The sequence below is a fragment of the Caballeronia sp. INML1 genome, from assembly GCF_023631085.1.
Classification (GTDB): domain Bacteria; phylum Pseudomonadota; class Gammaproteobacteria; order Burkholderiales; family Burkholderiaceae; genus Caballeronia; species Caballeronia turbans.
Genome location: NZ_JALQDT010000065.1, coordinates 1 through 56,490, shown reverse-complemented (window position 1 = coordinate 56,490; position 56,490 = coordinate 1). Strand labels below are relative to the sequence as shown.

The window sequence follows — 56,490 nt, the reverse complement described above, 5'->3', positions numbered from 1 at the left end:
CGCGAGCGCGCGCGTGAAGCTGAGCGCCTCTTCGTCCATGCGTTCGGCATACGACAGCACGGCCGCGCCTTCGTCGGTCAACACGAAGCCGTCGCGCGTACGCTGGAAAAGCACGTGACCCAGCGATTCTTCAAGCGCGCGCAGTCGCCGCCCCATCGTCGGCTGGGTTTGGCCGATCATTCTTGCGGCCGCGCCGAGCGTGCCGCTGCGCGCTATCGCAAGAAAGATGCGAACGTCACTCCATTCGAGATTTGGCCCATTCATTTTCGTATGATCATCGTGCGACTCTGTCGATTTACATGCTTGGGTGCATGGCCGAGTATGGGCGCACTGCCATCAGCCTTCAACCTTTCCGGAGTCGACGATGTCCACCATGCAAGCCCTCATTCTCGATCGTCACAACGGCCCGCTCGAACTCGTCGCAATCGATCGTCCCGCAGCGGGCCCGGGACAAGTACTCGTGCGTATCGCCGCGAGCGGGCTCAATCCGCTCGACACCAAGATTCGCGCGGGCGCCGCGGCACATGCAAAACATCCCTTGCCGCTCGTGCTCGGCATCGATATGGCCGGTGTCGTCGAAGCAGTCGGTGCAGGCGTCGATGCATTCAAGCCGGGCGATGCGGTGTACGGCATGACCGGCGGAGTCGGCGGCATTCAGGGCTCGCTCGCGCAATACGCCGCAGTCGATGCCGCGCTTCTCGCGCATAAGCCCGCGAATCTTTCGATGCGCCACGCGGCCGCCCTGCCGCTCGCGTTCATCACGTCTTATGCGGGCATCGTCGATCGCGCGAAATTGCAAGCTGGGCAAACCGTGCTCGTGCAAGGCGGAGCCGGTGGCGTGGGGCACGTGTCCGTGCAACTCGCGCGCGCACTCGGCGCACATGTGTTCGCTACCGCAAGCGAGCGCGATCACGCCTTCATTCATAGCCTCGATGCGACGCCGATCGACTACCGCAATACGAGCGTCGAGCAATACGTCGCCAGGCATACGAACGGCTCCGGCTTCGATCTCGTCGTCGATACCGTCGGCGGCGCTTCACTCGATGCATCGTTCGCAGCAGTGAAGCACTTCGGTCATGTCGTCAGCGCGTTGGGATGGGGCACGCATGCGCTCGCGCCGCTGTCGTTTCGCGAAGCGAGTTATTCGGGCGTGTTCACGCTGCATCCGCTACTGACGGGACAGCATCGCGCGCATCATGGCGAGATGTTGTACGAAGCGACCCGGCTCGCCAAAGCGGGCAAGCTCGCGCCTCGCGTCGATGCGCGACGCTTCGATTTCCATAGCGCGGAGCGTGCTTATGAGGCGCTGCTGGATGGCACGGCGCGCGGCAAAATCATCGTCGATGTCGATGCGGCGCTTGCCGGCTAGGTAATGGTTATCAGCCGAATACGCCTGCCAGCCCGAGGAGAGCGCTCGCCGCGACGAGATAGATCGGATTGAGCTTGCTGCGATAAGCGACTGCTGCGCACACGAGCGTGCAAAGCGCGCGCGACACGTTCACATCGGTCTCGCGCGCAAACACATAAGCGGCCGATACGAGCAAGCCCACGGTCACCGGAGCGAGTCCTTTGCGAACCGCGGCGACGATGCGCGAGTCCTGCCTGCGCTCCACCCATGCGCTCACGAAATAGGCCATCAACGAAGAAGGCAAGATCTTCGCGATCGTCGAAACGAGTGCTCCGGAGAGTCCCGCCGCCTGAAAGCCGATCAACGCGACCGCCATGCCGTTCGGACCCGGCGCGGCCTGCGTGATCGAGAAGAACGTGACGAACTGCTCGCCCGTGACCCAATGACGCGTATCGACTGCATAACGCTGGATATGGGCGAGCGTTGCATTCATGCCGCCGACGGCGAGCAGCGACCAGATCGAACCATGCACGAATAGATCGGCGAGCGTGCTCCACATCGCATTAATCCTTCTGCGCGCGCCGTAGCATCGTGATCGTGCCGAGCGGCCCCAGCACGGCAAGCACGATAAGAAGTGGAATCTTCATGAGCGCAATGCTGATGAACGTCGCGGCCACGAGCACGATGCTGGCCACGCCACGCGGCAAGCTCGTCACGAGCTTGAGCACGGTCGCGATGACGAGCCCCGTCGCAGCAGGCATGAGTCCCGCGAAGAGATGTGCGGTGACCGGCGCATGTCCCCATCGGGCATACGCATAACCGATCCCGATCGTGATGATGGTCGGTGCGAGATACAGCGCGAACACCGCGACTGCCGCACCTTTCGCGCCGCGATATTGCCGCCCGAGCACGGTCGCGATGTTCGCGACGTTCGGCCCCGGCAGTAATTGCGCGAGCGGCAACAACTCCGCGAACTCACGGCTCGTGAGCCAGCCCAGACGCTCCACCAGCATGCGGCGCGCCCACGGCAACACACCGCCAAACCCCGTCAGGCCAATGAAAAAGAAAGCTTTGAAAAGCGCGAACGAGGTGGGCACGGGCGGCACGCCGGGCGTGGTCATTTCGCTCGACGAGGCGGCGGTGGGGGCAGTCATCGTGATATGCGTTGTCGTAAGAAGCGCGCTATAACCTGGCCATTTCGAACGAAGCCGGGTGAAAGACATCTTCGACACTCAAGCGGCGTTTCGACAACACTTGAGAGTTATGATCGCGCAGGAAGGTTTCGAGTGTAGCGCGATTCACTTCGATGCCGCAGGGCCAGTGGTCATCGCCCATCAGAAATTCGGCGTGTCGATGCCCCTTTCTTTCGAGGCGCTAAGGCTCGCCTAAGCATTTTGTCCCCATCATCAAGGGTTGCGGTCGCATTTGCACGACCGCGCCTCGTCTCGTCTCGTCGGAGAAACATGTCATGCGCCAGGAATTCGCATCGGTCTATAACCCGCCCGCTCGTCTCTTTCACTGGGCCACGGCCCTGCTGCTGCTCGTTCAATATGTGCTTGCCTGGGCGATGCCGGACGTGCATCGCGACACGAAGCCCGTGGGTTTGATCGCATGGCATCTGGGCGTCGGCGTCGTGATCGTGCTGCTCGTCCTCGTGCGCCTGCTCTGGCGCAGCGTGCATCCCGCGCCGCCCGAGGCCGGCAATTTGCCCGCCCCCTTGCGCGCGCTCGCGCGCTACACGCATTGGTTGCTCTACCTGCTGCTGATCGCGGTTCCGTTGATGGGATGGGCCAATGCATCGTCGCGCGACTGGCCCGTTACGCTGCTCGCCTCCATTCCGATGCCGCCGCTCTCGCCCGCCGGATCGCCCGTCGGGCACGCGCTCGGTGACTGGCATCGCGTCTTCGCATGGGTGCTGCTTGCGCTCGCAGGCTTGCATGTCGGCGCGGCACTGTTTCATCAATTCGTGTTGCACGATGAAACGCTGACCCGCATGCTGCCGTCGCAACGCAAGCGGGTTGCATCGAAACAATGACGACGATGAGACGCGATTCCATTCTCACTCATCGCATGTCGTAGGGTTATTCAATATAAGACGTGGCGTTCCTCTTTACTCTTGGATGATCGAGACGAACGATAAAAGGTGACGTCATGGCGTCCCAGACCGAACTCAAACGCTTTACGGCTAATCTCGCCGACGAACTCGACAGCGCCGCGCTCTACGACACGCTCGCGCAAGCAGAAACGCAGGAAGGGAAACGGCGCGTGTATGCGGAGCTGGCCGAGGCAGAGCGCCGTCATGCCGACATATGGGCCGCGAAGTTGCGGGAGAACGGCGTCTCCGTGCGAACGCATCGCATCAGCGCGAAGACACGAATCATGCGCGCGCTGGCCCGTGCGTTCGGGCCGGACTTCGTGTTGCGCTCCGTCGCCGCAAACGAAATGGCCGATCGCGACAAGTACGCGGGACAGCCCGATGCGGCGCAAATGTCGGCGGAAGAATGGCATCACGCGGATATCGTTCAGGACGTGGCGAATCGCAGCAAAGGTCTGAGCAAGGGAGGCGCGATCGCAGCGGCCGAATCGTGGCATCGCGGCGTGGCGTCGGGCAATGATCTGCGGGCGGCCGTGCTCGGCGCGAACGACGGCCTCGTGTCGAACTTCTGCCTCATCATGGGCGTCGCCGGCGCGGGCAGCGACAGCAAGACGGTGCTTCTCACCGCATTCGCGGGCCTCATGGCGGGGGCCGCATCGATGGCGCTGGGCGAGTGGCTCTCCGTGACCAACGCGCGCGAACTCGCGCGCACGCAAATCGCAAAAGAGAAAGACGAGCTGGACCACATGCCCGATGCGGAGCGTCACGAGCTCGCGCTCATCTATCAGGCGAAGGGCATCGATGCCGCGGAAGCGAAGCGCGTCGCCGCCCAGATCATGCGCGACAAGGACAAGGCGCTGGATACGCTCACGCGCGAAGAACTCGGCCTCGATCCGCGCGAGCTTGGCGGCAATCCGTGGACCGCCGCGCTCGCATCTTTCACGTTGTTCGCGGTGGGCGCGATCATTCCGGGAATCGCGTTTCTATGGGCGCGCGGCGCCGAGGGCATCGCGCAATGCATTGTCTTGAGCGGGCTCGGACTGGCGGGTATCGGCATGTTCACATCGCTCTTTAATGGACGTAGCGCACTCTTTTCGGCAACGCGGCAAGTGCTGATCGGGATGATCGCCGCAGGCTGCACGTTCGGCCTCGGCAAGTTGCTGGGCGTGTCGCTTTCATGATCGAGCGCGGCCCCATTCATCGGCATCGTGAGGCCATTGGGCGGGACGGTACACTACGCCCTCCCATCTCACTGAATCATCCCGATGAACCAACTTCTCGCGCTGCGCCCATTCGTTCCCGCCAGAGACTTCGAGTTGTCCAGGCGCTTCTATGAAGCACTGGGCTTTCGCGTCACGCATCAGGACGACGACATCGCGATGCTCAAAGCCGAAAGCTTCAGCTTCATTCTGCAAAACTTCTACGTGAAGGAGTTCGCGGAAAACTGCATGCTGCAAATGCTCGTGCGCGATGTCGACGCGTGGTGGCGCGAAATGAAACCCGAAGAACTGAGCGAGCGCTTCACCGTCAAGCCAGCGCGCGCGCCCGCGATCCAACCGTGGGGAATGAAAGTCGGCTTCGTGTTCGATCCTTCGGGCGTGCTATGGCATGTGGGCGAAGTGCCGTTCTGACGCAATCATTTCGGCTTGAGCAGCACCTTGATCGAGTCGAGCGAATTCGCGATCTTGATGGCCTCGTCCCACTCGTCCAGCGTGAAGCCATGCGTGACGATGCCCTTCGACGTTACGAGCCCGCGCGCGAGCAGATCGATTGCGATCGGATAGCAATACGGCCCGAGATGCGCACCGCGGACATCAAGTTCCTTACGATCGCCGATGATCGACCAGTCGACGGTCGTATCCGCGCCGAATACCGAAAACTCGACGAAACGGCCGAGCTTGCGAATCAGTTCCAGCCCTTGTGATACACCGGCCGGCACGCCAGTAGTCTCTATATATACGTCGCAGCCGTAGCGATCGGTGATCGAGCGGATCGTCTCCAGCGCATCGTCGGTTTTCGGGTTGATCGTGATATCGGCGCCGTACTCGCGGGCCAATGCGAGACGCTCGTCCACGAGATCGATCACGACGAGCTTCTTCGGCGTCTTCAGATGCGCCACCTGCGTCATCATCAGCCCGAGCGGTCCCGCGCCCGCGATCACGACGACGTCGCTCAACTGGATATCGCCGCGATTTACCGTATGGATCGCGCATGCGAGCGGCTCGATGATCGCGGCGTCTTCGAGCGAAATGCCATCGGGAATCTTGTGCACGATCGCCGTCGGCGGAAAGCGCATGTATTCGGCCATGCCGCCATCGGCCACTTCGCGCTGAAAGCCGAAGATGTTATGCACTTCGCACATCCAGTACTCGCCCGACTTGCAATAGCGGCATTTCGCGCAAGGCACGATCTGCTCGGCGATCACGCGGTCGCCCTTCTTCACGCCGAAGTGCGCTTCGGCGCCTTCACCCAGCTCCTCGACATAACCGAAGAACTCATGCCCGGGAATGACCGGCGCCTTGACCCACGGATTCGGGCCGCCCCAGAACATCTTCGCGCCCGACCAGCATTTGCAGTCGCTCGCGCAGATGCCGCAGGCGGCGATGCGGATCACGAGCTCGTTTCTCGCAGCACTCGGACGCTGCACGCGCTCGACGCGATAGTCCTTCGGCGCGCGGCATACGATCGCTGTCATCTCTGCATCGGCCATGACGTGTCTCCCTTTCGTTATATGAACGACGAACTCACTCTTCCAGGACGATCTGCACCTTCACGTCGGTCGGCACGCCGCTCGCCGCTTCCTCGAACGCCTTGATGCCTTCCGCGAACGGGAACGTGCGCGAGATGAACGGCTTCACATCGAGCCTGCCCGATGCGATCAACTGAATCGCACGCGGGAAGATATTTGCATAGCGAAATACCGATTCGATCCGCGCCTCCTTGATCTGCACCGCGACCACGTCCAGCGCAATCGCGCGCTGCGGCATGCCGACAAGCACGAGGCAGCCGCCCGGGCACAGCAGATCGACGATGCCGTCGAACGCCTTCTCGTTGCCGCTCGCCTCGAACACGATGTCCGCGCCCCAGCCATCCGTGAGTTCATGCACGACATCGAGAGCACGCCTGTCGCGGATGTTCACGGGGGTCACACCTTGCACACCGCCGATCAGGTCGAGCTTCTCCTGCACGAGATCGCAGACGATCGCGCGGCTGCATCCGCCCGCGAGCGCGGCGAGCGCGCACATCATGCCGATCGTGCCCGCGCCGAGCACGACGGCCACGTCGCCCGGCTTGATCGCGGCTTTCTTCGCGGCCTGCAAACCGATCGACAGCGGCTCGACGATCGCTCCTTCCGCGAAGCTCACGTTATCCGGCAACTTGTACGTGAAGCCGGCCGGGTGCACCACATAAGGCGCGAGGCAGCCATTTACCGGCGGCGTCGCCCAGAAGCGCACTTTCGGATCGAGGTTGTACAGGCCTTCACGCGATGCGCGTGATTCCATGTCCGGCACGCCCGGCTCCATGCATACCCGATCGCCCGCCTTCAGATGCTTTACGTCCTCGCCGACTTCGACGATCGTGCCCGATGCCTCGTGCCCGAGCACCATCGGCTCGTTCACGACGAAGGGTCCGATGCGGCCATGCTGATAGTAGTGAATATCGCTGCCGCAAATCCCGACCGTATGAATCTTGATGCGCACGTCGCGCGGGCCCACGACCTGCGGCAAGCTGAACGGACGCAAGCTGATGCGTCTTGCTTCTTCGAGAACCAGTGCTTCCATCGTCGTTCCTTTGAGAGAGATAAGCGGCATCAGCAGGACTGGAATCCGCCATCGACCAACAGACTCACGCCGCTCACCATGCTTGAATCGTCGGAGAGCAGGTACGCGATCGTTCGCGCCACTTCCACCGGCTGCACGAAACGATTCATCGGAATGCGCGCGAGCATGGGCCCGGCCTTGGCGGGATCGCTCCACGCGCGTTCGCCCATCGGCGTCATCGTGACGGTGGGAAGCACGGCGTTCACGCGAATGCCATGCGGACCGAGTTCGTTGGCCATCACGCGGGTCATGGCGTCGAGCCCGCCTTTCGATGCGCAATAGGCCGCATGCAGCGCAAAACCGACATTCGCCGACAAGCTCGACACGTTGACGATCGATCCGCCGACGCCGCGCGCGATCATGCTCTTCGCGCACTCCTGCGCGACGATCATCGTGGCGCGCAGGTTCACGTTCATCGTGAGGTCGAAGGCTTCGACGGACGTATCGAGGAACGGCTCCAGTATCGCGATGCCCGCGTTGTTCACGAGCAGATCCACGGGCTGAACCGCGCGCGCGGCTTCGCGCGCAGCGTGTGCATCGGCGAGATCGACGGCGATGGTTTCGCAGCCGGTCTCATTCTTCAGCGCATCGAGGTCGGCGGCGCTGCGGCTCAATGCGATCACGCGCGCGCCGCGCTCGATCAGCAGATGCACTGTCGCATGACCGATGCCCTTGCCCGCGCCCGTGACGAGCACGGTCTTGCCCGCGAACTCGCGGTTTCTGTCGATAGCTGTCATGGTGTCGTCTTCAAGGCTCGTCGCACAGACGCCGTGCGGTGTCCTCGTCGGTCACGAGCACCGACGGATAGCGCCCGCGCAACGCCGCGCGCGTCACATGGAATTTCTTCTGGCCGCCGCTCACCAGAATCACGCGCTTCACCCGTCGCAAGTCATCGAGCGTGATCGCGACGGTGCGACGGTTCAGCGGATGATCGATCAGTTCGCCGTCTTCATCCATGAAATGACCGAGCATGTCGCCGACCGCGCCCGCCTTTTGCAGCGTGCGCAGTTGCTCGGGATTGTCGATGCCGTAAGTCACGACGAGCGATTCCGTCAGATCGCCGCACGTGAGCAATGCGAGGTCGGCGTTGCGCGCGAGTTCATATGTTTCCCGCACGGTCTCTTCCTGCAGGATCACGTCGCGCGCTTTCTGACTGCTCACGTAAATCGGCGCGGCGAAGAGATAGCCATCGGCGCGGCAGATGTTCGCGAAGTCCGACACGATATCGAACGTATTGATGCTCGGGCAATGCGACAAGCCGCCCTGCAACGACACCGCCGACACCGCGCCATACGTGCGCTGCGGCATCGCGCGCAGCACCGCGCGAATCGTCCGGCCCCAGCCGAGACCGATGGTTTGCCCTGCAACGATCTGCTTGGCGAAGTAGGAAGCTGCGCCGATGCCGAGCGCCGCATTGTTCGCTTCGTTGTTCGCGCCGGTCGGCACGACGACCGCGCATTCGAGGCCGAAGCGCTTCGCGAGCGCTTCTTCGAGCGCGACGCACGGCGCGATCTTGCTGTTGATCGTGATCTGCACGAGGCCGGATTCGCGGCTCGCGGCGAGCAGCCGGTTCACGCGCACGCGGTTGCTGCCGATGCGTTGCGCGATCTCCTGCTGCGTCAGATTGCCGACGTAGTAGTGCCACGCGACGCGCGCCTGGAGTTCTTCTTCCGAATCGATGGACTCGTCCGCTTCCGCGATGGCGATGGACGGTGCGCTCTTGCTCATGCTTATGGTCATGCTGTTCCGTTGTTCAATGAAAGGCTGCGGGATTTTATTTCACCGCGCCCATCGTCAGGCCTTGCACGAGTCGGCCCGACACGAGCAGCGCGAATACCACCATCGGCAGCACGATCAGCGTGCCCGTCGCCATGATCTCGCCCCACGGCAATTCATAGCCGCTCATGTAGCTCGTTGCGGCGACGGGCGATGTAATCGCGTCGCTGCGCGTCAGCACGAGCGCATAGAGCAGATCGTTCCACGAGAAAATGAACGCGAAGATCGCCGAGACGACGATGCCCGGCATCGCGAGCGGCAGATTGATGCGCCAGAACACGCGCCACGGCGACGCACCGTCGAGACGCGCGGCTTCGTCGAGCTCGACTGGAATGTTGCGGAACTGGTCCGTGCAGATCCATACGACGATCGGCAACGAGAACGTCAGATACAGCAGGATCAGCACGATATGCGTATCGACGAGATCGAGCTTCGTCGCGATCAGGAAGAACGGCACCGCGAGCACGACCGGGCTCACCATGCGGTTCGAGATGAACCAGAACCACAAGTCTTCCTTGCCGCGGAATTCGTAGCGCGCGAGCGCATAGGCGGCGGGTGTGCCGAGCAGGATCGCGAGGACCGTCGTGCTGCACGCGATGATGAGCGAGTTCAGCAGGCTGCCCGCCACGTCATGTTCGAAGAGCGCCGCGGTGTAGTGATGGAAGGTGGGCGAGAACAGCCATTTCGGCGGATACGCGAGCGCATCGGCCTGGCTTTTCAGGCTCGTCGTCACCATCCAGTAGAACGGAAACACCGACGACAGAAACACGACCACCAGACCGATAAAATGCCATACAGTGGCGCGTTTTCTTGCGGCCCGTGCGCGCTTCGCGCGTTGCGTGACTGGCATATTGATCGAACTCACGCAGCCTCCCGATACACGAAACGGATATAAAGACGCGACAGCACGATCGTCAGGATGAGCAGGATGATCGCCTGCGCGGACGCCATGCCCTGATCGAAGAGACGAAAGCCCACGCGCTGGATATAGACGCTGATGAATTCCGTCGCGGCGCCGGGCCCGCCGCGCGTCATCGTGAAGACGGCATCGAACATCTTGAGCATGTCGGCCGAGCGAAGAATGAGAATGGCCGTGAGACCCGGAAGCAGATACGGACGCTGCAGGTGCCAGAGAATCATGCTCCACTTCGGCGTTTCGAGGCGCGCGGCTTCTTCGGCTTCTTTGGGCACCATCGACAGTCCGGCGAGCAGGATCAGCGCGCAGAACGGCGTCCATTGCCAGATATCCATGATCATCACGGAGACGAACGCGAGCGTCGGATCGGCGAGCCAGTCTTGCGGCGGAATGCCGACGAGCCCGGTCAGATAGTTCGCCACGCCGAACTGACGATTGAAGATCAGCCGCCCGATGAGGCCGACGACCGCATACGTCGTCGCCATGGGAATGACAAGGCTCACACGCGCGGCCGCACGCATCCACGGCAATTCCGTGCGATGAAGCAAAAGCGCGGCGAAGAGGCCGAGCGCGATCTCGATCGGCAAGGTCACGCAGAGGAACAACGCGGTGCGTCCGAGCGCGCCCCAGAAGCTCGGATCGGTCAGCGTCGCGATGTAATTGTCGACACCGATGAACGGCGTTCCCGAACCCAGATCCGCGAGCTTGTACTGATGGAACGAGTTATAGAGCGCAAGCAGCAGCGGATAGATGCCGATGACCGCGAGCGCGGCGATTGCGGGTATCAGGAACCAGAAAGCGGGCGAACGCGGCACGATGCCGAAGTAGCGCGCGGGCTTGCGCGGTCCACGCGCACGCATTGCAGGTGAAGCCATTCGAACGCCTCCGGTTCCTTGAATGAAGTTACTTCAGCAAAGGCTTCTTGCCGTCGTAATAGCCCGCTTTCTTCAGGATGTCCTCGGTCTTCTGACCGATGGTCTGCGCGCCTTCCTTCACCGTCACCTGGCCGAGCATCATCTTGCTGCCCCATTCGCCGATGACCTCCGACACGGCAGGCCATTCCGGGAAGCGCGGACGATAATCCGGCACGCCGCCCTGCCACGATTCGACCATCGGCTTCACGAACGGATACTTGTCCTGCACGGCCTTGTCCTGATACACCGCCGTGCGCGCCGGCACGCCGCCCGCTTCGAGGTAGGGCTTCGCCATCGCTTCCGACGTGATCCATTGAATGAACAGCCACGACGCCGCCTGCTTCTTCGCGTTCGACTTCGCGTTCACGGCGAGCGAGAAGCCGCCGAGCGCCGGCTTGAGGCCAGCGGAACCTTTCGGCTCGGTGGTGATCGCGAGACAGTTGCCGAGCTTCGACTTGCTCGGATCGGTCAGTGTCGGATAGAACGCGGACCACTCGGTGATCATCGCGACCTGGCCTTGCGCGAGTGCGTTCACCGCTTCCGCATGATCGAAATCAACGATGCCCGGTGGCATGTACTTCATCAGCTTCTGCCGATATTCGAGGCCCGCCTGCGATTGCGCGGACATCAGATTCGACTTGAACTTCGCATCGAGCAGCGAGCCGCCATTCGGCCACAGCACGCGCATGAAGCTATCCGCCGATTGCGTCTCGCCGCGCCGCGACTGCAACGCGAACGCGAACTTGTCGCCCTTCGTGAGCTTCGGCGCATACGTGTTGAGCAACTCGTCCCAGGTTTTCGGCGGTTCGTCGAAACCCGCGTCCTTCAACATGCACTTGTTGTAGAACATGAGGCCCGAATAGTTATCGAACGGCAGACCGTAGGTGACCTTGTCCCACGTGCCGAACGAATCGAGCAGGATCGGGAAGAAGCCCTTGAGGTTCAGGTTCGGGTCGGCGAGTTTCGGATCGTCGGTGAACTTCTTGATCGGCACGAGCCACTTGTTGCTCGCGAATTCGCCGATCCACACGACATCGACGAGCACGATGTCCTGATCGCCGCCACCAACGAAGTTGAGCACTTCCTTCTCGCGCGTGTTCTCGTAAGGAATCACTTCCCAGCGCACCTTGATGCCCGTCTCTTTCTCGAACTGCGGGATCAGTTGCTGCGCGGCCTTGTAGCCGGGACGATCGAGAAAGATGGCCTTGATCGTGGTGCCCGAGTATGGCTGCGCCGCTTCCTTCAAAGTCCAGGCCTGCGCGTTCGATGCGGCGAACGCTGCGCTCGCCGCCAGCAGCGCGACCGCCGCGACGTGTTTGATCGGGCCGAGCTGCGTGGCCGGGATGAAGCGCTTCTTCATGCCTGTCTCCTTGGTTTTTATCGAGCGGGTAAGGCTTACGGGTTCGGCTTTGTCGTGCGTCGTTTCACTTGTAATTTCGGTTTTACAATTGTATATTTTGGCGCGAGCAGGTTGTCAAGAACAAATTCGACGATGCGTCCGATGCTGCGCTGCCGCAGCAAACAGGAGACAACGTATGAGCGCAGTCCATTTGCAGCAGATCCGCAAGAGCTTCGCGGGCGTCGATGTGTTGAAGGGCGTCGACATCGAGGTGACAGATCGCGAGTTCATGGTCTTCGTCGGTCCCTCGGGGTGCGGCAAGTCCACCTTGCTGCGCACCATCGCAGGTCTCGAACGCAGCGACTCGGGGCAAGTACTGATCGGCGGCGAAGACGTCACCGAGCTCGAGCCTTCGCAACGCGGCGTCGCGATGGTGTTTCAGTCGTACGCGCTCTATCCGCACATGTCGGTCTACGAAAACATCGCGTTCGGGCTGCGCATGCTCAAGTTGCCCGAAGCGCAGATCAAAGAGCGCGTGCATCGCGCGGCGGAGATTCTGCAGATCGGCCAGCTGCTCGAACGCCGTCCGCGCGCATTGTCGGGCGGGCAGCGTCAGCGCGTTGCCATTGGACGTTCGATCGTGCGCGAGCCTAAGGTCTTTCTCTTCGACGAACCGCTTTCCAATCTCGATGCCGCATTACGCGTGCAGATGCGTCTCGAACTCATCAAGCTGCACAAGCAGCTCAATGCGACGATGATCTACGTCACGCACGATCAGACCGAAGCCATGACGATGGCCGATCGCATCGTCGTGCTGAATCACGGACGCGTCGAACAGATCGGCTCGCCGCTCGAGTTGTATCGCACGCCGCACAATCGCTTCGTGGCGGGCTTCATCGGCTCGCCTAAGATGAACTTCATGGACGTGCGCGTGATGCGGGTCGATGCCGCCGGGGTCACCATCGAGCTGCCCGGCGGCGAGCCGCTTACGCTGCCTTTTGCGGCGTCGACCGTGCGAGCGGGCGAAACGCTCACGCTCGGCATCCGGCCCGAGCATTTCGTCGAAGCAGGCGGCGGCGATATCGACAGCGGTCTCTCCGGCGAAGTCATGGTGATCGAGCATCTCGGCGGCGAGACGCTGCTGCATGTGCGGTTGCCAAACGAACTCGTGATTCAGGTGAAGGGTTCGGGCGAATCGACGGCCGTCGAAGGGCAGCGCCTCAATGCGGGCTTCAGCATTCGCCATGTGCATCTGTTCCGCGAGGATGGCAGCGCGCTCGAACGCATGTGGCCAGTCGCGCAGACCGCAACCGCCTGACCAGCCATTCTTTCGGCATCGGTCCGGATTACAAACGTTCCAGAATTATTGAGCAGAAGCTTCAAAACGGCATGCCGATGCAGGCGGACGCGAACTCGGCTTATGTGCGCCAGCCCACACAGCAGAAGGCGTCACGAAATCGGTACGCAACCCTGAACGCGGCGTGACGCCTCGTGCCGCAATCGTGACAGCATGCGCCGGCGCGCAAACGTTGTGAGGCTTCGCATTGCGCACAGTCTGCAAGTCTGGCACGACTCGTGCAACCGCCTCCACGACCAACTGGGAGGGGTGGCTCAAGCATGAACAGAACGACACACGGCTCGCCTGTCGCGAAAGCCGCGCCGAACTCAGATCATGCATTCAGGCATCGCATACTCGACGGCCTCGAGGCCGGAGAATTCTGCATCGCCTATCAGGGAATCTACCGAGTCGACAGTGGCGAACTCGCGCAAATGGAAGCGCTCATTCGCTGGCGTCATCCGGAGTACGGCGTATTGCTGCCGGGCGCATTCAGCGAGGCCTTCAAGGACGCCGACCTCATGCGCGAACTCACGTGGTTCGTGCTGAACGTCGTTGCGTCCGAAATCGGGGCGTGGCGGGCGCGCGGCGGCGCGCATTATTCGGTCGCGGTGAACGTGCCGCCATCGGTCGCGGCGCTGCCGGGATTCGCGGACCGCATGGACTCGATTTGCCGGTCGCACGGGGTCACCCCCGATTGCATCGAGCTGGAATTGCTCGAAAGCGAAGACCTGGCGCGCATGCCGTCGATGCCGAAGGTAGTGAGTCATCTCAAGCACAAGGGCGTGAGCGTCGCGATGGACGACTTCGGCACGGGCTACTCGTGTCTCGCCGCACTCGGTCCGATCGACTTCGGCACGGTGAAGATCGCGAAGGAGCTGCTGGCCGAAGCGCCGCGCAGCCCGAATGCGTGCATGGTGTTTTCGTCGGTGCTCGCGCTGCTGACGCGGCTCAAGGTGGCAATTGTCGTCGAAGGTGTCGAGACGGCCGCGCAGGCGCAGTGGATCGCGCAGTGGCCGCATGTGCTCGCGCAGGGTTTCTTTCTCGCGCGGCCCGCATTCGGCATCGATAACGTGCCGGGCGCGCGCATAGGTCGTGCGATGACGCGGCGCAGAGCCACGCGGCGGGACGGGCGCAGCGACATCCGGCTAGCCGATGCGGCATGAATGGTCGAAGCGTTTCTGGCAGCCCTCGCAAGAGCCAGAACTTCGCCGACCGCCTCGCGCGTCGGCGGTTTTTTTGCGCGTCAGATCCGCGTGCGCGTCAAATCCGTCGCAGGCGCATTCAGCTTCAATTTGCCGATAGCCGCGTGCGTACCCGCATCGACCGGCAAGCCCCATCGCTCGAAGAACGCCCTCAAATCGAGATTCGCCGCAATGCAGGCGCGCAGTATGAAGGTCTGCACCGCGCGCCTGTCGCCGCCTTCATCCTCCATCAGCGGATGCAGCCGATAGAACTTGTGCAGCCGCGCATAGAAGCCGTCGCCGAGCGCGCGGCGCAACTGCTCGTACATCACGAGCCTGATCCACAGCGCCTCGGAAGGCAGTGGAAACGATGCATCGTCGAGAAAATTGCGCGACGGCTGCGCAAGATAAAGCGCCGCGAGCTCGATCCGGTTCTTTCTGCCGCGCGCATCGACGACTTGCATCAACGGCGAGGCCATCGGCGTACCGAGACGTTGCAGCGCGTGCAGCGAATAGATGTTCACGGTCGTCTCGGTTACGCCGGGCCACGTCCAGTCCCATTGCTGATACATGTGGCCCATCTCGTGCCACACGCCCCATTCATCGGCCTTCGCGGTTTGTAGCAAGGTCTCGGCGGCACTGTTCAGCGGCAGGCCGATCATGTAGTACGTCGCGTACATATACGCGTTCTGCAACTCCGCGTGCGTGGAAATCGCGTCCTGCACGAAATGCACGCGCAGCGGCGAGGGTGCATCGAGCGCACTCGAATCATCGAGTCCGGACACCTCGTCGTGATAGCCCATGATCCGCCCGATATAGCCGAGCAGCGCGGCCGGGTCCGCCGCGCCCGCCTTGTCATACATCGAGCGCGCGACGGTGAACATCGTGCGCCTGCCGACCATCTCGACGAGCGGCGAATCGGCGTAACGTTGCAGCATCGCGCGCCATTCGACGAGCGTCGTCGCGGCCTCGGTATAGAACGGCACAGGCTTGCCGCCTTCGCGCACGAAGATATCGATCGACATGCGCGGGCGCTCGTTGAATCCGCTATCGACGTATTCGAAGTAAAGCAAGCCATCGCGCGACGCAACGAATTCGTTGCGCCCTTCCGTCGCGAGGATCATCTGAGGATCGCCCGCGGGCTGACGTCTGTAGAAGCCGTTCTTGTTGCCGACCATGATGACGAGGCCATCCGGACCATCGTCGGCGAGACCGCTCACATCTATCACGACGGACTCTCCCTTCGACACATACAGCCCCGACGGATGATAGTCGGTCCAGCGAAAGCCGCCGAGCCGGTCGGCTTCGATCGCATCGGGCGCATAGGCGCTCAGGTGATAGCGCTTCGCCGCGTTGTCGTAGGTCGATTGCAGGGCTGCATCGTGCGTGCGATACGCGTGATCCGCACCTTCGTTGTGCACCTCGTACAAACGCCATTGCCCGGCCTGCGCGCTCACTTCGACGAACGCGCCGTCGCGCAGGGCGTGACGCGTGACGACGAGCCCCGTCTTCGTGCCGCTTGCCGCGATGGTCACCGCGTTCGCGTCGGCTTCGATGCTCCAGTTCTGCCGCGCTTCGCCCGACGCCGCTTCGAGCCCCACGCGCGCACCGAGCGTCACGTATCGTCCGTAGAGTTTCGAATACAGGCGAAAGCCGCTGCCTTCCTTATCGACGGTCCAGACCTGACTTGCGGCAAGTTCCGGCGTCCATTTCGACTGAACGAGCGCGATCGTGCCGTCCGGTTGCATGTGCGCCGTCAATGCCTTGAACGTAGCGTTCGAAACGATGTAGAAGTCGCCTTCTCCGACTCTCGCGCCCGCGCCGTAGGGCACCTGCATGGCGCCCGGCGCCGCTGCAAAGCGCGAGATGCGCACGGCGTCGTGCGGATAGAAGGACATCGGCGCGTAGTAGCGCGATGCCGCATGCGCGTCGCACAACGCGAAGATCAACAGCCACGATCGCCACCGCATGCTCGTATCCTCCGCGCTTCATCGGCCGTGTCCGCGGCGCTTCGTCGACGATCGGGAACTTGCACCTTGCGTGTTGCCTTCTATGCCGAAGGCAGTCGGCGGAAAACGCGGGATGTCTCCCGCGTCTTCGCCACACGATGAATCGATTACGGGGCCGACGCCGGGGCCGGTTTCCCGGCGTTCTGCGCATTGATCTTCGCCTGCGCGTTCTGCAGATTCTGCGGATAGTTCGTCTGTTCGCCAGCCGGGTTGTAGCCGTTCTGCTCCAGTTGCTTCAGCTCGGCGTTCTTCTTCGCGCGCGCCTCCTTGCGCTGGGCTTTCTTGATCTGCTTCGGCGTGGAGGCGGCCGTGTCCTGCGCTTGCGCGACGGGCATCGCGACGAACGCGGCGACGGACAGGGCGATGACGGCCAACGGTGCGGTTCGTTTGTTCATGATCGATCTTCTCCGGATGGATGGCGACAGTTGACGACGACACTTGCGCGGATCGCGCAAGCAATCGGCGATCCATGCGCGGCACGTTAGCACGGCGCGCGCAAACCGGCAGCGAAGGCATGCGCCGCGATCGGTCACCGGTCGACGATGCGGCTCAGATTCCCGCGCACGCGTTGCAGCAGCGCGATCAACTGCTCGCTTTCCTGCCGGCTGAAGCCCGCGAGCGCCTCCGACGCGATCTCGTCGCCGACGCGCCGCGCCTTGTCGAGCGCCTTTTCCGCCTTCGGGGTCATGCGGACCTGGCGTTCGCGGCGGTCGTCGGGATTCGGGCGACGCTCGATCCAGCCGCCCTCTTCCATGCGGTCGAGCAGCCGTCCGGCGGAAATCGGCGCGACTTCCAGTAGCCCCGCGAGCCGCGCCTGATTCACTTCGCCGTAATGCGAAAGATAGGCGAGCACGCGGCATTGCGCGCGCGTGAGATTGAGCGATGACCTGGCCAATACGTCGAAACGATTGCCGCACAGGCGGTCCACGTCCGCGACCAGAAAGCCGAAGCGCTTGTCGAGTTGGGTTTCCATCGCGCGATTATATGGAAGAGCTTTCAGCGCGGCACGTTGCGCACACTCCGTAATCGACCGAATTGCGCCGCAATGCGCCCGCCCTATAATAAGCCTGCTTATCATCACCCTACTTATGAAAGCCGCTTCCCGCGGCCACCTCCATGTCCTCCGAAGTCTCCACGGAACGCGCCGCGGCGCCCCTGAACCGCGGCATGCTGACCGTCTCGATCATGCTCGCGACGCTGATCCAGACGCTCGACAGCACGATCGCAAACGTCGCGCTGCCGCATATGCAGGGCAGCCTGTCGGCGTCCCAGGACGAAATCACGTGGGTGCTGACGTCCTACATCGTCGCGGCGGCGATCGCGACGCCGCTCACCGGCTGGCTCTCCGACCAGTTGAGCGTGAAGAAGCTGCTGTGCGTCTCGATCGCGGGCTTCACGGTCGCATCGGCGCTTTGCGGGCTGTCGGAGACGCTGGCGCAGATCGTCGCGTCGCGGCTGTTGCAGGGCGTTTTCGGCGCATCGCTCGTGCCGCTGTCGCAGTCGATCCTGCTCGACATCAATCCGCGCGAGAAACAGGGCCAGGCGATGGCCGTCTGGGGCATGGGCGTGATGGTCGGGCCGATTCTCGGTCCGACGCTCGGCGGCTGGCTCACCGACAGCTACAACTGGCGCTGGGTGTTCTTCATCAACGTGCCGATCGGTGCGTTCGCGCTCTTTGGCGTATTGACGTTCCTGCCCGCGCAGGTCGCGCGGCGTGCGGTGAAGTTCGATGCATTCGGCTTCGCGACGCTCGGCCTCGCGATCGGCGCGTTTCAGGCGATGCTCGATCGCGGCGAACAACTCGACTGGTTCGGCTCGATGGAGATTCGCATCGAAGCGCTGCTCGCGGCGCTGAGTTTCATCTTCTTCATCGCGCATACGGCGACGGCCGGTGCGCGCTCGTTCTTCAAATACCAGTTGCTGAAAGACCGCAACTTCGCGACCGGCACGTGCTTCATCTTCGTGATCGGCGCGGTCATGTACGCGACGCGCGCGCTATTGCCGCCGATGTTGCAGAACCTGATGAACTATCCCGTCGCGACGACCGGGCTCGTCACTGCGCCGAGCGGCGCGGGCACGATGATCGCGATGCTCGTCGCCGGGCGGCTTCTGAAGCACATCGATGCGCGTCTGCTGTTGCTGTCGGGTTTCCTGATTTCGGCGCTGGCGCTCTGGCAAATGATGCACTACACGATCGTTCTGTCGGCATCGGATATCGTGTGGCCGGGCGTGATTCAGGGCTTTGGACTCGGGCTCGTGTTCGTGCCGCTGTCGGCGCTGACGTTCTCGACGCTCACGCCCGAGTTGCGCGCCGACGGCACCGCCACCTACAGTCTGATGCGCAATATCGGCAGCAGTATCGGCATTTCGATCGTGCAGACGCTGATGACGCGCAACACGCAGGTCGCCCACGCGGACCTCGCCGCGCAGGTGACGCCGTTCAATCCCGCGATGCAATCGATCCTGTCGGGCGGCTCCGTGCAGGACATGGCGATGCTCAATCAGACCATCACGCAGCAGGCGTCGATGATCGCGTATCTCAACGATTTCAAGCTGATGTTCGTCGCGACGTTGCTGGTAGTGCCGTTGCTGTTGCTGATTCGCCCGGCGCGCAACGCTCTCGGGGATGAATCGGTCGCGCATGCGGCGATGGATTGAGGGCGTCAGCTTGGGTCAAGTGTCCGGCCGATGAACGCCGAGCCTCGCGACAGGCGGGCGCGCAACCCGTCCGCGATGAAGTTCGCCAGCTTCTTCTCGTCTTTCCACTTCGAGGAACGACGCGAGGGATCGAGGTCCTGCCGGCGGATGATGGCCTTGAGGACATCGGCGGGCTGCGTGCATAGCCACGCGCGGAAGTCTTCGTCGCCACGCGCTGCGAGTTCGGCATGGACGTCGGGCACGTCGATGCCCTTGGGCTTGGTCGACGTTTTCGGACGCGCGCCGGATGGTTTTTCGGGCGGGCGAATCAACGCGTCGAGTTTTGCCGCAAAAGCAGGATTGCTCGACGCTTCATCGTCAAGCAAGGCGGAGAGACCTTGTAGCAGCGCGATCACTGGGTGTTTGCTTCGCATAGTGTCAGGATTTCCCGTGTGAGTCCTTGCAAAGCGGCATACGCGTTCGGTCCGTACTTGTTGTTGAGCGTGCGCAGATGGGCTTCGTGATCCGCACCGCGCGCAACATCGACGGATTGCGGAATCCAGTTCTTGAAGAAATGAGGCTGCGGCACGCCCGACGGGTTGAACTTGCCGAGGCGGCCATGCGCCAGATCGTCCATGACACGTTCGTGGAGCTTGTTGTTCTGCACCTTCGTCGCGACGATGCCGAGCGGCTCGATCTTCTGCCCGAGGTCGGCGGCGAAACCACGGACGTGGTCGACGATCTGATAGATGCCCCACGTCGACACGATATCGGGAATGGTCGGAATGACGTAACCGGTCGAGATGCGCAGGCCATTGTGCGTGACCGCGCCGAGGCTCGGCGGACAATCGATGATGATGTAGTCGTATCGGTCGATGACGGGATGCAGGGCCTTTTTCAGGATATCGAGCGGATTGTTGGTGAAGTGCCCTTTCATCGCGACGCCGGGAATGTGGTCCTGCAACGTGATCAGGCGAATGCTGGAAGGCAGCAAATCGAGCCCTTCGATGCCACCGTCGACCGTCGACACCCCGCGTATGATCGCGCACTCGATATCGAACTTGGGCGGAAGCTGATTGTTGATCTTGTCCTCGAACAGTTGCGCGATCGTGTGCCCGGCGTGGTCGCGCTCGCCCCACTCGACTTCGGAAATCAGATTCACCGTGGCATTGGTCTGCGGATCGAGATCGATCAGCAGCACGCGCTGGCGCGCTTCGAGCGCGAGAATCTCCGCGACGGCCACCGCCGTTGTCGTCTTGCCGACGCCTCCCTTGAGATTGATGAAACTCAAGATATGCGGCGCATTTCCCTTGACCATCCTGACCCCTATGTTTTATTAGCCTCGTCGATACGCCGCGACGATGTCTCGCCGCGAACGTGAGGATTTTTACATATCGGAAAGGATGACTAAGTAATATTGTTAGTCAAAATTCGAGGACACCTCGAACCAGACCACGCCCGCCTACGCGCTCACCTCTCCCTGCTCCAGCATCACCCCGAACGCATCGGCGGAAAGCGGCATCGCCAGCAAAAAGCCCTGCATCTCGTCGCACATCATGTCCTGAAGCCGGTCGAGCTGCGAACCCGTCTCGACTCCTTCGGCGACCACATCCATATCGAGCGAATGCGCGAGCGCGATGATCGCCGACACGATCGCGCGCCCTTCCTGCCCGTTCTCGTCGAGCCCGTTCGTGAAAAAGCGATCGATCTTCAACTGCTTCGCGCGAAAACGCTGCAAATAGGCGAGGCTCGAATACCCCGTGCCAAAATCGTCGATGGCGATCTCGAAACCATTCTCCTGGAACGCGCGGATCATTTCGATCGTGCGCGGCGCGTCCTGCATCGCCACCGTCTCCGTGATCTCGAACATGATCTGCTCGCTCTGCACGCCTTCCGCGCGCACGATCATCATGATGTTCTCGACGAGATCCGCCTCGTGCAATTGTCGCGGCGACAGGTTGATGGCCACCTTCACCGGCGGACACCCTTCATCACGCCAGCGCGCAAGCTGGCGGCAGGTCTCGTGCACGACCCAATAGCCGATTTCCACGATCTGACCGGAACGCTCGGCGATCGGAATGAATTCGAGCGGCGTCAGCGTGCCGATCTCTGGATGGTCCAGCCGGATCAGCGCCTCCGCGCCCGCCAGCTCGCCGCTCTTGCCACGGAATTTCGGCTGGAAGAGCAAATAGAAGTGGCCGCCGTTCAACGCCTCGTGCAACGCCTGCTGTATCTGCAAGGTCCGCACCGCCGCCTCGTTCATGCTCGCCTCGAAGAAGCGATACGTGCTGCGCCCGCCACGCTTGGCCTCGTACATCGCCAAGTCCGCGTGCTTGAGCATCGATTCGACGGTGTCGCCGTCCTGCGGAAACAGCGCGATGCCGATGCTCGGCATCACCTGCAACGGATGATTCCCGACGAGCAGGCCTTTCTTCATCTCGTCGAGAATGCGCTCGGCCATCTTCTCGGCATCGGTCGGTGCGTGCAGGTTTTCCAGCATCACGACGAACTCGTCGCCGCCGAGGCGCGCCACCGTATCGCCGCCGCGCACGCATTCCTGCAGGCGCCGCGCGAACGCCTTCAGCACTTCGTCGCCGACCGTATGGCCGAGCGAATCGTTGATGGTCTTGAAGCCGTCGAGGTCCATGAAGAGAATCGCGAAGCGGCCGCCGCTGTGCTTCGCGTTCCGCATAGCCCGATCGAAGCGCTCGTTCATCGTGCGGCGGTTCGGAAGATCCGTGAGCGTGTCGAAGGTCGCCATGCGCACGATCTGGCCATTCAGACGCGACACCGAGCCGGCAAGCAGCGCTGTGCGCGCGTCGAAGCGCGACAGCACGAGCGTGATGATCAGAATCGCCAGCGTGAAGAGCACGATGGTGGTCGCGAGCCAGTGCGCATCGACGTCATTGGCCGCGCCGCAGATCGAGCCCGGCAAGAACTCCGCCGCCGCGTTGCCCGTGTAGTGCATGCCGGTGATCGCGATGCCCATCACCAGCGCGGACCCCATGCGCTTGACGAGCACGTTCGTCTGGTTCGCATCCGAGAGCGTGTACGCGATCCACAGCGCCGCGCCCGACGCGATCACCGCTATCGCGATCGACGCGGCGAAAAGGCGCGGATCGTACACGATCGCCGGTTGCATGCGCATCGCGGCATCGCCGGTGTAGTGCATCGCCGCGATGCCCGCACCCATCAGCACGCTGCTCGCGACGAGGCGTCTCGCCGTCAGCCGCTTGCTCGTGATGACACGCAGCGCAAAGAAGGACACGAGCACCGCGATGCCGAGCGACCCGGCAGTGATCTTGAAATCGTAGCCGAGTCGAATCGGCAATTCGAAGGCGAGCACGCCGATGAAATGCATCGACCAGATGCCGATGCCCATCGACGCCGCCCCGCCCGCGAGCCAGATGTGCCGCATGCGCGATCGCGAAAGCGAGGCGATCCGGCCCGAAATGTCGAGCGCGGTATAGGAAGCGAGCGTCGCGACTACGAGCGACGCCGCGACCAGCCAGAAGTTGTAAGTGCCGTGCATGGTTGCCGATGGCCCGAAGGCTCGATTGCGTGAGCGTCTTATCGGCTTGCGTCCCGCGATCTTGAGGCCCGGCTGACAAATATTCGCTACGTGCTTCGTGCCGACATCAAAGCTGCGAATCGAGCAGCGCGGCAACGCGCTCCAGCAGCTTTTCCGGGAGCGAACGGCGGCGCCAGTCATCGAGCGTGATGCGTTTCGACTGGGCGACGTCGTCGTCGAAAATCGCTGTCTGGCGACGCGCGAAATCGCGGTCGTAGATATTGAGGTTGGCTTCGTCGTTGAGCTTGAACGAGCGGCTGTCGAAGTTGGTCGAGCCGACCGAAACCAGATATTCGTCGACCACGATGAGCTTGCAGTGGAACATCGTCGGCTGATACTCGTACATCTCGACGCCCGCCGCGAGCAGATCGCCCCAGCACGCGCGCGACGCCTCGCGTACCGTGTGCGTGTCGATGCGCTTGCCCGGCGTGATGATGCGCACGCGCACGCCGCGCTTCGCCGCCTCGACGATCGCGTTGATGGTCAGCTTGTCCGGCACGAAGTACGCGCTCGACAAATGGATGGAGTGCGTGGCGGCGGTGATCCCCATGAGGTACATCAACTGCATGTCGTCGCTGCCGCCCGAGGGCGAACTGCTGAACATGTGGGCGAAGCCGTCGCCCGCGGCGTCGATATGCGGGAAATAGGCGGGGCCGTGCAATACGTTGCCCGTCGCCTTGACCCAGTTGTCCATGAACACCGCCTGCATCTGCCCGACCGCGGGGCCTTCGACGCGAAAATGCGTGTCGCGCCAGTGCTTTTCGTCCTGCGCGTGCCCGGTCCATTCCTCGGCGATGCCGACGCCGCCCGTGAACCCGATGTGCCCGTCGATCACCAGCAGCTTGCGGTGAGTCCGGTCGTTCATGCGCCCGAGTCCCGTCCAGTGCGGCTTGTGATACTGGATCACCTCCGCGCCCGCCTCGCGCAACATCTGCAGGTAGCGCTTGTCCATTTTCGACGAGCCGACCCAGTCGAGCAGCACATGCACCGCGACGCCCGAGCGCGCCTTGTCGGACAGTGCGCTGGCAATCTGCTCGCCGATCGCGCCCGACCAGTAAATGAAGGTCTCGAAGGTAATCGTTTCTCGCGCCGCGCGGATGCCTTCGAGCATCGACGGAAAGATCGCGTCGCCGTTCAGGAGCACCTCGAAGCGGTTTCCGCCGATGACGGGCGGTCCGAGCAGCAGACCCATCGAGCGTATGAATTGCGGATCGTCGCTCGCGTAGAGCCGTTCGATCTTGTGCTCGATCTTCTTCTCGCCACTCGTCAGATTCGCAATCACGAGCACGACGACGAGCGTCGCCACAACGGTCAGGACAATCAGGGCAATCGTCAGCATGCGCGGGCCTCGCAAAGCGAACATTCGTCCGGAATCATAGTGCAAGCAGCTTCCGGACCACGCATGTTTCGACTTCGATCAGCTCTTCGCCGCCATCCAGCCCTGCTCCTGGCCGAGCTTCACGATCTGTTTGGCGATGGTGTCGGCGAGACGCTTTTCATCGGACGACACGCCTGCGTGCTTTGTCTCCGATAGGGCATGCAGCCCGCCCGACACCGCGATCGAAGTCGCGACATGTCCCGCCGCCGCGCCGATGCCCGCCATTTCCGCGACGCCCGGCGCGTGGCCGCTGTCGGCTTTCGCGTCGAACTGTTCGAGCAGTTGCGGCGCGCCGTGCGCCGGCTTGAAGACGAGCTGCACGGTCGCGCCGACCTTGCTTTCGCCCGCGCCGAGGCCGATCACCATGCGGCGGCGACGATTGCCCGCGTCGATCGTGCTGATGTTGCCAACGACCTCGAGCACGTTCTGGTCTTGCGGCGGCGGCACGTCGGCGCGGACCGCGCGAAGGCCCATCGACTGAAGCTTCGCGACGATTTCGTTCGCGACCTCATCGCGCGCCGCGACGGCGTCCTGCGCCTGCTTTTGCGCCTGCGAATCACCGGACATTGCGGAACCGATCTTCGAGATCAGGCCGTGATTGTCGAGCTTCACGTCGCTGGAATCGCTCGCGAAGGTATAGACGTAGATGGTGTCGGGACGCACGGCGGGCACGGCCGCGACGGTCTGCACGTATTGGCCGCCGTACTGGTTGTATTGGCCCGAGGCTTGTGCGGGATTGCTCGCGCATCCGGCAAGCAGCGCCGTGCCGACGATGAATCCGGCCAGCGCCGCGCCGCGCGCTTTCTTGAAGACCGCATTGAGCGACGAGAATTTGATCGGGTTGGACATGTTGCACCTCCGTACCGGCCGCGCCGGGAATCATGAATGAGTGGATTCGGGATGCGTGATGCGGCTCTCGGTTCTCTGTGCTGTTTTCGCTCTCGATCACGCAGGTGCAACTATGGCCGAAGGCCGCAGCGCTGGCCATCGGGCATTTATGTCGCGGAGTTTCATGGGCCGCGCGGGATGTTCGCGCAATCCTCTGACAGATACAAATCATGCGAGGGACCGCATTTCCGAAGGGCAACATATTCATTTGTTTTCCTAACTAACCAGGGCACGTCGACCGCTGATGCGCGTGACTTCTGCAAACCAGCCCGGTTCTGGTTACCATCCTCCGAACCCGTCGCGCCTGGACGTCGACGCAATCCGCAAACTCGTTCGAAGGAGCAGAAATGGATCTCAAGATCGCCAACAGGCTCGCGCTGGTGTCCGGTTCGACGAAAGGCATCGGGCATGCCATCGCCGTGGCGCTGGCGCGTGAAGGCGCGCGCGTGATCATCAACGGCCGCTCGCAGGCGTCCGTCGACGCGGCGCTCGCGAAGCTGCGCGAACTCGTGCCGAACGCGCAGGCCGAAGGCTTCGCGGGCGACGTCTCGGACGCCGCGCAGGTCGACGACCTCGTGAAGCGCTTTGCGCATGTCGATATTCTCGTCAACAACATGGGCATCTTCGATCCGAAGCCATTCGAGGAGATCCCCGACGAGGAATGGCTGCGCTTCTTCAATGCCAATGTCATGTCGGGCGTGCGACTGTCGCGTGCGTATCTGCCGAAGATGAAGGAGAAGAACTGGGGCCGCGTCGTGTTCATCAGCAGCGAGAGCGGCATCCAGATTCCCGTCGAGATGATTCATTACGGCATGACGAAATCGGCGCAGATATCCCTCGCGCGCGGTCTCGCGGAAACGTGCGAGGGCACGAACGTCACGGTCAATTCAGTGCTGCCGGGGCCGACGAGTTCCGAGGGCGTCACCGAGTTCGTCGAAAAACTTTCGGGGGGCAAGAGCTTTCAGGACTTCGAGACGCAGTTCTTCGAAGAAGCGCGGCCGACCTCGATTCTCAAGCGCTTCATCACGCCCGAGGAAATCGCGAACATGGTGGCGTATGTGTGCTCGGAGTTGTCATCGGCGACGAACGGCGCGGCGTTGCGCGCGGACGGCGGCGTGATTCGCGCGGCGTTCTGAGCTCGTTCCGGGCTTATCTGCCGATGAGCTCGCGCGCCCGTTCGAGCGCCTCGACGATGGCCGCGACGGTTCGCTCGCGCGCGGCTTCGTCGTTCTGCCGAAGCGCATACGACGGGTGATACGTCGCGACAACCTGTTTATCCCGATACGGCACGACGCGTCCCAGATGCGCGGATAGCGTCGCGCGTCGTCCGAAAAGCGCCGTCAACGCCGTCGCGCCGAGCGTAACGATCACGCGCGCGCCGACCTCGTGCAATTCCTGTTCGAGCCAGTACGAACACGCTTCGACTTCCTGTTGCGCGGGCGTCTTGTGCAGACGCCGCTTGCCGCGCGGCTCCCACTTGAAATGTTTCACCGCGTTGGTCAGATAGACCTGCTCGCGCGGCATGCCGGCGCGCTGCATCGCTTCTTGAAGCAGTTGCCCCGCCGGGCCGACGAACGGCTCGCCCTTCAAATCCTCCTGATCGCCGGGCTGTTCGCCGAGCAGCATGATGCGCGCATCGGCCGGGCCCGCGCCGCGCACCGCCTGCGTCGCGTTGCGCCACAGATCGCAGCGGCGGCACGTGTCGAGCGACGTGGGCGCGTCGCGTTCGGGTTGTGCGTCCCGCGCCTGTACCTGCACCGCCTTGCCGCCGAGCGCGCCGACGCGCTGCGCCTGCGCGACGCGACGTGCGCCGCCGCGCGCAGCGCTCACGAGTTGCGGAATCAGCGCACCTTCCGGCAGCCCTTTCCAGAAACGCACCGGCATGTGCTGTTCGAGTGCGGATTCGTTCAGGCGCGCGGGATTGAAGATGCTGCGGTAGTAGGTCATCCAGAGCGCTTCGGCCGCGTCGGGCGTATCGCTCGCATGATCCGATGCGAGCGCGGGGCGGCGTTCCAGTTGCAGGCGCTCGCCGTCGAACATCGCGGCGCCGTCGGGCGTCGCGATGAGCCACGTCGAGCGTCCCATGCGTGCCGCGAAATGCTCCGCGCCCCAGGCGAGGACGTCGTGGCCGGGCTCGTACCACGCCACATATTCGGGGGCGCCGAGCGATGCCTCGCGCTGCCGGAAGCGCACGTACGCGATCATGTCGTGCTGCGCCCGGCGCACCGCCTTCGCCATCCTGTAGAGGCGCGCGCCGTCTTCATCGGCGGGCGACGCAACTGCGCGGTCGCCTTGCGCCCAGCGCCAGAGAACGCGATAGAGGAAGCTCCAGCGGCGGGCATCGCGGAAATGCGCGGCGTCCTTCAAAAGCGACGCGAGTTCGCGTGACACGCGGATTTGCGGCCCGTGAGCTGCGTTGGCCGCGGGCGCCGGTTCGCTGAACAGCGCCGGCTGCGCCTCCGGCGTGCGCCAGTCGATCGCTTCGGGCGTGAGTCCTTGCGCGAGCGCATCGAGCGCGGCGACGCGCCATGCGTCGAAATCGTCGTCGATGACGATGACGTGCATCAGATCAGCGAAAGCTGCACGGGACCGGTGGCCAGCGCGCGCCGAAGATTTTCGGACGGCGACTCGGCAAGCGGCGGCCGGTAATCCGCCGTCACGACGAAAGGCTTCACCTTGTCCATGCCGCAGCGCAACTTCACGAGATCCTGATAACGCACGCGCCGCGCACGCCGCAGCTCGACGATGCGCTTCGCATTGCGCATGCCGATGCCGGGCACACGCGCAATCATGCGCGCGGGCGCGGCATTCAGATCGACGGGAAAGCGGTCGCGATGCGCGAGCGCCCACGCGAGCTTCGGGTCGACATCGAGCGGCAGATTGCCGGCATCGCCGAGCAGTTCGGCGGCGCCGAATCCATAGCCGCGCATCAGAAAGTCCGCCTGATACAGGCGATGCTCGCGCAGGAGCGGCGGCGCTTGCGACGGCACCCCCGACGGGCTGTCGGGAATCGGGCTGAACGCCGAGTAATACACGCGCTTCAACTGATATGAGCCGTATAGCGTCTCAGCGGTGCCGAGGATCGTGCGATCGTCGGTTTCGTCGGCGCCGACGATCATTTGCGTGCTCTGCCCCGCCGGCGCGAAACGCGGCGCACGCGGCTCGACTTCCGACTCCTCCCGCGCGACGCGAATGTTGCCCATCGCCAGCCTGATCGTGCGGCCGCTTTTTTCGGGCGCGAGACGCTCGAGGCTGATTTCGGTCGGCAACTCGATGTTCACGCTCAGGCGGTCGGCGTGGCGTCCCGCTTGCGCGATGATCTCCGGGTCGGCATCGGGAATCGTCTTCAGATGGATATAGCCGCGAAAGTGATGCTTCTCGCGCAGCGTCTTCGCGACGAGGACGAGTTGCTCCATCGTGTAGTTCGAAGAACGAATCACGCCGGAGCTCAGGAACAGTCCGTCGATGTAATTTCGGCGATAGAAGTCGAGCGTCAGGCTGACGACTTCCTCCGGCGTGAAACGGGCGCGCGGCACATTGCTGGACCGCCGGTTGATGCAATAGCGGCAATCGTAAAGACAAAAGTTCGTCAATAAAATCTTGAGCAGCGACACGCAGCGGCCGTCAGGCGTGAAGCTGTGGCAGATGCCCGAACCGGTGCTGGCGCCGAGACCGTCGATGCCGCGCGACTCACGTTTCGGCGCGCCGCCGCTCGCGCATGAAGCATCGTACTTGGCGGCGTCCGCAAGGATTTCGAGCTTTTCGGAAAGGTCCATCTTGCATATGATACTGTATGTATATACAGTATGTCACGAGAGGTGAGGAGTCAAACGCAAATACGCTTGCGCACGCTTCGCGCCTGCCCGCGAAACACATTTCCCGGAGCCTTTTTTATGCGATTCGACTACAAGACTTTCCATATCGATTGCACCGCGCGTCACGACCAGGACGGCAGCTACTACGCTCACGCGAAGATCACGCATCTGCCGGACGAACACGCGGCGCACGTGGAAGTTTTCGAATCCGGCGAACTCGATGCGTTCGCGACCGAATCCGATGCCGTGCATTGCGCGCGCGCGTGGGCCATCGAATGGTGTGACGAGGCGCTTGCGTAACGATCGCGTCGTTTCCCGCAGCATGGTCTGATGCACCGCCATTGCCGCGCGCTCGCGGGCGGCACGGCGATTGCGCAAGTCAAACGGCGACGCTGCAGCATTCTGCGAGGCGGAGCGTATCGAGACCATCGATCAACGGGAGGAAACCATGAAAAACGCAAAGAGAAGTCTGCTTGTTTCGGCCATGATTCTGAGTCTGTCGGGCGCGGCGTTCGCGCAAGGCGCGGGCGGCGGCGCAGGTGGCGGCACGGCGGGTGGCAACGGAGCGGGTCAAGGCGGAACCGGGATGAGCACGCCCAACGCCAACGGTGTGACGGGCACGACCTCGGGCGCATCGGGCGCAAACACAATGGACTCGTCCCAAAGCAGCAAGATGCACAAGAACAAGAAGAGCAGTTCCGACTCGGGTACGTCGAGCGGCGGCGCTGCCAAGTCATACTAAGCGTTTGGAAGTCGTTGCTTCAACGCGCTCGGGCTACTTGCTTGCCCGAGCGCGTTTTTGATGTTCTTCAGCACCCTACCGAAGCATCCCTACCAAATAGGGATTTCTCCCGCTCCTTCATCGCCGTAACGTAGCCACTGAGCGCCATGCGTTGCACTCGACGCGTCTTCTTTCGTCGCGCCGGGTAGCGCATCTTTTGCCATTGGCCGTTGCGCTCGAACCCATCCATCGACAAAGCGGCAAGGAGTCCGAGAATCGTGTTCCCGGCTGCTTGTGCATTTCGTTCAAGGAGCTGGAGCATGAAGTCCAAAGTCAGTCCAACACTTTTCGCGATGATGGCCGCATGCGCGGTCGTCGCCAACGTCGGCGGCATCGGTGCGGCACATGCCGAGGGCATGCCCGCCGATGCGCAGCAACTCGTTCAGACGATGCGCCCGATGTACATGTCGCAGGCCGCGCCGGAGCAGCAGACGGCCGCCATGCCCGCGGCCCAGGCCGATGACGCCGCTTACGGCGGCATGACCGCCGGCGCAGGCGCATCCGCGAGCGGGCGCGCTCAGACCGGCTGCGCCGCGACGCCGCGCTGCGACATCTTCTTCGGTCAGTAAGCGAGCGGAGTTCTACCCGAAGCGAGTCGTCCACGCGAATGACGCGGTGACCGACTCGCCCGGCTTCAACACCGCGCCGCCCTTCATCGCGTGATCGACATGGAGATTGACCCAATCCGCCACGTTGCTCACCGGCTCCACGCAGAGCAAATCGGGATGCGACGCCGGCGCGTACACCACCATGTGATCGAACGGCGCCTCGGCGCTCAACGTGATCGCGCGCCCTTCGTCCGGCCACGCGATTGTCGCCGTACGCGACCAGCCCGCGAAGTTGTTGTCGAGATCGAACGCATCCGGGCACATGCCTTCTTTCGACGCCATCGCATCGACGCACGGATGCGCGCCCGCGTGCGTCGGCAGCAGATCCGGCGTGCTATGCCACATCGCGGCGACGCGTGCGTGAACGCGTGTGTTTCGCGTGCGCGGATAGTATGGGTGATGCCCCATGCCGAAGGGCATCGGCCGATCGGACAGGTTGCGCGCGCAGATCGTGACGGTTAGCGTGTGTGCATCGAGCACGATGTCCTGAGTCGCTTCATACGCGAACGGCCAGTGATGCCCCGCTGCACCCGAAGGCGCGTGCAAAAAATGCAAACGCGCGCGCGAGTTCGACCCCTCGACCACTTTCCACGGCAAGCGCCATGCGTTGCCATGAAGCGCATGAGCGAAGGCATTGCCGTCGCCGGACAGATCGACGATCGCACCGCCGAAACTGAAACGCGCATCTCGGATGCGGTTGCAATACGGCAGGAGCGGAAAGCTCGCCATGCCGAGCGGATCGCGCGCGTCGAGCGCGGCAGGCGTCGCGGGACGCAGCCAGTCGATCGAACGGCCATCGCGTGTTTCGTCGAAGGCCGCGATCGATCCGCCCACGTGCGGCGCGAGCAGTACGCGCCGGGTGCCGTGACGCAGCTCGACGAGCGTATCCGACGGCGCGGCGCTCAATACGCGAACTGCCGGTAGCTTTCGTCGAAGGTGCGCGCCGTCTTCTCGACCAAGGGATTGAAGCGCAACAGACGCCGCGCTCGCGCAGGCAGTTCGGCGAACACGTCGCGCGGCACGTCGATATGCACCTCGGGCCGGAAGTACCACGCGCGGCTGTAGCCGATCACCACCATCGGACGTGGATCGCCGCTCAGATTCGGCGTGCCGCGATGCAGCCCGCGAACATCGCGAATCATCACGTCGCCGACTTTCATCGGCACTTGCTCGGCAGCGAAGCGCCCTGCTTCGAGGCCCGCCAGCGCTTCGTCCCGCGACATGCGATGCGTGCCGCGCGTCGTTTCCAGCGGGCCGTTGCGCGCATCGACATCGACGAGCGGGAAATTCACCGCAAGCTGGAATGAAGGCGTCTCGGGTGCGTCGTCGAAAAGCGGCGGTGTATCGCGATGCCAGTCCTGGTACTCGGAGCCGGCTACGGGCGTATCGGTGGCGAGTTGGCACATTACCGGATCGCGCCCGGCCACTCGCTCGACGATGCCGACGATGTCTTCATCGCAAAAGATCGAGGGATCCGCGAACACGCCTTCGAACGGCAGCGTGACGTAGTAGCGGCCCGGTCCGCGATTCCCGCTCGTCGATGCTTCGCGTGCCGCATCGACGTGCGGTTGCAGAAGCGGCGCGAACGCATCCCTCCAGGCTTCGAGCGCCGCACGCGGGAAATGGTCGCGCAGAAGCAGAAAGCCGTCTCGTTCGAACGCTTCGGCGAACGCGTCTCGCGTGGTCTCGTCGTATTTGCGCATGCGCAATCTCCTCATTGCGAGTGTGAGAACAGAATCGCACGCGTGTAATTCGTTCGTCAATATTATTAGTCATAACCGGTGAAAACCCTGATCTGAAATGCCCAATAAACACGTGCTTTCCGCGTCGTTCATCACTAATATTAATGGCAAGTTTTTCCGTCCCGCGCGACGTCGTCCGCGCAGGGTCCAGACGCCGCACGCAGCGCACACGATGAAAAAATCCACGCAACGCCGCCCGACGATGACCGACATCGCGAAGCTCACCGGAGTGTCGCAATCGACGGTCTCGCTCGTGCTCAACAACGCAAGCGGCGCGAAGTTTTCCGACACCACGCGCGACAAGGTGCTGCGCGCCGCGCAGGAACTCGGCTATCGCATGACGCAGCGCGAGCCGGTCACGGCACTGAAGAGTCAGGGCGAACGCAATCTGATCGTTTATCTCGCCGACGAAATTTCGACGAGCCCGCATCCGGTCGTCAGCATCGACGGCGCACGCGATGCCGCCTTTGCCAATGGCCGCATGCTCGCGGTCTATTCGACGCACGGCAACGCGGAAATCGAGGCGCGCGTGCTCGACGCGACGCTCGGCAATCCGAACGTGCTGGGCGTGGTCTACGCGACGGTCTACACGCGCCGGGTGACGCTGCCAGCGGTGCTCGCCAGAGTTCCGACCGTGCTGCTCAACTGCTATACGAGCGATGCAAGCGTGTCGTCGGTCGTGCCCGCCGAAGTCGCGGGCGGCCATACCGCGACGGATCATCTCCTCGCCGCGGGCCACAAGCGCATCGGCTATATCAACGGCGAACCGTGGCAGGACGCGGCGCGCGACCGGCTGAAGGGCTACCGGACCGCGCTCGCGACGGCCGATCTGCCGTTCGCGCCCGAACTCGTGCGCGAAGGCGACTGGAGCCCGGACACCGGCTTCGAGCACACGCTCTCGCTGATGCGCGAGCCGAGCCCGCCGACCGCGATCTTCTGCGCGAACGACCTGATGGCGCTCGGCGCAATCGAGGCGCTGAAGCAGCTCGGCCTGCGCGTGCCGGACGACGTCTCCGTGCTCGGGTATGACGATCAGGAGATCGCGCGGCATACGCATCCGCCGCTTTCCACCGTCGTGCTGCCGAACTACGAGCTTGGGCGCTGGGCGGTCGAGACGCTGCTACAGGAGGAAGAGAACCGCGCCGCAGGCGCGCCGGTGCGGCGTCGCACCGTGAAACTCGACGGACCGCTGATCGAGCGCGGCTCTGTCAGGGAAATCGCCGAAGCCCGGCAACTCGCAATTAATATTATTAGTGATTAGACGTTAATAAACGGCAATGAAACAATCGCCGAAGTCGTAGTACGCATGACTACTCTCGCAGCAGGCAGACCGGGCAACACAAGCATCGGCACGACCAAAAAGGCAAACCATCCTATGGAGGAAGACATGCTGTCGCTAGAGAAGAAATCGCGCATGGGCCTGCGCCCGCTCGCCGCCGCACTGACCGCACTGACGCTCGCAGCCGGCTTCACCGCCGCCCACGCCGCCGATGACGGACTGCCGAAAATCCCGAACAAGAAGCCGTTGAAGGTCGGCTTTGCCCAGACGGAGAGCAACAACCCGTGGCGACTCGCGGAAACCAAGAGCTTCAAGGAGATCGCCGCGAAATGCGGCTGGCAGATGGTCATGACCGATGCCAACAGCTCGGCGGCCAAACAGGTCTCGGACATCCAGAGCATGATCGCGCAGCATGTCGATCTGCTGGTGTTCCCGCCTCGTGAAGAGAAGCCGCTCGTGCCCGTCGTGATGCAGGCGAAGAAGGCGGGCATTGCGGTGATTCTCGTGGACCGCAACATCGACCAGTCGATGGCGAAGGCGGGCAAGGATTACATCACGTTCATCGGCTCGGACTTCATCGATCAGGGGCACCGCGCCGCCGACTGGCTCGTGAAGGCGACGAACGGCAAGGCGACGATCATCGAACTGGAAGGATCGACGGGCGCCTCCGCGGCGAACGATCGCAAGAAGGGCTTCGACGAAGTCATCGCGAAGAATCCGGGCATGAAGATCGTCGCGTCGCAAAGCGGCGATTTCGCGCGCGACAAGGGCCGCCAGGTGATGGAGACGCTTCTGCAGGCGCATCCGGATGTCACCGCCGTCTACGCCCATAACGACGAAATGGCCCTCGGCGCGATCGCCGCGATCAAGGCGGCGGGCAAGCAGCCGGGCAAGGACATCGTCCTCGTGACGATCGACGGTACCAAGGGCGGCCTCGAGGCGATCAAGGCGGGCGAACTCGGCGCGAGCGTGCAGTCGAGCCCGTTCTTCGGGCCGCTCGCATGCGATGTCGCGCAGAAGTACGCGAAGGGCGAGACGATTCCGCCGTGGGTAAAGGTCTCGGATCGCTTCTACGACAAGAGCAACGTCGACGCGAGCATGCAGTACGGGTATTGAGCGAAGCGTGTGTGTCTTGCGGGCGCCTGATCGAAGGCGCTCGCTTTTTCATTTCGACGGACTCACGGCATGGCTCAGACTCCCCTTCTCGACATGCAGGACATCGACATCGCGTTCGGCGGCGTCGCGGCGCTCAAACACGCGCGCCTCTCAGTTGCGGCCGGCGAAGTGCACGCGCTCATCGGCCAGAACGGCGCGGGCAAATCCACGCTCATCAAGATTCTCACGGGCGCATATCGCAAGAGTGCGGGCACGATCCGCTTCGATGGCCGCGAGGTCGATTTCCGCACGCCCAAGGACGCGCGCGAAGCGGGCATCAGCACGATCTATCAGGAGATCAATCTCGTGCCGTTCCGCTCGGTCGCGGAGAACATATTTCTCGGACGCGAGCCGCGCCGTTTCGGTCTCATCGACTGGAAGACCGTGCAGCGGCGTGCGGCTGAATTGCTCGAATCATTCGGATTACGCATCGATGTGAAGAAGCCCGTGCGCGAGTATTCGACCGCCATTCAGCAGATGGTCGCACTCGCACGCGCGGTGTCGTCGGATGCGAAGCTCGTCATCATGGATGAATCGACGTCTTCGCTCGACGAACGCGAGGTCGAACTGCTCTTCAACGTCGTGCGCCGTTTGCGCGATGACGGGCGCGCGGTGACCTTCGTGTCGCATCGGCTCGATGAACTTTATGCACTGTGCGATCGGGTCACCGTGATGCGAGACGGTCAGACCGTCGCCGAAAATTCGATGCAGGAGATGGACAAGCTGAAGCTCGTCACGACGATGCTCGGCCGCACGCTCGCCGCCGTGGTGCACGAGGACAGCGCGGTGAAAGAAGCGAATCTAGCGAAGCGCGGGCCCGTCGTGCTCTCCACGCAAGGCCTCGCCGCGGGCGCGAAAGTCACGGACGTATCGCTCGATGTGCACGCGGGCGAAGCCGTCGGTCTCGCGGGATTGCTCGGCTCGGGACGCACGGAGACGATGCGCCTTCTCTTCGGCGCGGATCGTCCGGCGAGGGGCGTGCTCGCTGTCGGCGGCGAGAGCGCCGCGTTCAAATCGCCGAAAGATGCGATCGCGCGCGGCATCGCTTATCTGACGGAAGATCGCAAGGCCGAAGGCATCGTGCCGGAGCTCTCCGTGCGCGACAACCTCACGCTCGTGTGCCTGCCTGCGTTGACGAAGCGCGGCGTGGTGGACGTCTCGAAGCAGCGCGAGATCGTCGATGGTTTTGTCGAATCGCTCGGCATCAAGCTGCGTTCGCCGGACCAGCCGATACGTGAACTCTCGGGCGGCAATCAGCAGAAGGTACTGCTCGCGCGCTGGCTCGCGACGCACCCTCGCCTGCTGCTGCTCGATGAACCCACCCGCGGCATCGATGTCGGCGCGAAAGCCGATGTCGCAAAGATCGTGCGTGAGCTGCGCGATGCGGGCCTTGCGGTGCTGCTGTCCGCATCGGAACTGGAAGAACTCACCGCCGTGGCCGATCGCGCGGTCGTGATACGCGATGGCGAAACGGTCGCGCGACTCGACGGTGCGCAGATGAACGAGGCCTCCATCATGGACGCGATCGCTTACGGCGCGGGCGCGGAATCGACACTCGCCGAAGCGGTGGAGGAAGCCAGACATGATCGATGACACCCAACGCGCCGCGCCGATCGCGCAGGCGCCCGTGAAGAAAAAACGCGGCGTCGCGATTCAGCGCGAAGTCGCCGTGCTACTCGCGATGATCGTCTTCAACCTGATCTTCACGCAGCACTTTCTTTCGTTGCAGACGTTCAACGTGAACCTCACGCAAGTGGTGACGATCGTGATCGTCGGCATCGGCATGACGCTCGTCGTTGCAACAGGCGGCATCGATTTGTCGGTTGGTGCTTCGATGGCGATCGCCGGTGCGCTCGCGCCGATGCTCTTCATGAATATCGACGGGCCACCCGGCGTTCTGCTCGCGTTCACGTTGCCGGTCATCGCCGCTGCCGCGTGCGGCGTCTTCAACGGTTTTCTCGTGACGCGCCTGAACGTGCAGCCGATCGTCGCAACGCTCGTGCTGTTCATCGCGGGACGCGGCATCGCGCAGGTCGTCACCGATGGCAGTCTGCAGGCGTTCAACAATCCGGCGTTTCAGTGGATCGCGCTCGGCAAGGTCGCGGGCGTGCCGTTCCAGATCCTGTTGATGCTCGCGCTCGTCGCGTCGTTCACATGGATCGTGCGCAAGACGCTCTTCGGCAAATACCTGCTCGTGACGGGCGGCAACGAGGATGCCGCGTATCTCTCCGGCATTCCGACCGCGCGCGTGAAAATGATCGCGTACACGGCATGCGCCGCGCTCGCGGGCCTCGCGGGGCTCATTTCGATATCGGTGAATTCATCGTCGGATGCGAACGTCGTGGGTCTGGGCGTCGAACTCGATGCGATCGCGGCGGTGGCGGTCGGCGGCACTGCGCTGACGGGCGGCAAGGCGTACATCACGGGCACGCTGATCGGCGCGCTCATCATTCAGTTATTGCGTTACACGCTACTCGCGCACGGCATTCCGGATGCCGCCGCGCTCGTGCTCAAGGCCGCGATCATCATCGCCGCGGTGTATGTGCAACGCAAGCGAGGCTGACTTTGCCATGAAAAAGAACTTGCCCATTCTGATCGCGCTCGTCGCGTTGCTCGTGCTTGGCGTCATGCGCTATGAGCATTTCCTGTCGGCGTATAACGTGACGTCGTTCTGGCGATACAACTCGATGTTCCTGCTGATATCCATCGGCATGGCGTTCGTGATCATCACGGGGGGCATCGATCTGTCGGTCGGTGCTGTGGCTGCGCTCGCGAGCGTCGTATCGGCGCTGGCGAGCCCGCACGGGGCGTGGGCGGGCGTGATCGCGGGATCGCTCGCCGGGCTCGCGGTAGGCGTGTTGAACGGACTCGTCATCACGCACATGCGGATCCTGCCGTTCATCGTCACGCTGGCGACGAGCCTCGGCGCGCATGGGCTCGCGCTCTTGCTCGGTCATAACGATGCGGTGGCGATATCGTCGGACATGAACTTCGCCGCATTCGGGCAAGGCGATTTTCTGGGTTTGCCGATTCCGGGAATCGTCTGTGCGGCGGCGGCCGTGATCGGTTGGATTGCGTTGCGCAGCTCGCGGTTCGGGCGGCATGCGCTCGCGATCGGCGGCAGCGAAGAAGCTTCGCGATTGATGGGTCTGAATGTCGATCGCACGCTGGTGTTGGTTTATGCAGTTTCCGGCTTGCTCGCCGGCATCGCCGGCGCCATTCTCGCCGCGCAGTTCGGCGCGGGCCAGCCGAACGAGGGCGTCGGCTGGGAGTTGTTCGCGATTTCGGCCGTGGTGCTCGGCGGCACGCGCCTGACAGGCGGCGAAGGTTCCATCGCGATGACGATCGCCGGCGTCGCGCTGCTTGGTCTTGTGTTCAATCTTTTGAACTTCGAAAACGGGCTGGGGTACATCTCGCTTTCCGCTTACTGGCAGTCGGTGATTCGCGGGCTGTTTTTGTTGCTTGTGATCGTGTTGCAGGCGCGCGTTCTGGGTGGGAAGAAGGCGGTGAAGGTGGCACATTGAGGGATGGGGGTGCATGCAGTTGCCCCCGGCGGCGTCGACAAGCCTGCCTGCTGCGCATCAAATAGCTGACGAACGAGAATCGAGCCTCACGAAGTAACGGCAAAAAAAAATCGGCCCGAGCAAAAAATCGCCGGGCCGCGAACCAATCAAGAAAAATCCATCAAGCGTGCCGATGCTCCGGCAGCCTCTCAACCCCCGCATCCTCCCGACGCGTCCCTGACACTGCCTTCGCGCCCGGAATGTCCCGCCCGCGCAGCGAGCATCCCACGGTCTCGGTGACGAACAACAACGCAATGGCGCCGACCGCGCAAGCACCCATCATGTAATACGCCGGAACCAGCGTGCTGCCCGTGCGCCCGATGAGCCAGTCCGTCACCATCGGCGCAGTGCCGCCGAAGATCGACGTCGAAATGTTATAGGCGATCGCCATGCCCGCATAACGCGCCTGCGTCGGAAACATCGCGGGAAACATTGCCGAGATGCTCGCCAGTTGCGGCACATAAAGCAGCCCCAGCACGCCCAGCCCGATCAGCGCGCCCGCGATGCCATGCGACATCAACGTGAACATCGGCACGGCCGCGACGAAGATACCGGCGAGCGAAAGCCACCACACCTTCTTTCGCCCGATGCGATCCGACAGTGCGCCCGCGAACGGCAGCAGCACCATCATCGACAACATGCCGATCAAGGGCAGCAGCAGCGAAAGGTTATCGCTCATGCCGAGTTCCTTCTTCATGAAGGTCGGCATATACGCGAGCAGCACGTAGTTCACCACGTTCAGCGCCACGACCAGCCCGCCCAATTGAAGCAGCGGCTTCCAGTAGCGCGCGAAAAGCTCACCCAAGGGCACGCCCGCATGATGTTCGCGTTCGGACGCTTCGGCGCACTCGCGGAACACCGGCGTATCTTCCATCTTCGAACGCAGATACAGGCCGATCAGACCGAGCGGCGCCGCGACGAGGAACGGCAGGCGCCAGCCCCATGCGTGCATCGCGTCGTTGCCGAGCAGAACCGAGCATCCGAGCATCAGCAATGCGCCGAGCGAGAACCCCGCTAGCGTGCCGAACTCGAGGAAACTGCCGCAAAAGCCGCGCTTGTCATCGGGCGCGTACTCCGCCATGAACGTCGCCGCGCCGCCGTACTCGCCGCCCGTCGAGAAGCCCTGGATCATGCGCAGCGCGACGAGCGCCGCCGGCGCCCATAAGCCGATGCTTCCATACGACGGCAAGAGGCCGACGAGCAGCGTGGCCACCGACATGATGATGATGGTCAGCGCGAGCACATGCTTGCGGCCGAGCCTGTCGCCAAGCGGCCCCCAAAAGAGTCCGCCGAGCGGCCGGACAAGGAAGGAAATCGCAAAGGTCGCGAGCGCGAAGAGGGTGGCCTGCGCGGTGCTGCCGGGAAAAAGCGCCGCCGAAATATAAGTGAGGCCGTAGCTGTAGATGCCGTAGTCGAACCACTCGGTCGCGTTGCCGATGGCCGAGGCCGCCATGGCGCGTCTGATGGGTCCGCGCGCCTGCGCGTCTGGCTTCGTGGATGGTTGCAGGTAACTCATAGTCGTTGTCCGGATGCGTCAGTGACCCGGTGCTGCGCCTGAGTTGCGCGCCACGCACCGCCTTGAGGTCAAGATACAGACGCATGCGGCACGGCTGGCATGTCCTAGGACGATCGAAACGCTGGGGTTTTCCCCGAAACGCGGGCGATTCTTGCCGATCGACCGCGCATACGCGGGGCTATTTACCGCGTTGCTCCGATTCGGGCGGTCGGGCCTGCCGACTGTGTGGATATCCGCGCATCGTGCCGTTTCGTCGACAAGCGTCATAGGACATTAGCAAGCGATGCGATCAGCGCTCCGGATTTGCGATATCCGCCGTGACGATACGTCTGCCGAGTTCTTCGGCGGCGCGCCGCGCATCCTCGCTGGATTCGAACGGGCCGATGGTCTCGCAGCCGTCGAAGGGATAGAGCACGCGCTTGTCCCGTTTGCGAACTACTTTGAGTGTGCCAATGTGCATGCCCGTCGCGTTGACCACATACGACGCGTAGATATCGAAGCCTTCGTAGATTCCGGCTTCGGAGTTGAGTGTGGTTCTAGGCATCGGTCTGGACATGTTCTCGAACGTCGTGGCAGCGTGAGTACGCAATGTGCTTGTGCTGCATCGGTTCAGCAAAAAGCGTTCCGAAGGCCCACGCGGCCCTGCCTTGCGCGCGCGTGCGGCCTTGCTGGAGATGGTGCCGACCATCCCGGTCGCATCGCTCGTCGCGAGCGGCGATGACGACATAGGCGTTCAGCAGGCCGGCGAATTGCTATCGGTGCCGGGCGCGCAATTCGTCGGGCGGATTCCGGAGGAAGTGCAATCGGTCGGCGTGGAGCATGCGGACGAGGCGCACGCGCTGCAGCGCTTTCTCGGGTCGACGCAGGCGCAGGACACGGTGCGCGCAACGGGCCTCGATTCGTCGCCGCGCCCTGAGCGCGTTTGCGGACGGGCCTCACACGCGCAGGGCCGACGCGAAGCGAAGCGTTTTCCGTGCGAGAATTCGAAATCGCCTGCGCGCCGTGCAAACGCGGCGCGCGGGCGATTCGAGCGTTAATTCGGGCATTGCCGCCACATGACGTCGCCGCATCGAGAGACCGGGCGAGGAGACCAAGCGTCGATGAAAGCTGACAATCTGATCGCGGATACGAGGATGGACGGTCTCGACCCGAGCTTCCTCCTGGGCGGCGGCGAAATGGGCGCGCTCATCCGTGCGCTCGACTGGACGCAAACGGCGCTCGGCGCGCCCGAGCACTGGCCGCAAAGTCTCAAGACGGCCATCCGCATCATGCTCACCTCCCGCCAGCCGATCTGGGTCGGCTGGGGCCCCGACCTGCTCTTCTTCTACAACGACGCGTACAAGTCGATCATCGGCGGCAAGCATCCGCAAGCACTCGGCCGGCCGACCTCGGTCGTGTGGCGCGAAATCTGGAACGAGATCGGTCCGCTGCTCGACACCGCGCTCGCGGGCGTCGAAGGCACGTACGTCGAACAGAAGCTCCTCATCATGGAGCGCAACGGCTTTCCGGAAGAAACGTATTACACGTTCTCCTACAGCCCGATTCCCGACGATCGCGGCGGCGCGGGCGGCATCATCTGCGCGAACAGCGACGACACGCAACGCGTGCTCGGCGAGCGCCAGTTGAACGTGCTGCGCGAGCTGGCGGCATCGGCGGCCGACGCGCGCACCTGGCGCGAAGCGTGCGAACGGTCGATGAGCGCGTTGCAGACGGCGTCGCGCGACATGCCTTTCGCGCTGCTCTATGCCGTCGAGCCGGGCGGCGATACGGCGACGCTCGTCAGCGCGTGCGGCATCGAGCCGGAGCATCGCGCCGCGCCCGCGGTCCTGCATGCCGCGCGCCAGAACCCGTGGCCCTTCCAGGACGTGCTGCGCGACAACGAGGCACGCATCGTCACGAACCTGGATCGCATCATCGATGCGCCTCTGCCCACCGGCGCATGGAGCGTCGCGCCGGCGAGCGCCGTGATCGTGCCCATCGCGCCTTCGGGCGAAACCGGTCCCGCGTGCGTGCTGATCGCCGCGCTCAATCCCTATCGGCTGTTCGACGATGGCTATCGCGCCTTCATGAATCTGGTCGCGAGCCAGATCGGCGCGGCGATCGGCTACGCGCACGCCTACGACGAAGAGCGCCGGCGCGCCGAAGCACTCGCCGAAATCGACCGCGCGAAGACCACGTTCTTCTCCAATATCAGCCACGAGTTCAGGACGCCGCTCACGCTGATGCTCGGCCCGCTCGAAGAACTGCTCACGAGCCCCGACCGCGTGAGCCGGGAAGACATGCGCGTCGTCGAGGTCATGCATCGCAATGGCTTGCGGCTCCTGAAGCTCGTCAACGCACTGCTCGACTTCTCGCGCATCGAGGCCGGGCGCATCGAGATTCATCGCCAGCCGACAGACATCGCCGTGTTCACCGCCGAGCTCGCCTCGCTCTTTCGCTCGGCGATCGAATCGGCCGGCCTGCGCCTCGAGATCGACATCGGATCGACGCCCGTGATCGCGAACATCGACCGCGACATGTGGGAAAAGATCGTGATGAACCTGCTGTCGAACGCGTTCAAGTTCACGTTCGACGGCTTCATCCGGATTTCGCTGCACGCGAACGCGGAGCACGGCATCGAACTGAGCGTGCGCGATACCGGCATCGGCATTCCGGAACAGGAGCTCGCGCGCGTGTTCGAGCGCTTTCATCGCGTCGCGGGTGCGGCGGGCCGTTCGATGGAAGGCAGCGGCATCGGTCTCGCGATGGTGCAGGAGCTCGTCAAGCTGCATGGCGGCACGATCCGCGTGGACAGCACGTCCGGCCACGGCGCGTGCTTCACCGTGACCTTGCCCGCCCCGCTCGAGCCCGCGCTCGACGCGCCCGGCGCGCCGCATGCCGAGGCGAGCAATCGCGCCCGGTCGTATGTCGATGCCGCCATGCGCTGGATGCCTGACGCGGATGAGCAGCCGGTCGCCGAGAGCGAGGAAGACACGCCGCTCGGCGCGACGGCAACCGCCGAGCCGACGCCCGCGGACGCGCTGCCGGGCCGCGTGCTCATAGTCGACGACAACGCCGACCTGCGCGACTACATGCGCCGCATGCTGAGCGCGGCAGGCCACGACGTGAGCGTCGCCGCCGATGGCGAGGCCGCGCTCGCGATGGCGCGTTCCGTGCGTCCCGAGGTGATCGTCTCCGACGTGATGATGCCGCGCCTCGACGGCTTCGCGCTCCTGCAGGCGGTGCGCGAGGACGAGGCGCTGCGCGACACGCCGGTCGTGCTGCTGTCGGCGCGCGCGGGCGAGGAGGCGCGCGTTGGCGGCCTCGAAGCGGGCGCGGACGACTATCTGACCAAGCCCTTCCCCGCGCGCGAACTGGTCGCGCGCGTGTCGAGCAATCTGCGCCTCGCGCGATTGCGTCGCGCGACCGAGCAGAAGCTGCGTGACGAATCGCGCACGCTGGAGATCCTCAACCGCGTCGGCACGGCGGTCGCGGGGGAGCTCGAGCTGAGCCGCGCGGTGCAGATCGTCGTCGATGCCGCGACCGAGCTGACGGGCGCCGCCTTCGGCTCGTTCTTCTACAACGTGCTCGACGACAAGGGCGCACGCTATACCCTTTACGCGCTGTCGGGCGTGCCCAAGGACACGTTCGACCGGTTCCCGATGCCGCGCAACACCGCCGTGTTCGGTCCGACCTTTGCGGGCGAAGGCATCGTGCGCTCGGACGACATCACGAAAGATCCACGCTACGGCCACAACGCGCCGCATCACGGCATGCCCAAAGGCCATCTCGCCGTGTGCAGCTATCTCGCCGCGCCGGTCATCTCGCGCACGGGCGAAGTGCTCGGCGGGCTCTTCTTCGGACATCCTGAGCCGGGCGTATTCACGGAGCGCGCTGAGCGGATTCTCACAGGCATCGCATCGCAGGCGGCGATCGCCATCGACAATGCGCGTCTCTATCAGGCGGCGCAGGACGAGATCGCGGAACGCACGAAGGCGCAGGCGGCGCTGCGCGATCTGAACGAGACGCTGGAGCGCCGTGTGGCCGATGCCGTCGCCGACCGCGACCGCCTGTGGGAACTGAGCGAGGACCTGTTCTTCGTCGCGAGCTTCGAGGGCGCGCTGCTGCGCGTGAGTCCTTCATGGACGACGGTGCTCGGCTTCGATTCGCATCGCCTGCATTCGCACACGGTGATGGACCTCGTGCATCCGGACGACGTTCACGCGGCCACCGCCGAACTCGGCAGCCTGCGTGCGAACGGCGTGCCGGTGCGCTACGAATGCCGGCTGAGCCGCTCGGATGGCGGCTGGCGCTGGATCGCGTGGACGGTATCGCTCGACCCGCGCACGCGGCGCATTCACGGCGTGGGCCGCGACGTCACGGCGGATCGCGAAACCGCCGAGGCGCTGCGTCAGGCCGAGGAAGCGCTGCGCATGGCGCAGAAAATGGAAGCGATCGGCAAGCTGACGGGCGGCGTCGCGCACGACTTCAACAATCTGCTGCAAGTGATCGGCGGCAATCTGCAATTGCTCGCGAAGGACGTCGCCGGCGAGGACAAGCCGGAGCAGCGCGTGAGGAACGCGCTCGCGGGCGTCGCGCGCGGCGCGAATCTCGCATCGCAGCTACTCGCATTCGGCAGACGGCAGCCGCTCGCGCCGAAGGTCGTGAATCTGGGCCGCTTCGTGCGCGGCCTCGACGACATGTTCCGGCGCGCACTCGGCGATGGCATCGAAATCGAGACCATCGTGTCGGGCGGTTTGTGGAATACGCTCGTCGATCCGTTTCAGGTCGAGAACGCACTGCTCAATCTCGCGATCAACGCGCGCGATGCGATGAACGGTCACGGAAAGCTCACGATCGAAGCGGGCAATGCATCGCTCGACGAAGCCTACGCAATGCGCCACGCCGAGGTGTCGCCCGGCCAGTATGTGATGGTCGCCGTGACGGACACGGGCTCGGGGATGTCGCCCGAAGTGCAGGAACGCGCGTTCGAGCCGTTCTTCACGACCAAGCGCGAGGGTCAGGGCACGGGTCTCGGGCTGTCGATGGTGTACGGCTTCGTCAAGCAATCCGGCGGGCACGTGAAGGTGTACAGCGAGGAAGGACACGGCACGACGGTGCGCATCTATCTGCCGCGCGCGCGTGAGGAAGAAGACCTTGAAGCCAATATCGACGCCGGTCCGGCCAAAGGCGGCAGTGAAACGATTCTCGTGGTCGAGGACGATGAAGAAGTGCGCGCGACCGTCGTCGAGATGCTCGCGGATCTCGGGTATCGCGTGTTGCGGTCGAAGGATGCGCAGAGCGCGCTTGCGATCGTCGAGAGCGGCGTGCGTATCGATCTGCTCTTCACCGATGTCGTCATGCCGGGGCCGTTGCGCAGCACGGAGCTTGCGCGCAAGGCGCGCGAACGCGTGCCGGGCATCGCGGTGCTGTTCACGTCGGGCTATACGGATAATGCGATCGTTCACGCGGGGCGGCTCGATGAGGGCATCGATCTGTTGAGCAAGCCTTATACGCATGAAGCTTTGGCGCGCAAGGTGCGGCATGTGCTCGGCCAAGCCGGGCACACCTCGGCGGCCGCGGTGGCGGACATCGACACGGGTGTGCCGCGTAACGCCCCGGACGATGCGCTGTCGCGCATGCGCGTGCTGTTCGTCGAAGACAACGAACTGGTGCGCACGAGCACCGCTGAGATGTTGCGCACGTTCGGACTGGATCTGATCGATGCGGGCAGCGTTGACGAGGCGCTCGCTTTGTTGCGCGAGCATCGCTTCGAATTGCTGCTGACGGATGTGGATCTTGCGGGGCAATCCGGCGTGGAGCTGGCGATCGCCGCGTGTCGCGGTGCGCCGCAGCTAGGCGTCGTATTCGTGACCGGCTACGATCTCGCGCTCAGCGACGACGAGCGCCGCGCCTTGCCGAGGTCCGTTCAGGTGCGCAAGCCTTTCGACCCGCTGGCGTTGATCAATGCGTTGAATGCGGCCGTGGCGAGGTAAGCGATTGCCCCTGCGACGCATCGCCTGAGGGACATGAGCGTCTTGCTTGAATGAAGCCTGTGTGCTTCGCTCATGTCCCTTTCTTCCGCGCAGCGCCGAATCAGCCCGCGCGGCGTTTTCTCACGGCTTGCGCAAGCAGTTCGAGCACCGGCTCGCTCTGCGTCCAGCCGAGGCACGCGTCGGTGATCGACACGCCGTGCTTGAGCGGCACGCCCGGCTCGAGATCCTGACGGCCCTCTTCCAGATGACTCTCGATCATCACGCCGGTGATGCGCCGCTCGCCCGCTTCCAGTTGCCGCGCGATGTCCTGCGCGACATCCACCTGGCGCAGATGCGACTTGTTCGAGTTGGCGTGCGAACAATCGATCATCACCTGCTCGCGCTGGCCGAGCTTCGTCAATGCGCCGCACGCCGCCGCAACGCTTTGCGCGTCATAGTTCGGCCCCTTCTTGCCGCCGCGCAGAATGACATGGCAGTCGTCGTTGCCGCGCGTCTCGAAGATCGCGGCCATGCCCATCTTCGTCATGCCCATGAACGCGTGGCTCGCGCGTGCCGCGACGATCGCGTCCGCCGCGACCTGCACGCCGCCGTCGGTGCCGTTCTTGAAGCCGATCGGGCACGAGAGACCCGATGCAAGCTGACGATGGCTCTGGCTCTCGGTCGTGCGCGCGCCGATCGCGCCCCACGCGATCAGATCGGCGATGTATTGCGGGCTCAGCAGATCGAGAAACTCGGTTGCGGTCGGAAGCCCCAGGCCGCTGATGTCGAGCAGCAGTTCGCGCGCGCGACGCAGGCCTTCGTTGATGCGGAAGCTGCCGTCCAGACGCGGATCGTTGATATAGCCCTTCCAGCCTACCGTGGTGCGCGGCTTTTCGAAGTACACGCGCATCACGATGAAGAGATCGTCGCGCAGCCGGTCCGCGACCTGCTTCAGGCGCTGCGCGTATTCCATCGCCTGATCGTGATCGTGGATGGAGCACGGGCCGACGACCACGACGAGGCGGTCATCGCGGCCATGCAATATGTTCGCGATGGCCGCGCGGCTTTCCTCCACGAGCGTCTGCACGCCGGGCGTCACAGGCAGTTCGTCGAGCAGCAAGGCCGGCGAGATCAGCGGACGCACGGCGCCGATGCGCGTATCGTCGATGCGGGTCGTGTCTTGCGTGGAGTCGGCCACGCCTGCCTCCTGATCGCGGGAGGGATTGTCGATGCGGGTCAAGATAGGCTCCGTCATGCGTGATTGATGCAAAATTCAGGGATCTATGCGTGTTTTCCGCGAGGTAACCCGGGCGCGGCGCAAACATCCATTATCGCACCTGCGGCAGCCCGCTCGCCCGATCGTGCGTATGATGAAGACGCCACGACACAATCAAAGGGAGTAGATCATGCGCATCGAAACGTCATTCCTGTTCGACCTCGACGGCACGCTCGTCGATAGCGTCTATCAGCACGTGCTCGCGTGGAAGGAAGCGCTCGACGCGGAAGGCATCGAATTGTCCGTGTGGCGCATTCATCGCAAGATCGGCATGAGCGGCGGGCTCTTCAGGAATCAGTTGTTGCGCGAGACGCATGGCGAGATCAGCGCGGATCGCGTCGAGCGGCTGCGTCAATTGCATGCAGAAGCCTACAAGCGGCTGCGCGTGCAGGTATGCCCGCTGCCGGGGGCGCGCGAACTGCTCGAAGCGCTCACGCAGGCAGGGACGAAATGGGCCATCGCGACGAGCGGACGCATGGAGACCGCACAGGTCAATCTCGAAGCATTGGGCGTCGATCCTTCGAAGCAAGTGGTCATCACCCGTGACATGGTGAAGTACGCGAAGCCCGATCCCGACCTCTTCCTTGCCGCTGCCGCGCGCCTGAACGTGCCGATCGAGCATACGGTCGTCGTCGGCGACAGCATCTGGGACATGCTGGCCGCGCGCCGATGCCGCTCGCTCGGCGTCGGCCTGCTCTCGGGCGGTTATGGCAGCGACGAACTGGAGCGCTCGGGCGCCTTGCGCGTGTACGAAGATCCTGCGGATCTGCTGCTGCATCTCGATGAAGTCGCGGCGCGTCCGTGAGATGATCGCGCGCATGACCTCCTCTTCTCTCATCGATATTCGTCCCTGGGACGACGCGCATCTCTACACGTTACGCAATGCATCCGGCATGCGCGTCGAGATCAGCGATCTGGGCGCGACGCTCGTCTCATGGCTCGCGCCCGACCGTGAAGGACATTTCGCCGATGTGCTGCTCGGTCACGACACGCCCGCCGACTATCTGAACGGCAGCGCGTTCATGGGCGCGATCATCGGGCGCTGGGCCAACCGCATCCGCGATGGGCGCTTCCTGCTCGACGGCCTTGCGTATCAGGTCGAGCGCAATGAAAGCGCCAATCATCTGCATGGCGGCTCGGCGGGTTTTCATCGGCAGATGTGGCGCGTGGACGTGGCCGATGACGCGCTCGTCATGACGCTGCATTCGCCTTCGGGCGCGGCGGGCTTTCCCGGCAATCTCGATGTGACCGTGCGTTATGCACTGAACGACGCGGGCATGCTATCGATCGATTACGAAGCGCGCACCGATGCGCCGACGCCCGTCAGCCTCACGAACCATGCGTACTTCAATCTGGGCAATGACGCGAGCATTCGCGATCATGAAATATCGATTGCATCGGATACGTTTCTCGCGATCGATGCGAAGTCGATTCCCGTTGCACTCGAAGCGGTAACGAACAGCGTGTTCGATTTGCGCGAGCCTGCATCGATCGGGACGCGTCTCGATGCATCTCATCCGCAACTCGCGCTCGCGGGCGGCTTCGACCATTGCTATGTATTCGACGGCAACGCAAACGAACCGCGCACGGTCGCCGTGCTGTTCGACCCGTCGAGCGGACGCGAGCTGAGCGTCGCAACGGATGCGCGCGGCTTGCAGTTCTACTCGGGGAATTATCTGGAAGGCGTGCCCGCTCGCGATGGTTCGCGCTATCGCAAGCATGCTGGGCTGTGTCTCGAAGCGGGTGGCTTTCCCGACGAGATCAACATGGACGGCGAGCGCGCCGTCCTGCGTCCCGGCGCGGTGTATCGTCAGCGCACGCGCTATACGTTGCGCGTGCGCTGACCGGCAATCAGAAGAGGTTGCGCAAGCCGATCGACACGCCGGTCTGATTCGAGCGGCCCGGCAATTCGACATCGGCCGCGCCCGTCACCTTGTTGAAGTCGATGGTGCCATACACTTCGGTGCGCTTCGACAGCGCATACTCCGCCAGCGCCACACCTGTGTAGCGATTGCCGCTGCCCGTCGCGCCGCCGCCGATGGCCGCGTTCTTCATGTGGTCGTAGTAGAACGCGCCCGTGAGCAACAGCGCCGGCGTGACCTGATACGTGATGCCCGCGAACGGACCGTCGTCGCGGCGGCCCGAGCCCTTCAGAATATCCGTGCCCGACGCGAGGCCGCGCTGCTGCAGGATGCTGTCGACAAAGCCGGTGTCGTCGGTCGAATGCAGATAGCCGACATAGAGCTTCGCCGCGCCGACCGTATAGACCGCGTTCGCGTTCCAGATCTTCTGCTTGTTCGATGAGTTGTCGCTGTTCTGCTGATAGCCGCCGCCGATGGACAGCGGACCCATCGCATACGACGCCGTGAAGCCGTACATGTTGCCCGCGCCCATATGGCCCGGCACCTGACCCGAGAAGCCGCCGGCGCCGGTCGATGTGTAGTTCGTGCCGAACGAGTACATCGCGCCGAGCGTCAGGCCCGCGAACGTGCCGTTGTACTTCACCGCGTTATCCGCATAGAGTCCCGCGCCGAGTGCAACCGGCAGCCATGCGTTCTCGAAGTAATTGCCGACGGTGAGCGGATCGTAAGTGTCGCCGAGCATATCGAAGAGCGGCGTCTTCTGACGGCCGAGCGTCAGCGTGCCATAGCCGCTCGAAAGACCGACATAGGCCGCGCGGTTGAATGCGCGCGCGCTGTCGGCGTACTGGCCGTTCTCCAGTTCCACACCGCTTTCCAGCCGGAAGATCGCCTTCAGGCCGCCCCCGAGATCTTCCTCGCCCTTCAGACCGAAACGGCTGTTGGTGATGGCGCCGTTCGTCATGAACACCTTGCCGTCGTTGTTGGCGTTGGCGTTCGTGAGATAACGCACGCTGACGTCGGCGACCCCATAGAGCGTGACCGAGCTTTGCGCGAATGCGGATTGACAGGCGAGCGCGATGACCGATGCCCCCATACCTGCGATGGCACGCGATGTGATTGTCTTCATGATGTGTTGTGAGCGTCTATTTATTAGCGATTTTTGATCGACTTCCATGCGTCGCCTTTCAGTTCACTGTCTGAACGAAAGCAGCGTCGCGTGACGCATGAAAGCACGCGGATTTTTAACACATCAATTGTCGCGATGCGTGGCTTCGTGCAATACGTGTGGTGTTTTATGCAACAGGCGCAAGTGTTTAGCTTCGCAAGACGCGCTTCACACTTTCGCCTGCATGGGCTCGGACGGCACCGCTTCGAGGAGCACTCGCGTTACATGCGCTGAATCAGTAATACCGATAGAGACGGTCATGCGAAAACGTCATCAATGATCCGCGATGCTTTCAGACAGCTTGCGCGATGAACTCGCGCAGCCACCGATGCGCCGGATCGCGATGCACGCGTTCGTGCCAGTACATCGACATCTCGTAGCCGGGAATATCGACGGGCGGCGCGACGATGCGCAACTCGGGCCAGTGCTTCGCGAGCCTGAGCGGTTGCATCGAAACGAGATCGGTCGTCGCAAGCACGGAACGTACGAACAGGAAGTGCGGCACGGACAGCGCCACATGCCGCTTCATGCCGAGCGTCGCGAGCGCGGCATCCGTGGGACCGGAGAACCCGCCGCCATCGGGCGACACGATCACGTGGTCGAGCGCGCAGAACTGCGCGAGCGTCGGCCGCCGTTTCAATCGCGGATGATCCTTGCGCCCCACGAGCACATAGCTTTCCGTGAAGAGCGCCTGCTGGTGAAAGCCGGCGGTCTCAGGCGATGCAATGTGAAACGCAAGGTCGATCTCGCCGTTCTCCGCCTGCTTCGCGAGCCGCGGCGGCATGATTTCGAGCACCGCGATGCGCGTACGCGGCGCGGCCGCGCGCAAGCCGCTCAACGCAGGCAGAAGCACGGTCGATTCAGTGTAGTCGGTGGCGGCGATGCGCCATGTTTTGTCGGCGGACGCGGGGTCGAATGCGGCTTGCGGCGACACCGCGCGTTCGAGCGACGCCAGCGCTTCGCGCAACGGCTCGCGCAGGCTTTCGGCGCGCGCCGTCGGCCGCATGCCCCGTGGTCCGGGCAACAACAAGGGATCGTCGAAGATATCGCGCAGCTTGGCGAGATGCACGCTCACGGACGGCTGCGAAAAATGAAGTCGCTCGGCTGCACGCGTGACGTTCTGCTCGGCGAGCAGGACATCGAGCGTGACGAGCAGATTGAGATCGAGTCTTCTCAAGATATTATTCATGGCAATGCCTGCAATGTCGGATATTCATTTCCAATATACCCGCTCGGTCTTTAAGCTGGCCTCCATGTCTGTATCGAACTGGAGAATGCCTTATGAATGTGCTGATCGTGTATGCCCATCCGGAACGCCGCTCGCTGAACGGCGCCATCAATGATTTCACCGTCGAAGGCCTGCGGGCCAATGGCCACGACGTGCAAGTTTCCGACCTGTACGCGATGAACTGGAAAGCCGCGCTCGACGCCAACGACATCCGCGAACGCAACCGCGACGCGCCGTTCCATGCGAGCCTCGATTCGAAGCATGCGTTCGAGAACGGTTTGCAAAGCCGCGATATCGAGATCGAGCAGGACAAGCTGCGCTGGGCCGATGCCCTGATCCTGCAATTCCCGATGTGGTGGTTCTCGATGCCCGCGATCATGAAGGGCTGGGTCGAGCGCGTGTATGCGTATGGCTTCGGCTATGGGGTGGGCGAGCACTCGGACACGCACTGGGGCGATCGCTACGGCGAAGGCATGATGGCGGGCAAGCGCGCGATGATCGTCGTCACGACTGGCGGCTGGGAGTCGCATTACGGTCCGCGCGGCATCAACGGTCCGATCGAGGATATCCTGTTTCCGATCCAGCATGGCGTGCTGTTTTATCCCGGATTCGACGTGCTGCCGCCTTTTGTCGTCTATCACACGAGTACGATGGACGGCGCGCGTCTGGATGCAACTTTCCATAAGTTGGGCCAGCGTCTCGACCGGCTCTTTGACGACACGCCCATCGCGTTTCGCAAGCAGAATCACGGCGATTACGCGATTCCCCGCCTCACGCTGCGCGACGAACTCGCCGCGGGACAGAGCGGATTCGGGGCGCACATCGACTCAGGCGGCACGCGCGAAACACGGCTAATAGAAGGTCGATAGGTATTCGCCGGATGCCATTGCGTCCAACGCATAAGCATTTTTTAGCGAAAGTCCCCGACTCACTCTAAGATTGATCCTTCGACGCGCAACGCGACACCAACGGAGGATGACATCGAATGCTGACGATCTGGGGCAGAGCCAACTCGGTCAATGTGCAGAAAGTGCTGTGGTGCTGCGATGAAGTGGGCCTTGCGTACGAGCGAATCGACGCCGGCCTGCAATTCGGGCGCAACAACGAACCCGGCTATCTCGAGATGAACCCGATGGGCCGCGTGCCCACGCTGGTCGATGGCGATTTCGTGCTGTGGGAATCGAATTCGATCATCCGTTATCTCGCGATGCAGTACGGCGCGGCCAGCACGCTCTACCCCGCCGAGCCGAAGGTCCGGGCAAGCGCTGACCGCTGGCTCGACTGGGCACTCTCCACGCTGCAACCGGCCGAACGCCCTCTTTTCTGGGGCTATATCCGCACGAGCGCGGCGGATCGCGACGTCGGGCAACTCGCCGCCGCTGCGAACGAAGTTGAAAAGCTCTGGCGCCTCGTCGATGCGCATCTGAAAGGCCGCGACTATCTCGAAGGCAACACGTTCACCCTCGCCGATCTCGTCATTGCCGCCTATGCGCGCCGCTGGTTCGGCATCGCCGAGCTCGTGCGGCCCGCGCTCCCCGAGCTCGAACGCTGGTATATAGGCATTACCCAACGCGCGGGTTTTCAGCGTTATGTGTCGCCTGAATTGACCTGAACCGGGACGCATCGCCATGACAATCGAACTGCATACGTGGAACACGCCCAACGGACGCAAGATCAGCGTCGCGCTGGAGGAAATGCAACTGCCCTACACCGTGAAGACAGTGAACATCACGAAGGGCGAGCAGCATGCACCCGACTTTCTGCGCATCAGCCCGAACAACCGCATTCCGGCGATTGTCGATCCGGACGGCCCCGACGGCCAGCCGATCAGCATCTTCGAATCCGGCGCGATCCTGCTCTATCTCGGTGAGAAGACCGGCAAGTTCCTGCCCGCGAGCCTGCGCGAGCGCGTGCCCGTGCTCGAATGGCTGATGTGGCAGATGGGCGGCTTCGGCCCGATGCCGGGACAGGTGCATCACTTCCGCATGGTCGAGGCGGAATGCGATCGGCGCTATGCGCTGAAGCGCTATTCCGATGAAACGCGCCGTCTGTATGGCGTGCTCGACAAGCGTCTCGCGCAGGTGGAATACGTGGCGGGCGTATTATCAGTTGCCGATTTCGCGATTCTCGGCTGGGCGTGGCGGCATGAACGTCATCAGGTCTCGCTCGACGATTACCCCAGCGTCAAGCGCTGGTATGAAGCGCTGTTTGCGCGCCCGGGCGTCAAACGCGGCTTCGAGGTGAAGCTCGACGATCTCGTCTGACGGAACCGGATCGCAGCGCCAGCGTCAGTCGTGTGTAAGGCTCGCGGGCATAATCGAAGAAAGCGCATCGAAAAGCGCGCACAGGAGACGACGATGACAGCCGGCATGTACGACGATGGCCTTCCCAAGACGGCCGCCAATTTCGCGGCGCTGACGCCGCTCATGTTCATCGAGCGCGCGGCATCCGTGTATCCGACGCGCCCCGCGATCGTGCACGGCGAGGTGCGGCGCAACTGGGCCGATACCTACGCGCGTACGCGGCGGCTCGCGTCGGCGCTCGCGGCGCGTGGCATCGGTCCCGGCGATACCGTCGCCGCGATGCTGCCGAACACGCCCGAAATGGTCGAAGCGCACTTCGGCGTGCCGATGACGGGCGCCGTGCTCAACACGCTCAACACGCGGCTCGACGCCGCCACGCTCGCCTTCATGCTCGCGCATGGCGAAGCGAAAGCCGTGATCGTCGATCGCGAGTTCGCCGACGTCATGCTCCAAGCCTTGAAAGACGTGCCGCAAGACGTGCTCGTCATCGATGTCGACGATTCGCAGTACACGGGCGAGGGGGAGCGCATCGGCGAAATCGAGTATGAAGCGTTGCTCGCGAGCGGCGATCCGGCATACGAATGGTCGCCGCCATCGGACGAATGGAACGCCATCTGTCTGAACTACACGTCGGGGACGACGGGCAATCCGAAGGGCGTCGTCTATCACCATCGCGGCGCGTACACGAATGCGGTCAGCAATATCCTCGAATGGGACATGCCGAAGCATGCCGTGTACTTGTGGACACTGCCGATGTTCCATTGCAACGGCTGGTGCTTCCCGTGGACCGTGGCCGCCCGCGCGGGCGTGAACGTGTGCCTGCGCCGCGTCGATGCGAAGGCCATCTTCGATCTCATTCGCAACGAAGGCGTCACACATTACTGCGGTGCGCCGATCGTGCAGAACCTGCTCGTCAACGCACCCGACGAGATGAAAGCCGGCATCGAGCAGAAGGTTCACGCGATGGTCGCGGGCGCCGCGCCGCCCGCCGCGATGATCGAAGGCATGGAGCGCATGGGCTTCGAGCTGACTCACGTCTACGGCCTCACCGAGGTCTATGGACCGGCCACGGTCTGTCCGCAGCAGGCCGAATGGAGCGCGCTCGATATCGGCGAACGCGCGCGGCTCAATGCGCGGCAAGGCGTGCGCTATCACCTGCAGGATGCCGTGACCGTGCGCGATCCGCTTTCGATGGAACTCGTGCCTTCGGACGGCGAGACGATCGGCGAGATCATGTTTCGCGGCAACATCGCGATGAAGGGCTATCTGAAGAACCCTGCTGCGACCGAAGAAGCGTTTCGCGGCGGCTGGTTCCATACAGGCGATCTCGCGGTGGCCTATCCCGATGGCTACGTGCGCATCAAGGATCGCAGCAAGGACATCATCATCTCGGGCGGCGAGAACATATCGAGCATCGAAGTGGAGGATGTGCTGTACCGGCATCCTGCCGTGCTTGCCGTGGCGGTCGTCGCGAAACCCGATACGCGCTGGGGCGAAACGCCATGCGCGTTCGTCGAGCTGAAGTCCGGTGCGCAAGTCAGTGCGGAGGATTTGATCGCGCATTGCAAAAAGCATCTCGCGGGCTTCAAGGTGCCACGCGCGATCGAGTTCTGCGAGTTGCCGAAAACGTCCACCGGCAAGATTCAGAAGTTCGAACTGCGCAAGCGCGCGGGCTCGGTCGCCGCGATCGACGTTTGAAGGAGAGCATGAGCATGAGCGAACTCGTTCTGATCGAACGCGATGCGTATGACACCAACGGCGTCGTCAAACTCACACTGAATCGGCCCGATGCGTTCAACGCATTATCGGAAGCCATGCTCGAAGCGCTCGAACAAGGGCTGAAGGAGATCGCCGGATCGGATGCGCGTGTCGTCGTGCTCGCGGGCGCGGGACGCGCGTTCTGCGCAGGCCACGATCTGAAAGAGATGCGCGCTGAACCCGCGCTCGACTACTATCGCGAGCTTTTCGCGCGCTGCTCGCGCATGATGCTGACGATCCAGCGCATGCCGCAACCGGTGATCGCGCGCGTGCATGGCATTGCCACCGCGGCGGGCTGCCAACTGGTCGCAATGTGCGATCTCGCGGTGGCATCGAGCGACGCGCGTTTCGCCGTGTCGGGCGTGAATCTCGGGCTTTTCTGCGCGACGCCGGGCGTGCCGCTGTCGCGCAACGTATCGCGCAAGGCCGCGTTCGAGATGCTTTTTACCGGCGAGTTCATCGATGCAGCCACCGCGCGCGAACGCGGCCTCGTGAATCGCGTCGCGTCGCCAGTCGAACTCGACGATGCCGTTCGCACGCTTGCCGCGACCATCGCCGCCAAGCCGCGCGAAGCAGTAGCGGCGGGCAAGGGTTTGTTCTATCGGCAACTCGAAACCGGCATCGAAGCTGCATACGCACTCGCATCGGAAACGATGGCCTGCAACATGATGCAGGACGCCACGCTCGAAGGAACGCAGGCGTTCATCGAGAAGCGTCCGCCGCGATGGGACTGAATCGCTTAGCTCACGTGCTCGACCGGATGTTTTTCGAGCCACGCGTTCTGTTCATCGCTATATAAGCGCGAGCGCGTGAGAAAGCGCAAACCTGACGGACGCTCCAGCGAAAACATGCCGCCGTTGCCCGGCACGGCATCGATGATGAGCTGCGTGTGCTGCCAGTACTCGTACTGAGATTCGGTCATGTAGAACGGCACGCCGCCGATCGCGCCGAGCTTGACGTCCGAGCCGCCCACCATGAATTCGCTGACCGGAAAGCACATCGGGGCGCTGCCGTCGCAGCATCCGCCGGATTGATGGAACAGCACCTCGCCGTGCTCGGCCTTCAGCTTTTCGATCAAGTCGATCGCGGCGGGCGTCGCGGTCACGCGCTGCACTTCCTGTTCGCTCATGATGTCCCCGTTGTTCGAGCCGGCCGCCGTCGCAAAGGACGGCGGCCCCCCCCGCGTTAGAATAATCCCACCGGCTTTTCGCTGTATCTTACGAGCATTTTATTAGTCTGCTGATATTGTAATAGCATCATAATTTTTTTAACA

General features: G+C 63.2%; 54 protein-coding genes (1 of these 54 only partly in view). 26 read left to right on the top strand and 28 right to left on the bottom strand.

Features of this window, described 5'->3' with window-relative positions; genetic code table 11:
- On the bottom strand, nt 1-264 hold the 5' portion of the coding sequence (locus tag NCR38_RS26630) for a LysR family transcriptional regulator (RefSeq protein ID WP_250477821.1). 612 nt of this gene lie to the left of the window's left edge; 264 of the gene's 876 nt are visible here — the first part of the coding sequence; the start codon lies at nt 262-264; the stop codon falls past the left edge of the window.
- Nucleotides 265-364: 100 nt separating this feature from the next.
- Between NCR38_RS26630 and NCR38_RS26625 the strand changes: the two genes are divergently transcribed.
- Nucleotides 365-1,369 carry a zinc-dependent alcohol dehydrogenase family protein gene (locus tag NCR38_RS26625; RefSeq protein ID WP_061116367.1) on the top strand — a complete coding sequence of 335 codons (1,005 nt, stop codon included), beginning with the start codon at nt 365-367 and terminating at the stop codon, nt 1,367-1,369.
- 10 nt (nt 1,370-1,379) lie between these two features.
- Here the strand turns inward: NCR38_RS26625 and NCR38_RS26620 are convergent, their stop codons facing one another.
- Nucleotides 1,380-1,907, bottom strand: coding sequence for a chromate transporter (locus tag NCR38_RS26620; RefSeq protein ID WP_250477820.1), 528 nt, complete (start codon nt 1,905-1,907; stop codon nt 1,380-1,382).
- A gap of 4 nt (nt 1,908-1,911) precedes the next feature.
- Nucleotides 1,912-2,502, bottom strand: a complete 591-nt coding sequence (locus tag NCR38_RS26615) for a chromate transporter (protein ID WP_061116365.1) — start codon at nt 2,500-2,502, stop codon at nt 1,912-1,914.
- A 58-nt stretch (nt 2,503-2,560) separates the two neighbouring features.
- On the opposite strand from NCR38_RS26615, the gene NCR38_RS26610 reads away from it, so the two are divergent.
- The 4 genes from NCR38_RS26610 to NCR38_RS26595 all read left to right on the top strand — a co-directional run bounded on the left by NCR38_RS26610 (nt 2,561) and on the right by NCR38_RS26595 (nt 5,074).
- Complete coding sequence (locus NCR38_RS26610) at nt 2,561-2,737, top strand: hypothetical protein (protein WP_250477819.1); 177 nt, start codon at nt 2,561-2,563, stop codon at nt 2,735-2,737.
- Between the two features lie 79 nt (nt 2,738-2,816).
- Entirely contained in the window at nt 2,817-3,383 is a 567-nt protein-coding gene (locus NCR38_RS26605) for a cytochrome b (protein WP_061116364.1), read from the top strand.
- 116 nt (nt 3,384-3,499) lie between these two features.
- The gene (locus tag NCR38_RS26600; RefSeq protein ID WP_250477818.1) at nt 3,500-4,624 is read left to right on the top strand and encodes a VIT1/CCC1 transporter family protein; all 1,125 of its coding nucleotides are present in this window, start codon (nt 3,500-3,502) and stop codon (nt 4,622-4,624) included.
- Nucleotides 4,625-4,708: 84 nt separating this feature from the next.
- Nucleotides 4,709-5,074: a VOC family protein gene (locus NCR38_RS26595; RefSeq protein ID WP_061116362.1), complete on the top strand. Its 366-nt coding sequence runs from the start codon at nt 4,709-4,711 to the stop codon at nt 5,072-5,074.
- Nucleotides 5,075-5,079: 5 nt separating this feature from the next.
- On the opposite strand, the gene NCR38_RS26590 is transcribed toward NCR38_RS26595, so the two are convergent.
- From NCR38_RS26590 to NCR38_RS26560, 7 genes are read right to left on the bottom strand one after another with little or no spacing between them, the layout of a single operon-like run.
- Complete coding sequence (locus NCR38_RS26590) at nt 5,080-6,153, bottom strand: alcohol dehydrogenase catalytic domain-containing protein (protein WP_061116361.1); 1,074 nt, start codon at nt 6,151-6,153, stop codon at nt 5,080-5,082.
- A 34-nt stretch (nt 6,154-6,187) separates the two neighbouring features.
- Nucleotides 6,188-7,225 carry an NAD(P)-dependent alcohol dehydrogenase gene (locus NCR38_RS26585; RefSeq protein WP_061116360.1) on the bottom strand — a complete coding sequence of 346 codons (1,038 nt, stop codon included), beginning with the start codon at nt 7,223-7,225 and terminating at the stop codon, nt 6,188-6,190.
- A gap of 29 nt (nt 7,226-7,254) precedes the next feature.
- The gene (locus NCR38_RS26580; RefSeq protein ID WP_061116359.1) at nt 7,255-8,001 is read right to left on the bottom strand and encodes an SDR family oxidoreductase; all 747 of its coding nucleotides are present in this window, start codon (nt 7,999-8,001) and stop codon (nt 7,255-7,257) included.
- Nucleotides 8,002-8,011: 10 nt separating this feature from the next.
- Nucleotides 8,012-8,992: a sugar-binding transcriptional regulator gene (locus NCR38_RS26575; protein WP_061116358.1), complete on the bottom strand. Its 981-nt coding sequence runs from the start codon at nt 8,990-8,992 to the stop codon at nt 8,012-8,014.
- 46 nt (nt 8,993-9,038) lie between these two features.
- Complete coding sequence (locus tag NCR38_RS26570; RefSeq protein ID WP_061116528.1) at nt 9,039-9,890, bottom strand: carbohydrate ABC transporter permease; 852 nt, start codon at nt 9,888-9,890, stop codon at nt 9,039-9,041.
- An 11-nt stretch (nt 9,891-9,901) separates the two neighbouring features.
- On the bottom strand, nt 9,902-10,831 hold the full coding sequence (locus NCR38_RS26565) for a carbohydrate ABC transporter permease (protein ID WP_250477816.1): 930 nt from the start codon (nt 10,829-10,831) through the stop codon (nt 9,902-9,904).
- 28 nt (nt 10,832-10,859) lie between these two features.
- On the bottom strand, nt 10,860-12,230 hold the full coding sequence (locus NCR38_RS26560) for a sugar ABC transporter substrate-binding protein (RefSeq protein ID WP_061116356.1): 1,371 nt from the start codon (nt 12,228-12,230) through the stop codon (nt 10,860-10,862).
- A gap of 175 nt (nt 12,231-12,405) precedes the next feature.
- On the opposite strand from NCR38_RS26560, the gene NCR38_RS26555 reads away from it, so the two are divergent.
- Together NCR38_RS26555 and NCR38_RS26550 are read left to right on the top strand one after the other, a co-directional pair.
- Complete coding sequence (locus tag NCR38_RS26555; protein WP_061116355.1) at nt 12,406-13,527, top strand: ABC transporter ATP-binding protein; 1,122 nt, start codon at nt 12,406-12,408, stop codon at nt 13,525-13,527.
- A gap of 299 nt (nt 13,528-13,826) precedes the next feature.
- On the top strand, nt 13,827-14,711 hold the full coding sequence (locus NCR38_RS26550) for an EAL domain-containing protein (RefSeq protein WP_061116354.1): 885 nt from the start codon (nt 13,827-13,829) through the stop codon (nt 14,709-14,711).
- 80 nt (nt 14,712-14,791) lie between these two features.
- On the opposite strand, the gene NCR38_RS26545 is transcribed toward NCR38_RS26550, so the two are convergent.
- The 3 genes from NCR38_RS26545 to NCR38_RS26535 all read right to left on the bottom strand — a co-directional run bounded on the left by NCR38_RS26545 (nt 14,792) and on the right by NCR38_RS26535 (nt 17,711).
- A complete protein-coding gene (locus tag NCR38_RS26545; RefSeq protein WP_061116353.1) occupies nt 14,792-16,699 on the bottom strand; it encodes a M60 family metallopeptidase in 1,908 nt (635 codons plus the stop codon).
- A 146-nt stretch (nt 16,700-16,845) separates the two neighbouring features.
- Nucleotides 16,846-17,133: a DUF4148 domain-containing protein gene (locus tag NCR38_RS26540; protein WP_061116527.1), complete on the bottom strand. Its 288-nt coding sequence runs from the start codon at nt 17,131-17,133 to the stop codon at nt 16,846-16,848.
- A 134-nt stretch (nt 17,134-17,267) separates the two neighbouring features.
- Nucleotides 17,268-17,711, bottom strand: coding sequence for a MarR family winged helix-turn-helix transcriptional regulator (locus tag NCR38_RS26535; protein ID WP_061116352.1), 444 nt, complete (start codon nt 17,709-17,711; stop codon nt 17,268-17,270).
- A gap of 143 nt (nt 17,712-17,854) precedes the next feature.
- On the opposite strand from NCR38_RS26535, the gene NCR38_RS26530 reads away from it, so the two are divergent.
- On the top strand, nt 17,855-19,396 hold the full coding sequence (locus tag NCR38_RS26530; protein ID WP_061116351.1) for a DHA2 family efflux MFS transporter permease subunit: 1,542 nt from the start codon (nt 17,855-17,857) through the stop codon (nt 19,394-19,396).
- Nucleotides 19,397-19,401: 5 nt separating this feature from the next.
- Here the strand turns inward: NCR38_RS26530 and NCR38_RS26525 are convergent, their stop codons facing one another.
- The 5 genes from NCR38_RS26525 to NCR38_RS26505 all read right to left on the bottom strand — a co-directional run bounded on the left by NCR38_RS26525 (nt 19,402) and on the right by NCR38_RS26505 (nt 25,173).
- Nucleotides 19,402-19,791: a hypothetical protein gene (locus tag NCR38_RS26525; RefSeq protein ID WP_250477815.1), complete on the bottom strand. Its 390-nt coding sequence runs from the start codon at nt 19,789-19,791 to the stop codon at nt 19,402-19,404.
- Nucleotides 19,788-20,666 (bottom strand): ParA family protein, encoded by an 879-nt coding sequence (locus tag NCR38_RS26520; RefSeq protein ID WP_250477814.1) that lies wholly within the window; start codon nt 20,664-20,666, stop codon nt 19,788-19,790. The genes NCR38_RS26525 and NCR38_RS26520 overlap by 4 nt, the downstream gene beginning before the upstream one ends.
- 171 nt (nt 20,667-20,837) lie before the next feature.
- Entirely contained in the window at nt 20,838-22,907 is a 2,070-nt protein-coding gene (locus NCR38_RS26515; RefSeq protein WP_061116348.1) for a bifunctional diguanylate cyclase/phosphodiesterase, read from the bottom strand.
- Between the two features lie 106 nt (nt 22,908-23,013).
- Complete coding sequence (gene cls, locus NCR38_RS26510; RefSeq protein ID WP_061116347.1) at nt 23,014-24,285, bottom strand: cardiolipin synthase; 1,272 nt, start codon at nt 24,283-24,285, stop codon at nt 23,014-23,016.
- Nucleotides 24,286-24,363: 78 nt separating this feature from the next.
- A complete protein-coding gene (locus NCR38_RS26505) occupies nt 24,364-25,173 on the bottom strand; it encodes a DUF4410 domain-containing protein (protein ID WP_061116346.1) in 810 nt (269 codons plus the stop codon).
- A gap of 386 nt (nt 25,174-25,559) precedes the next feature.
- Here NCR38_RS26505 and NCR38_RS26500 point away from each other — a divergent pair, with 386 nt between their 5' ends.
- A complete protein-coding gene (locus tag NCR38_RS26500; protein ID WP_061116345.1) occupies nt 25,560-26,348 on the top strand; it encodes an SDR family NAD(P)-dependent oxidoreductase in 789 nt (262 codons plus the stop codon).
- Between the two features lie 13 nt (nt 26,349-26,361).
- Here NCR38_RS26500 and NCR38_RS26495 read toward each other — a convergent pair whose 3' ends face one another.
- Together NCR38_RS26495 and NCR38_RS26490 are read right to left on the bottom strand one after the other, a co-directional pair.
- Nucleotides 26,362-27,777, bottom strand: coding sequence for a UdgX family uracil-DNA binding protein (locus NCR38_RS26495; protein WP_250477813.1), 1,416 nt, complete (start codon nt 27,775-27,777; stop codon nt 26,362-26,364).
- Nucleotides 27,777-28,988, bottom strand: coding sequence for a putative DNA modification/repair radical SAM protein (locus NCR38_RS26490; protein WP_061116343.1), 1,212 nt, complete (start codon nt 28,986-28,988; stop codon nt 27,777-27,779). Before NCR38_RS26490 ends, NCR38_RS26495 begins: the two co-directional genes overlap by 1 nt.
- 117 nt (nt 28,989-29,105) lie before the next feature.
- On the opposite strand from NCR38_RS26490, the gene NCR38_RS26485 reads away from it, so the two are divergent.
- The 3 genes from NCR38_RS26485 to NCR38_RS26475 all read left to right on the top strand — a co-directional run bounded on the left by NCR38_RS26485 (nt 29,106) and on the right by NCR38_RS26475 (nt 30,377).
- The gene (locus NCR38_RS26485; RefSeq protein WP_061116342.1) at nt 29,106-29,327 is read left to right on the top strand and encodes a hypothetical protein; all 222 of its coding nucleotides are present in this window, start codon (nt 29,106-29,108) and stop codon (nt 29,325-29,327) included.
- A gap of 148 nt (nt 29,328-29,475) precedes the next feature.
- The gene (locus NCR38_RS26480; protein ID WP_086960751.1) at nt 29,476-29,769 is read left to right on the top strand and encodes a hypothetical protein; all 294 of its coding nucleotides are present in this window, start codon (nt 29,476-29,478) and stop codon (nt 29,767-29,769) included.
- 299 nt (nt 29,770-30,068) lie between these two features.
- Nucleotides 30,069-30,377 (top strand): hypothetical protein, encoded by a 309-nt coding sequence (locus tag NCR38_RS26475; protein ID WP_250477812.1) that lies wholly within the window; start codon nt 30,069-30,071, stop codon nt 30,375-30,377.
- Between the two features lie 12 nt (nt 30,378-30,389).
- On the opposite strand, the gene NCR38_RS26470 is transcribed toward NCR38_RS26475, so the two are convergent.
- Entirely contained in the window at nt 30,390-31,322 is a 933-nt protein-coding gene (locus NCR38_RS26470) for an aldose 1-epimerase (protein ID WP_061116340.1), read from the bottom strand.
- Entirely contained in the window at nt 31,319-32,119 is an 801-nt protein-coding gene (locus NCR38_RS26465; RefSeq protein WP_061116339.1) for a phytanoyl-CoA dioxygenase family protein, read from the bottom strand. Before NCR38_RS26465 ends, NCR38_RS26470 begins: the two co-directional genes overlap by 4 nt.
- 211 nt (nt 32,120-32,330) lie before the next feature.
- On the opposite strand from NCR38_RS26465, the gene NCR38_RS26460 reads away from it, so the two are divergent.
- The 5 genes from NCR38_RS26460 (at nt 32,331) to NCR38_RS26440 (ending at nt 38,116) form a co-directional block, all read left to right on the top strand.
- The gene (locus NCR38_RS26460) at nt 32,331-33,419 is read left to right on the top strand and encodes a LacI family DNA-binding transcriptional regulator (protein ID WP_250477811.1); all 1,089 of its coding nucleotides are present in this window, start codon (nt 32,331-32,333) and stop codon (nt 33,417-33,419) included.
- Between the two features lie 126 nt (nt 33,420-33,545).
- Nucleotides 33,546-34,553, top strand: a complete 1,008-nt coding sequence (locus NCR38_RS26455; RefSeq protein WP_250477810.1) for an ABC transporter substrate-binding protein — start codon at nt 33,546-33,548, stop codon at nt 34,551-34,553.
- 69 nt (nt 34,554-34,622) lie between these two features.
- Nucleotides 34,623-36,185: a sugar ABC transporter ATP-binding protein gene (locus tag NCR38_RS26450; protein ID WP_250477809.1), complete on the top strand. Its 1,563-nt coding sequence runs from the start codon at nt 34,623-34,625 to the stop codon at nt 36,183-36,185.
- Complete coding sequence (locus NCR38_RS26445) at nt 36,175-37,155, top strand: ABC transporter permease (protein ID WP_061116336.1); 981 nt, start codon at nt 36,175-36,177, stop codon at nt 37,153-37,155. Before NCR38_RS26450 ends, NCR38_RS26445 begins: the two co-directional genes overlap by 11 nt.
- A gap of 7 nt (nt 37,156-37,162) precedes the next feature.
- Nucleotides 37,163-38,116 carry an ABC transporter permease gene (locus NCR38_RS26440; protein WP_061116523.1) on the top strand — a complete coding sequence of 318 codons (954 nt, stop codon included), beginning with the start codon at nt 37,163-37,165 and terminating at the stop codon, nt 38,114-38,116.
- Between the two features lie 160 nt (nt 38,117-38,276).
- Here the strand turns inward: NCR38_RS26440 and NCR38_RS26435 are convergent, their stop codons facing one another.
- Both NCR38_RS26435 and NCR38_RS26430 read right to left on the bottom strand, forming a co-directional pair.
- A complete protein-coding gene (locus NCR38_RS26435; protein WP_061116335.1) occupies nt 38,277-39,671 on the bottom strand; it encodes an MFS transporter in 1,395 nt (464 codons plus the stop codon).
- Between the two features lie 289 nt (nt 39,672-39,960).
- A complete protein-coding gene (locus NCR38_RS26430; protein WP_061116334.1) occupies nt 39,961-40,215 on the bottom strand; it encodes a DUF6723 family protein in 255 nt (84 codons plus the stop codon).
- A gap of 103 nt (nt 40,216-40,318) precedes the next feature.
- Between NCR38_RS26430 and NCR38_RS26425 the strand changes: the two genes are divergently transcribed.
- Together NCR38_RS26425 and NCR38_RS26420 are read left to right on the top strand one after the other, a co-directional pair.
- Nucleotides 40,319-40,708, top strand: coding sequence for a hypothetical protein (locus tag NCR38_RS26425; protein ID WP_143756270.1), 390 nt, complete (start codon nt 40,319-40,321; stop codon nt 40,706-40,708).
- A gap of 63 nt (nt 40,709-40,771) precedes the next feature.
- The gene (locus tag NCR38_RS26420) at nt 40,772-45,646 is read left to right on the top strand and encodes a response regulator (protein WP_061116332.1); all 4,875 of its coding nucleotides are present in this window, start codon (nt 40,772-40,774) and stop codon (nt 45,644-45,646) included.
- 100 nt (nt 45,647-45,746) lie between these two features.
- Here NCR38_RS26420 and NCR38_RS26415 read toward each other — a convergent pair whose 3' ends face one another.
- Nucleotides 45,747-46,865, bottom strand: coding sequence for a 3-deoxy-7-phosphoheptulonate synthase (locus NCR38_RS26415; RefSeq protein WP_061116522.1), 1,119 nt, complete (start codon nt 46,863-46,865; stop codon nt 45,747-45,749).
- A gap of 166 nt (nt 46,866-47,031) precedes the next feature.
- On the opposite strand from NCR38_RS26415, the gene NCR38_RS26410 reads away from it, so the two are divergent.
- Both NCR38_RS26410 and NCR38_RS26405 read left to right on the top strand, forming a co-directional pair.
- Complete coding sequence (locus NCR38_RS26410; RefSeq protein ID WP_250477808.1) at nt 47,032-47,706, top strand: HAD family hydrolase; 675 nt, start codon at nt 47,032-47,034, stop codon at nt 47,704-47,706.
- 13 nt (nt 47,707-47,719) lie between these two features.
- Nucleotides 47,720-48,745, top strand: coding sequence for an aldose epimerase family protein (locus NCR38_RS26405; RefSeq protein ID WP_250477807.1), 1,026 nt, complete (start codon nt 47,720-47,722; stop codon nt 48,743-48,745).
- 7 nt (nt 48,746-48,752) lie between these two features.
- Here the strand turns inward: NCR38_RS26405 and NCR38_RS26400 are convergent, their stop codons facing one another.
- Nucleotides 48,753-49,889, bottom strand: a complete 1,137-nt coding sequence (locus NCR38_RS26400; RefSeq protein ID WP_061116329.1) for a porin — start codon at nt 49,887-49,889, stop codon at nt 48,753-48,755.
- Between the two features lie 331 nt (nt 49,890-50,220).
- Nucleotides 50,221-51,117, bottom strand: a complete 897-nt coding sequence (locus NCR38_RS26395) for a LysR family transcriptional regulator (protein WP_061116328.1) — start codon at nt 51,115-51,117, stop codon at nt 50,221-50,223.
- 92 nt (nt 51,118-51,209) lie between these two features.
- Between NCR38_RS26395 and NCR38_RS26390 the strand changes: the two genes are divergently transcribed.
- From NCR38_RS26390 to NCR38_RS26370, 5 genes are all read left to right on the top strand, one after another.
- The gene (locus tag NCR38_RS26390) at nt 51,210-52,025 is read left to right on the top strand and encodes an NAD(P)H-dependent oxidoreductase (protein ID WP_061116327.1); all 816 of its coding nucleotides are present in this window, start codon (nt 51,210-51,212) and stop codon (nt 52,023-52,025) included.
- A gap of 116 nt (nt 52,026-52,141) precedes the next feature.
- Nucleotides 52,142-52,768 (top strand): glutathione S-transferase family protein, encoded by a 627-nt coding sequence (locus NCR38_RS26385; protein ID WP_061116326.1) that lies wholly within the window; start codon nt 52,142-52,144, stop codon nt 52,766-52,768.
- Nucleotides 52,769-52,784: 16 nt separating this feature from the next.
- A complete protein-coding gene (locus NCR38_RS26380; protein WP_061116325.1) occupies nt 52,785-53,420 on the top strand; it encodes a glutathione S-transferase family protein in 636 nt (211 codons plus the stop codon).
- A 93-nt stretch (nt 53,421-53,513) separates the two neighbouring features.
- Nucleotides 53,514-55,157, top strand: coding sequence for an acyl-CoA synthetase (locus NCR38_RS26375; RefSeq protein ID WP_250477806.1), 1,644 nt, complete (start codon nt 53,514-53,516; stop codon nt 55,155-55,157).
- Nucleotides 55,158-55,171: 14 nt separating this feature from the next.
- A complete protein-coding gene (locus NCR38_RS26370) occupies nt 55,172-55,951 on the top strand; it encodes an enoyl-CoA hydratase (RefSeq protein ID WP_061116521.1) in 780 nt (259 codons plus the stop codon).
- Between the two features lie 5 nt (nt 55,952-55,956).
- On the opposite strand, the gene NCR38_RS26365 is transcribed toward NCR38_RS26370, so the two are convergent.
- Entirely contained in the window at nt 55,957-56,346 is a 390-nt protein-coding gene (locus tag NCR38_RS26365; RefSeq protein WP_061116323.1) for a DUF779 domain-containing protein, read from the bottom strand.
- Between the last annotated feature and the right edge of the window lie 144 nt (nt 56,347-56,490).

Excerpts from the sequence above, each read along its gene's own strand:
- NCR38_RS26375 (WP_250477806.1), top strand. The coding sequence starts at position 53,514 with ATGACAGCCGGCATGTACGACGATGGCCTTCCCAAGACGGCCGCCAAT.
- NCR38_RS26405 (WP_250477807.1), top strand. The coding sequence starts at position 47,720 with ATGACCTCCTCTTCTCTCATCGATATTCGTCCCTGGGACGACGCGCAT.
- cls (WP_061116347.1), bottom strand. The coding sequence starts at position 24,285 with ATGCTGACGATTGCCCTGATTGTCCTGACCGTTGTGGCGACGCTCGTC.
- NCR38_RS26410 (WP_250477808.1), top strand. The coding sequence starts at position 47,032 with ATGCGCATCGAAACGTCATTCCTGTTCGACCTCGACGGCACGCTCGTC.
- NCR38_RS26395 (WP_061116328.1), bottom strand. The coding sequence starts at position 51,117 with ATGAATAATATCTTGAGAAGACTCGATCTCAATCTGCTCGTCACGCTC.
- NCR38_RS26600 (WP_250477818.1), top strand. The coding sequence starts at position 3,500 with ATGGCGTCCCAGACCGAACTCAAACGCTTTACGGCTAATCTCGCCGAC.
- NCR38_RS26485 (WP_061116342.1), top strand. The coding sequence starts at position 29,106 with ATGCGATTCGACTACAAGACTTTCCATATCGATTGCACCGCGCGTCAC.
- NCR38_RS26555 (WP_061116355.1), top strand. The coding sequence starts at position 12,406 with ATGAGCGCAGTCCATTTGCAGCAGATCCGCAAGAGCTTCGCGGGCGTC.
- NCR38_RS26535 (WP_061116352.1), bottom strand. The coding sequence starts at position 17,711 with ATGGAAACCCAACTCGACAAGCGCTTCGGCTTTCTGGTCGCGGACGTG.
- NCR38_RS26480 (WP_086960751.1), top strand. The coding sequence starts at position 29,476 with ATGAAAAACGCAAAGAGAAGTCTGCTTGTTTCGGCCATGATTCTGAGT.
- NCR38_RS26390 (WP_061116327.1), top strand. The coding sequence starts at position 51,210 with ATGAATGTGCTGATCGTGTATGCCCATCCGGAACGCCGCTCGCTGAAC.
- NCR38_RS26625 (WP_061116367.1), top strand. The coding sequence starts at position 365 with ATGTCCACCATGCAAGCCCTCATTCTCGATCGTCACAACGGCCCGCTC.
- NCR38_RS26490 (WP_061116343.1), bottom strand. The coding sequence starts at position 28,988 with ATGGACCTTTCCGAAAAGCTCGAAATCCTTGCGGACGCCGCCAAGTAC.
- NCR38_RS26380 (WP_061116325.1), top strand. The coding sequence starts at position 52,785 with ATGACAATCGAACTGCATACGTGGAACACGCCCAACGGACGCAAGATC.
- NCR38_RS26570 (WP_061116528.1), bottom strand. The coding sequence starts at position 9,890 with ATGCCAGTCACGCAACGCGCGAAGCGCGCACGGGCCGCAAGAAAACGC.
- NCR38_RS26595 (WP_061116362.1), top strand. The coding sequence starts at position 4,709 with ATGAACCAACTTCTCGCGCTGCGCCCATTCGTTCCCGCCAGAGACTTC.
- NCR38_RS26565 (WP_250477816.1), bottom strand. The coding sequence starts at position 10,831 with ATGGCTTCACCTGCAATGCGTGCGCGTGGACCGCGCAAGCCCGCGCGC.
- NCR38_RS26495 (WP_250477813.1), bottom strand. The coding sequence starts at position 27,777 with ATGCACGTCATCGTCATCGACGACGATTTCGACGCATGGCGCGTCGCC.
- NCR38_RS26365 (WP_061116323.1), bottom strand. The coding sequence starts at position 56,346 with ATGAGCGAACAGGAAGTGCAGCGCGTGACCGCGACGCCCGCCGCGATC.
- NCR38_RS26475 (WP_250477812.1), top strand. The coding sequence starts at position 30,069 with ATGAAGTCCAAAGTCAGTCCAACACTTTTCGCGATGATGGCCGCATGC.
- NCR38_RS26445 (WP_061116336.1), top strand. The coding sequence starts at position 36,175 with ATGATCGATGACACCCAACGCGCCGCGCCGATCGCGCAGGCGCCCGTG.
- NCR38_RS26430 (WP_061116334.1), bottom strand. The coding sequence starts at position 40,215 with ATGCCTAGAACCACACTCAACTCCGAAGCCGGAATCTACGAAGGCTTC.
- NCR38_RS26545 (WP_061116353.1), bottom strand. The coding sequence starts at position 16,699 with ATGCGGTGGCGATCGTGGCTGTTGATCTTCGCGTTGTGCGACGCGCAT.
- NCR38_RS26605 (WP_061116364.1), top strand. The coding sequence starts at position 2,817 with ATGCGCCAGGAATTCGCATCGGTCTATAACCCGCCCGCTCGTCTCTTT.
- NCR38_RS26615 (WP_061116365.1), bottom strand. The coding sequence starts at position 2,502 with ATGACTGCCCCCACCGCCGCCTCGTCGAGCGAAATGACCACGCCCGGC.
- NCR38_RS26585 (WP_061116360.1), bottom strand. The coding sequence starts at position 7,225 with ATGGAAGCACTGGTTCTCGAAGAAGCAAGACGCATCAGCTTGCGTCCG.
- NCR38_RS26575 (WP_061116358.1), bottom strand. The coding sequence starts at position 8,992 with ATGAGCAAGAGCGCACCGTCCATCGCCATCGCGGAAGCGGACGAGTCC.
- NCR38_RS26385 (WP_061116326.1), top strand. The coding sequence starts at position 52,142 with ATGCTGACGATCTGGGGCAGAGCCAACTCGGTCAATGTGCAGAAAGTG.
- NCR38_RS26540 (WP_061116527.1), bottom strand. The coding sequence starts at position 17,133 with ATGAACAAACGAACCGCACCGTTGGCCGTCATCGCCCTGTCCGTCGCC.
- NCR38_RS26515 (WP_061116348.1), bottom strand. The coding sequence starts at position 22,907 with ATGCACGGCACTTACAACTTCTGGCTGGTCGCGGCGTCGCTCGTAGTC.
- NCR38_RS26420 (WP_061116332.1), top strand. The coding sequence starts at position 40,772 with ATGAAAGCTGACAATCTGATCGCGGATACGAGGATGGACGGTCTCGAC.
- NCR38_RS26455 (WP_250477810.1), top strand. The coding sequence starts at position 33,546 with ATGCTGTCGCTAGAGAAGAAATCGCGCATGGGCCTGCGCCCGCTCGCC.
- NCR38_RS26505 (WP_061116346.1), bottom strand. The coding sequence starts at position 25,173 with ATGTCCAACCCGATCAAATTCTCGTCGCTCAATGCGGTCTTCAAGAAA.
- NCR38_RS26400 (WP_061116329.1), bottom strand. The coding sequence starts at position 49,889 with ATGAAGACAATCACATCGCGTGCCATCGCAGGTATGGGGGCATCGGTC.
- NCR38_RS26500 (WP_061116345.1), top strand. The coding sequence starts at position 25,560 with ATGGATCTCAAGATCGCCAACAGGCTCGCGCTGGTGTCCGGTTCGACG.
- NCR38_RS26460 (WP_250477811.1), top strand. The coding sequence starts at position 32,331 with ATGAAAAAATCCACGCAACGCCGCCCGACGATGACCGACATCGCGAAG.
- NCR38_RS26530 (WP_061116351.1), top strand. The coding sequence starts at position 17,855 with ATGTCCTCCGAAGTCTCCACGGAACGCGCCGCGGCGCCCCTGAACCGC.
- NCR38_RS26580 (WP_061116359.1), bottom strand. The coding sequence starts at position 8,001 with ATGACAGCTATCGACAGAAACCGCGAGTTCGCGGGCAAGACCGTGCTC.
- NCR38_RS26435 (WP_061116335.1), bottom strand. The coding sequence starts at position 39,671 with ATGAGTTACCTGCAACCATCCACGAAGCCAGACGCGCAGGCGCGCGGA.
- NCR38_RS26560 (WP_061116356.1), bottom strand. The coding sequence starts at position 12,230 with ATGAAGAAGCGCTTCATCCCGGCCACGCAGCTCGGCCCGATCAAACAC.
- NCR38_RS26590 (WP_061116361.1), bottom strand. The coding sequence starts at position 6,153 with ATGGCCGATGCAGAGATGACAGCGATCGTATGCCGCGCGCCGAAGGAC.
- NCR38_RS26465 (WP_061116339.1), bottom strand. The coding sequence starts at position 32,119 with ATGCGCAAATACGACGAGACCACGCGAGACGCGTTCGCCGAAGCGTTC.
- NCR38_RS26550 (WP_061116354.1), top strand. The coding sequence starts at position 13,827 with ATGAACAGAACGACACACGGCTCGCCTGTCGCGAAAGCCGCGCCGAAC.
- NCR38_RS26620 (WP_250477820.1), bottom strand. The coding sequence starts at position 1,907 with ATGTGGAGCACGCTCGCCGATCTATTCGTGCATGGTTCGATCTGGTCG.
- NCR38_RS26370 (WP_061116521.1), top strand. The coding sequence starts at position 55,172 with ATGAGCGAACTCGTTCTGATCGAACGCGATGCGTATGACACCAACGGC.
- NCR38_RS26450 (WP_250477809.1), top strand. The coding sequence starts at position 34,623 with ATGGCTCAGACTCCCCTTCTCGACATGCAGGACATCGACATCGCGTTC.
- NCR38_RS26440 (WP_061116523.1), top strand. The coding sequence starts at position 37,163 with ATGAAAAAGAACTTGCCCATTCTGATCGCGCTCGTCGCGTTGCTCGTG.